The 55,787-nt window shown below is 72.6% G+C and carries 50 protein-coding genes and 2 pseudogenes (2 of these 52 only partly in view); 19 read left to right on the forward strand and 33 right to left on the reverse strand.

Going from position 1 to position 55,787, the window contains the following annotated elements; all coding sequences use genetic code 11:
- From ACZ4K2_RS18065 to ACZ4K2_RS18100, 8 genes are all read right to left on the reverse strand, one after another.
- A protein-coding gene (locus tag ACZ4K2_RS18065) for a SpoIIE family protein phosphatase (RefSeq protein ID WP_467473845.1) crosses the window boundary here: on the reverse strand, window positions 1-2,145 show its 5' portion. The gene continues 444 nt to the left of window position 1, outside the view; only the first 2,145 of its 2,589 coding nucleotides appear in the window; the start codon lies at window positions 2,143-2,145; the stop codon falls past the left edge of the window.
- Window positions 2,146-2,417: 272 nt separating this feature from the next.
- The gene (locus ACZ4K2_RS18070; protein WP_467473847.1) at window positions 2,418-2,816 is read right to left on the reverse strand and encodes an ATP-binding protein; all 399 of its coding nucleotides are present in this window, start codon (window positions 2,814-2,816) and stop codon (window positions 2,418-2,420) included.
- A gap of 198 nt (window positions 2,817-3,014) precedes the next feature.
- Entirely contained in the window at window positions 3,015-3,467 is a 453-nt protein-coding gene (locus ACZ4K2_RS18075) for a (deoxy)nucleoside triphosphate pyrophosphohydrolase (RefSeq protein ID WP_467473849.1), read from the reverse strand.
- 30 nt (window positions 3,468-3,497) lie between these two features.
- Window positions 3,498-3,689, reverse strand: coding sequence for an SPOR domain-containing protein (locus tag ACZ4K2_RS18080; RefSeq protein WP_467473851.1), 192 nt, complete (start codon window positions 3,687-3,689; stop codon window positions 3,498-3,500).
- A gap of 383 nt (window positions 3,690-4,072) precedes the next feature.
- Window positions 4,073-4,825, reverse strand: coding sequence for a GntR family transcriptional regulator (locus ACZ4K2_RS18085; protein ID WP_467473853.1), 753 nt, complete (start codon window positions 4,823-4,825; stop codon window positions 4,073-4,075).
- 163 nt (window positions 4,826-4,988) lie between these two features.
- Complete coding sequence (locus ACZ4K2_RS18090) at window positions 4,989-6,056, reverse strand: DUF4190 domain-containing protein (protein WP_467473855.1); 1,068 nt, start codon at window positions 6,054-6,056, stop codon at window positions 4,989-4,991.
- A gap of 420 nt (window positions 6,057-6,476) precedes the next feature.
- The gene (locus ACZ4K2_RS18095) at window positions 6,477-7,724 is read right to left on the reverse strand and encodes a hypothetical protein (protein ID WP_467473856.1); all 1,248 of its coding nucleotides are present in this window, start codon (window positions 7,722-7,724) and stop codon (window positions 6,477-6,479) included.
- Window positions 7,721-8,971, reverse strand: coding sequence for a HesA/MoeB/ThiF family protein (locus ACZ4K2_RS18100; protein WP_467473857.1), 1,251 nt, complete (start codon window positions 8,969-8,971; stop codon window positions 7,721-7,723). Before ACZ4K2_RS18100 ends, ACZ4K2_RS18095 begins: the two co-directional genes overlap by 4 nt.
- A 221-nt stretch (window positions 8,972-9,192) precedes the next feature.
- Between ACZ4K2_RS18100 and ACZ4K2_RS18105 the strand changes: the two genes are divergently transcribed.
- Window positions 9,193-10,503 (forward strand): M14 family zinc carboxypeptidase, encoded by a 1,311-nt coding sequence (locus ACZ4K2_RS18105; protein WP_467473859.1) that lies wholly within the window; start codon window positions 9,193-9,195, stop codon window positions 10,501-10,503.
- 130 nt (window positions 10,504-10,633) lie between these two features.
- Here the strand turns inward: ACZ4K2_RS18105 and ACZ4K2_RS18110 are convergent, their stop codons facing one another.
- From ACZ4K2_RS18110 to ychF, 3 genes and pseudogenes are all read right to left on the reverse strand, one after another.
- On the reverse strand, window positions 10,634-12,052 hold the full coding sequence (locus ACZ4K2_RS18110) for an ATP-binding protein (RefSeq protein ID WP_467473861.1): 1,419 nt from the start codon (window positions 12,050-12,052) through the stop codon (window positions 10,634-10,636).
- A gap of 180 nt (window positions 12,053-12,232) precedes the next feature.
- A pseudogene (locus ACZ4K2_RS18115) lies at window positions 12,233-12,349 on the reverse strand (type II toxin-antitoxin system prevent-host-death family antitoxin); the annotation flags it as partial.
- A gap of 182 nt (window positions 12,350-12,531) precedes the next feature.
- The gene (gene ychF / locus ACZ4K2_RS18120; RefSeq protein ID WP_467473862.1) at window positions 12,532-13,620 is read right to left on the reverse strand and encodes a redox-regulated ATPase YchF; all 1,089 of its coding nucleotides are present in this window, start codon (window positions 13,618-13,620) and stop codon (window positions 12,532-12,534) included.
- A gap of 448 nt (window positions 13,621-14,068) precedes the next feature.
- On the opposite strand from ychF, the gene ACZ4K2_RS18125 reads away from it, so the two are divergent.
- Window positions 14,069-14,395, forward strand: a complete 327-nt coding sequence (locus ACZ4K2_RS18125) for a DUF6542 domain-containing protein (RefSeq protein WP_467474062.1) — start codon at window positions 14,069-14,071, stop codon at window positions 14,393-14,395.
- A gap of 124 nt (window positions 14,396-14,519) precedes the next feature.
- Here the strand turns inward: ACZ4K2_RS18125 and ppgK are convergent, their stop codons facing one another.
- Together ppgK and ACZ4K2_RS18135 are read right to left on the reverse strand one after the other, a co-directional pair.
- Window positions 14,520-15,266, reverse strand: a complete 747-nt coding sequence (gene ppgK, locus ACZ4K2_RS18130) for a polyphosphate--glucose phosphotransferase (protein ID WP_467473864.1) — start codon at window positions 15,264-15,266, stop codon at window positions 14,520-14,522.
- 29 nt (window positions 15,267-15,295) lie between these two features.
- Entirely contained in the window at window positions 15,296-16,312 is a 1,017-nt protein-coding gene (locus tag ACZ4K2_RS18135; protein ID WP_467473865.1) for a 4-hydroxy-3-methylbut-2-enyl diphosphate reductase, read from the reverse strand.
- 330 nt (window positions 16,313-16,642) lie between these two features.
- Here ACZ4K2_RS18135 and ACZ4K2_RS18140 point away from each other — a divergent pair.
- From ACZ4K2_RS18140 to ACZ4K2_RS18155, 4 genes and pseudogenes are all read left to right on the forward strand, one after another.
- Window positions 16,643-17,232 (forward strand): annotated as a pseudogene (locus ACZ4K2_RS18140) (hypothetical protein); the annotation flags it as partial.
- Complete coding sequence (gene xseA, locus ACZ4K2_RS18145) at window positions 17,175-18,383, forward strand: exodeoxyribonuclease VII large subunit (RefSeq protein ID WP_467473867.1); 1,209 nt, start codon at window positions 17,175-17,177, stop codon at window positions 18,381-18,383. The pseudogene ACZ4K2_RS18140 and the gene xseA, both read left to right, overlap by 58 nt.
- Window positions 18,380-18,607, forward strand: coding sequence for an exodeoxyribonuclease VII small subunit (locus ACZ4K2_RS18150; protein WP_467473868.1), 228 nt, complete (start codon window positions 18,380-18,382; stop codon window positions 18,605-18,607). The genes xseA and ACZ4K2_RS18150 overlap by 4 nt, the downstream gene beginning before the upstream one ends.
- A 134-nt stretch (window positions 18,608-18,741) precedes the next feature.
- The gene (locus tag ACZ4K2_RS18155; RefSeq protein WP_467473870.1) at window positions 18,742-19,332 is read left to right on the forward strand and encodes a malonic semialdehyde reductase; all 591 of its coding nucleotides are present in this window, start codon (window positions 18,742-18,744) and stop codon (window positions 19,330-19,332) included.
- Between the two features lie 82 nt (window positions 19,333-19,414).
- On the opposite strand, the gene ACZ4K2_RS18160 is transcribed toward ACZ4K2_RS18155, so the two are convergent.
- Window positions 19,415-19,942: a DUF4245 domain-containing protein gene (locus ACZ4K2_RS18160; RefSeq protein ID WP_467473872.1), complete on the reverse strand. Its 528-nt coding sequence runs from the start codon at window positions 19,940-19,942 to the stop codon at window positions 19,415-19,417.
- A 128-nt stretch (window positions 19,943-20,070) separates the two neighbouring features.
- Between ACZ4K2_RS18160 and glpX the strand changes: the two genes are divergently transcribed.
- The gene (gene glpX / locus ACZ4K2_RS18165; RefSeq protein WP_467473874.1) at window positions 20,071-21,105 is read left to right on the forward strand and encodes a class II fructose-bisphosphatase; all 1,035 of its coding nucleotides are present in this window, start codon (window positions 20,071-20,073) and stop codon (window positions 21,103-21,105) included.
- A 110-nt stretch (window positions 21,106-21,215) separates the two neighbouring features.
- Here the strand turns inward: glpX and ACZ4K2_RS18170 are convergent, their stop codons facing one another.
- Complete coding sequence (locus ACZ4K2_RS18170; protein ID WP_467473876.1) at window positions 21,216-21,590, reverse strand: WhiB family transcriptional regulator; 375 nt, start codon at window positions 21,588-21,590, stop codon at window positions 21,216-21,218.
- A gap of 411 nt (window positions 21,591-22,001) precedes the next feature.
- Window positions 22,002-22,691, reverse strand: a complete 690-nt coding sequence (locus ACZ4K2_RS18175; protein WP_467473878.1) for a DUF1707 SHOCT-like domain-containing protein — start codon at window positions 22,689-22,691, stop codon at window positions 22,002-22,004.
- 145 nt (window positions 22,692-22,836) lie between these two features.
- Between ACZ4K2_RS18175 and ACZ4K2_RS18180 the strand changes: the two genes are divergently transcribed.
- Window positions 22,837-24,501 (forward strand): fumarate hydratase, encoded by a 1,665-nt coding sequence (locus ACZ4K2_RS18180; protein WP_467473880.1) that lies wholly within the window; start codon window positions 22,837-22,839, stop codon window positions 24,499-24,501.
- Between the two features lie 417 nt (window positions 24,502-24,918).
- Here ACZ4K2_RS18180 and ACZ4K2_RS18185 read toward each other — a convergent pair whose 3' ends face one another.
- Window positions 24,919-26,487, reverse strand: coding sequence for a recombinase family protein (locus tag ACZ4K2_RS18185; RefSeq protein ID WP_467473882.1), 1,569 nt, complete (start codon window positions 26,485-26,487; stop codon window positions 24,919-24,921).
- Window positions 26,488-26,803: 316 nt separating this feature from the next.
- On the opposite strand from ACZ4K2_RS18185, the gene ACZ4K2_RS18190 reads away from it, so the two are divergent.
- From ACZ4K2_RS18190 to ACZ4K2_RS18200, 3 genes are all read left to right on the forward strand, one after another.
- A complete protein-coding gene (locus ACZ4K2_RS18190; protein WP_467473884.1) occupies window positions 26,804-28,201 on the forward strand; it encodes a class II fumarate hydratase in 1,398 nt (465 codons plus the stop codon).
- 73 nt (window positions 28,202-28,274) lie between these two features.
- Entirely contained in the window at window positions 28,275-28,964 is a 690-nt protein-coding gene (gene fomD / locus ACZ4K2_RS18195; protein ID WP_467473885.1) for a cytidylyl-2-hydroxypropylphosphonate hydrolase, read from the forward strand.
- Between the two features lie 300 nt (window positions 28,965-29,264).
- Window positions 29,265-31,358 (forward strand): SpoIIE family protein phosphatase, encoded by a 2,094-nt coding sequence (locus ACZ4K2_RS18200; protein WP_467473887.1) that lies wholly within the window; start codon window positions 29,265-29,267, stop codon window positions 31,356-31,358.
- Window positions 31,359-31,424: 66 nt separating this feature from the next.
- Here the strand turns inward: ACZ4K2_RS18200 and ACZ4K2_RS18205 are convergent, their stop codons facing one another.
- A complete protein-coding gene (locus ACZ4K2_RS18205; protein ID WP_467473889.1) occupies window positions 31,425-33,800 on the reverse strand; it encodes a transglycosylase domain-containing protein in 2,376 nt (791 codons plus the stop codon).
- Window positions 33,801-34,014: 214 nt separating this feature from the next.
- Between ACZ4K2_RS18205 and ACZ4K2_RS18210 the strand changes: the two genes are divergently transcribed.
- The 5 genes from ACZ4K2_RS18210 to ACZ4K2_RS18230 all read left to right on the forward strand — a co-directional run bounded on the left by ACZ4K2_RS18210 (window position 34,015) and on the right by ACZ4K2_RS18230 (window position 38,909).
- Complete coding sequence (locus ACZ4K2_RS18210; protein ID WP_467473890.1) at window positions 34,015-34,965, forward strand: SPFH domain-containing protein; 951 nt, start codon at window positions 34,015-34,017, stop codon at window positions 34,963-34,965.
- Window positions 34,962-35,213 carry a type II toxin-antitoxin system antitoxin gene (locus ACZ4K2_RS18215; protein WP_467473892.1) on the forward strand — a complete coding sequence of 84 codons (252 nt, stop codon included), beginning with the start codon at window positions 34,962-34,964 and terminating at the stop codon, window positions 35,211-35,213. Before ACZ4K2_RS18210 ends, ACZ4K2_RS18215 begins: the two co-directional genes overlap by 4 nt.
- A 143-nt stretch (window positions 35,214-35,356) precedes the next feature.
- On the forward strand, window positions 35,357-35,881 hold the full coding sequence (locus ACZ4K2_RS18220) for a PadR family transcriptional regulator (RefSeq protein WP_467473893.1): 525 nt from the start codon (window positions 35,357-35,359) through the stop codon (window positions 35,879-35,881).
- Window positions 35,878-36,567: an ABC transporter ATP-binding protein gene (locus ACZ4K2_RS18225; RefSeq protein WP_467473895.1), complete on the forward strand. Its 690-nt coding sequence runs from the start codon at window positions 35,878-35,880 to the stop codon at window positions 36,565-36,567. The genes ACZ4K2_RS18220 and ACZ4K2_RS18225 overlap by 4 nt, the downstream gene beginning before the upstream one ends.
- Window positions 36,564-38,909, forward strand: a complete 2,346-nt coding sequence (locus ACZ4K2_RS18230; RefSeq protein ID WP_467473897.1) for an ABC transporter permease — start codon at window positions 36,564-36,566, stop codon at window positions 38,907-38,909. Before ACZ4K2_RS18225 ends, ACZ4K2_RS18230 begins: the two co-directional genes overlap by 4 nt.
- A gap of 591 nt (window positions 38,910-39,500) precedes the next feature.
- Here ACZ4K2_RS18230 and ACZ4K2_RS18235 read toward each other — a convergent pair.
- Window positions 39,501-40,454, reverse strand: coding sequence for a LysR substrate-binding domain-containing protein (locus tag ACZ4K2_RS18235; RefSeq protein WP_467473898.1), 954 nt, complete (start codon window positions 40,452-40,454; stop codon window positions 39,501-39,503).
- Between the two features lie 132 nt (window positions 40,455-40,586).
- Here ACZ4K2_RS18235 and ACZ4K2_RS18240 point away from each other — a divergent pair, with 132 nt between their 5' ends.
- Together ACZ4K2_RS18240 and ACZ4K2_RS18245 are read left to right on the forward strand one after the other, a co-directional pair.
- Window positions 40,587-41,141 carry a peroxiredoxin gene (locus ACZ4K2_RS18240; RefSeq protein WP_467473900.1) on the forward strand — a complete coding sequence of 185 codons (555 nt, stop codon included), beginning with the start codon at window positions 40,587-40,589 and terminating at the stop codon, window positions 41,139-41,141.
- Window positions 41,142-41,144: 3 nt separating this feature from the next.
- Window positions 41,145-41,678 (forward strand): alkyl hydroperoxide reductase, encoded by a 534-nt coding sequence (locus ACZ4K2_RS18245; RefSeq protein WP_467473901.1) that lies wholly within the window; start codon window positions 41,145-41,147, stop codon window positions 41,676-41,678.
- 24 nt (window positions 41,679-41,702) lie between these two features.
- Here the strand turns inward: ACZ4K2_RS18245 and ACZ4K2_RS18250 are convergent, their stop codons facing one another.
- The 5 genes from ACZ4K2_RS18250 to ACZ4K2_RS18270 form a co-directional block, all read right to left on the reverse strand.
- Window positions 41,703-43,121 (reverse strand): AI-2E family transporter, encoded by a 1,419-nt coding sequence (locus ACZ4K2_RS18250; protein WP_467473903.1) that lies wholly within the window; start codon window positions 43,119-43,121, stop codon window positions 41,703-41,705.
- A gap of 155 nt (window positions 43,122-43,276) precedes the next feature.
- Window positions 43,277-44,005 carry an aggregation-promoting factor C-terminal-like domain-containing protein gene (locus tag ACZ4K2_RS18255; protein WP_467473904.1) on the reverse strand — a complete coding sequence of 243 codons (729 nt, stop codon included), beginning with the start codon at window positions 44,003-44,005 and terminating at the stop codon, window positions 43,277-43,279.
- A gap of 435 nt (window positions 44,006-44,440) precedes the next feature.
- Window positions 44,441-45,766: a PhoH family protein gene (locus tag ACZ4K2_RS18260; protein ID WP_467473906.1), complete on the reverse strand. Its 1,326-nt coding sequence runs from the start codon at window positions 45,764-45,766 to the stop codon at window positions 44,441-44,443.
- A 347-nt stretch (window positions 45,767-46,113) separates the two neighbouring features.
- Complete coding sequence (locus ACZ4K2_RS18265; protein WP_467473907.1) at window positions 46,114-46,887, reverse strand: isoprenyl transferase; 774 nt, start codon at window positions 46,885-46,887, stop codon at window positions 46,114-46,116.
- A 782-nt stretch (window positions 46,888-47,669) separates the two neighbouring features.
- Window positions 47,670-48,458 carry a class I SAM-dependent methyltransferase gene (locus tag ACZ4K2_RS18270; RefSeq protein WP_467473909.1) on the reverse strand — a complete coding sequence of 263 codons (789 nt, stop codon included), beginning with the start codon at window positions 48,456-48,458 and terminating at the stop codon, window positions 47,670-47,672.
- 271 nt (window positions 48,459-48,729) lie between these two features.
- On the opposite strand from ACZ4K2_RS18270, the gene ACZ4K2_RS18275 reads away from it, so the two are divergent.
- Window positions 48,730-49,104, forward strand: a complete 375-nt coding sequence (locus tag ACZ4K2_RS18275) for a DUF192 domain-containing protein (RefSeq protein WP_467473911.1) — start codon at window positions 48,730-48,732, stop codon at window positions 49,102-49,104.
- A 4-nt stretch (window positions 49,105-49,108) separates the two neighbouring features.
- Here the strand turns inward: ACZ4K2_RS18275 and ACZ4K2_RS18280 are convergent, their stop codons facing one another.
- From ACZ4K2_RS18280 to ACZ4K2_RS18320, 9 genes are all read right to left on the reverse strand, one after another.
- On the reverse strand, window positions 49,109-49,720 hold the full coding sequence (locus ACZ4K2_RS18280) for an OmpA family protein (protein WP_467473912.1): 612 nt from the start codon (window positions 49,718-49,720) through the stop codon (window positions 49,109-49,111).
- 7 nt (window positions 49,721-49,727) lie between these two features.
- Complete coding sequence (locus ACZ4K2_RS18285) at window positions 49,728-50,309, reverse strand: hypothetical protein (RefSeq protein WP_467473913.1); 582 nt, start codon at window positions 50,307-50,309, stop codon at window positions 49,728-49,730.
- A 31-nt stretch (window positions 50,310-50,340) separates the two neighbouring features.
- On the reverse strand, window positions 50,341-50,931 hold the full coding sequence (locus ACZ4K2_RS18290; RefSeq protein WP_467473915.1) for a pilus assembly protein TadG-related protein: 591 nt from the start codon (window positions 50,929-50,931) through the stop codon (window positions 50,341-50,343).
- A gap of 50 nt (window positions 50,932-50,981) precedes the next feature.
- Complete coding sequence (locus ACZ4K2_RS18295; RefSeq protein ID WP_467473917.1) at window positions 50,982-51,179, reverse strand: Flp family type IVb pilin; 198 nt, start codon at window positions 51,177-51,179, stop codon at window positions 50,982-50,984.
- Window positions 51,180-51,292: 113 nt separating this feature from the next.
- Window positions 51,293-52,054 (reverse strand): response regulator, encoded by a 762-nt coding sequence (locus ACZ4K2_RS18300; RefSeq protein WP_467473919.1) that lies wholly within the window; start codon window positions 52,052-52,054, stop codon window positions 51,293-51,295.
- Between the two features lie 11 nt (window positions 52,055-52,065).
- Window positions 52,066-53,709 carry a sensor histidine kinase gene (locus ACZ4K2_RS18305; RefSeq protein WP_467474063.1) on the reverse strand — a complete coding sequence of 548 codons (1,644 nt, stop codon included), beginning with the start codon at window positions 53,707-53,709 and terminating at the stop codon, window positions 52,066-52,068.
- A 14-nt stretch (window positions 53,710-53,723) separates the two neighbouring features.
- Window positions 53,724-54,611 carry a DUF5936 domain-containing protein gene (locus ACZ4K2_RS18310; RefSeq protein WP_467473921.1) on the reverse strand — a complete coding sequence of 296 codons (888 nt, stop codon included), beginning with the start codon at window positions 54,609-54,611 and terminating at the stop codon, window positions 53,724-53,726.
- 13 nt (window positions 54,612-54,624) lie between these two features.
- Entirely contained in the window at window positions 54,625-55,569 is a 945-nt protein-coding gene (locus ACZ4K2_RS18315) for a type II secretion system F family protein (RefSeq protein ID WP_467473923.1), read from the reverse strand.
- 7 nt (window positions 55,570-55,576) lie between these two features.
- On the reverse strand, window positions 55,577-55,787 hold the 3' end of the coding sequence (locus ACZ4K2_RS18320; RefSeq protein ID WP_467473925.1) for a CpaF family protein. 1,127 nt of this gene lie beyond the right edge of the window; the window shows 211 of its 1,338 coding nt (coding positions 1,128-1,338); its start codon lies off the right edge, out of view — the gene reads right to left on this strand; the stop codon is at window positions 55,577-55,579.

Below are 55,787 nucleotides of genomic sequence, written 5' to 3' on the forward strand. Positions count from 1 at the left end.
CATCAGCAGGGCGATGTCGTCCTCGCCGTGGTGGGTGTCGAGGGTGTTGAGGACGTGGTCGCAGACGTCCTCCAGGGGGCGGGAGGGGTCCGTCAGCGCGCCCACGAACGCCTGGAGGCCCTCGTCCAGGGGATGGTCGCGGGACTCGACCAGGCCGTCCGTGTAGAGGGCGAGCAGCGCGCCCTCCGGGAGTTCGACCTCGACCTCCTCGAACGGCTCGCCGCCCACGCCGAGCGGCATGCCGGGCGGCACGTCGAGCATCAGCGCCGCCTCGCCGGGCTCGACCAGGACCGGCGGCAGGTGGCCGGCGTTGGCGAACGTACATCGCCTGGTGACGGAGTCGTACACGGCGTACACGCACGTCGCCAGGTACACCTCGGACAGGTCGGCGTCCCGGGGCTGCCGGGCGGTCCGGGTGGCCTGCTGGACGCCGCCCGGCGTGCCCAGTCCGCGCGCGATCTCGTCCAGCGCGGACAGCACCTCGGCCGGTTCGAGGTCGAGCAGCGCCAGGGTGCGCACGGCCGTGCGGAGTTCACCCATCGCGACCGCCGCGCGCAGGCCCCGGCCCATCACGTCCCCGACGACCAGCGCCGTGCGGTGGCCGGGGAGTTCGATGACGTCGAACCAGTCGCCGCCGACCTCCGTCGCCGCGTTGCCGGGCAGGTAGCGGCAGGCGATGTCCAGGCCGGACGCCTCCGGGTCGCCCGGCGGCAGCAGCGACCGCTGCAGCATCAGCGCCCGTTCGTGCTCCCTGCGGTACAGGCGCGCGTTGTCGATGCAGACGGCGGCGCGCGCGGCCAGTTCGACCGCGAGGTCCCGGTCCCGCTCGCCGAACGGCTCGCTGCCCTTCGTGCGGGCGAACTGCGCGAGCCCCACGACCGTGTCGTGGGCGACCATCGGCACGGCCAGCGTGGACTGCACGAGGCCGCCCTCCTCGGCGGGCACGTACCGCGGCCGGGCGGTGCGCAGGGCGTCCGCGCTCGGCGAGTTGAACGGGAAGTGGTGGACCGCGCCGACCTCGACGGGCCGTCCGGAGCCGCTGAAGGGGGCGCCGGAGACGGCGCTGGCGTAGGCGACCCGGCGCAGTTCGGCGCTGCCGTCGGCGAGGCCGGGCGGGGTCTCGTCGCCGGCCAGCAGCCCCTGGTAGAGGTCGACGGTGGCGAGGTCGCAGAAGCCGGGGACGACCACGTCGAGCAGTTCGCGGGCCGTGGTCTCCAGGTCGAGCGAGTTGCCTATGCGGGCGCCGGCCTCGTTGAGCAGCGCGAGGTTGCGGCGGGCCGCGGCCGCCTCGCGGGCGGCGGCCCGGCGGGAGGTGATGTCGGTGGCGAGCCAGGCGATGCCGATGGGCCGGCCGCCGTGGCTCTGCACGCGGTAGAGGTTGACGGACCAGTGCCGGCGCTCCTCGGAGCCCGGGACGAATCCGGTGACGTGCATGTCGGTGATGGGATTGCCGGTCTCCAGCACCCGGCGCAGCGTGGCCGAGACCCGTTCGGCCTCGCCCCGCGGCAGGTAGTCGTGGACCCCCCTGCCGCGGTGGTCGTCCGGGTGGCCGCCGAAAAGGGAGGCGAACCGCATGTTGGCCCGGCGGACCCGCAGGTCGGGGTCGATCAGCAGGAAGCCGAAGGGCGACTGGCCGAAAATGGCCTGCGAGGCGGCGAGGTCGGTCTCGATGCCGCGCAGCGTGCGGACGTCCACGACGACGCAGACGGCGGCCCGGTCCCCCTCCTCCGTGCGCGTCGGCATGACGTAGACCTCGGCGAGCCCCTCCTCGCCGCGCGCGCCGTCCGGCCGGTCCGGCATCCGGAACGGCACCACGCCGGTCCACTCGCGGCCGTCGAGGATCTCGGCCATCTTGCGCTGGCCGCGCTCGCGGTGGTCGGGATCGACGAAGGCGTCTATGGGGTCCGTGCCGACGGCGCGTTCGGCGGGGATGCCGAAGAGCTGCTCGGCGCGCAGGCTCCACTGGTCGACGAGCCCTCCGGGGCCGATGGAGAAGGAGGCGACCCGGATGTAGTCGTAGATGGAACCGGGCGGACTGCTCTGCCACATGGCGTCACCGGGCGCCGCGGCAGCCGCCGCGGTCCGACTCCTCGCGCCATCCGACGGGTCCTCGGACTCCGTGGCCTTCGCTGGTATCTCGCTCACGCGAACCGTCCCCTCCAGCTCACCGCGTCCGGCACCGGTCACCGGGGGCGGCTGCCCGCAGTATCCAGCACTACGGCGCCGCACAACACGGTGTTCACGATCACAGCTCGGTCCAGGTCCTTTTCCGAACCGGTCCGTGACAACACTTCCACTCTTCTAACCAGGGAACACACCACCGAACCACATACCGGCGGACCGCGTGCGCCCCCGGCGCGCGCGGTCGGCGGCCGACCGACGGCCGTACCCCCCGTGCCCCCGCGGATGTTCCACCCTCAGCCGGGAATCGCCAGCTCGAACCAGACGGTCTTGCCGCCCGCGCCGGGCCGGGTGCCCCAGCGGCGCGAGGAGCCGGCGACCAGCTGGAGACCGCGTCCGCTCTCGTCCTCGGGGCGGGCGACGCGTTCGCGCGGGGGGTCCGGGAGCGGGTCGGACACCTCCACCAGCAGCGTGTCGTCGCGCCCGGCGGGGCGGACCAGCCGCACGCCGATGGGTCCGGTGGCGTGCCGCAGCGAGTTGGTGACCAACTCACTGACCAGCAGCGCGGTCAGATCGGAGACGCTGTCCAGGTCCCAGCCGCGCAACTGGCCCCGGACCGCCGCGCGGGCGGCGCGCACGGCGTCCGGCTCCGCCGGAAACGTCCACTCGGCGCAGTCGCCATCGGTGTCGATCACGCCGATCACTTCCCGGGCCAGCGGAGCCTACCCATGTCCGGTTTTCATGGGGTTAATGGGCACATACCCGATATCCCGAGCGCAGTACCGCTTGAGAGGGCGCACTGTGGCACGAACGGCGTACGGCGTGTCCGCCGGGCCGGTGCGGGTTGCGGGAGGAGCGGGCCGACCGGGGCGGGGCCGCTGCTCCGCCCCGGGTCACCGGGTGGCGGCCCCGGCGTCCGGGCCGGGGCGGAACGCGGCCAGTCCCCCGACCCGGCGCACGGCCGGCACGTCCTGGTCCAGCCACGGCACGTCCCACAGTTCGGCCGGGGTCAGCCAGCGCAGGTCGTCGTGGTCCTGGAGGGGCCGGGGTCCGGGTGAGCCGGGGCGCAGCCGGGCGGTCCACACGTGCAGGACGTACGGCGCCCGCAGGGGCCACTCCCCCGGCACGCGTGCCACCGGTTCGGCGTCGACGCCCAGTTCCTCGCGCAGTTCGCGCGCCAGGGCGTCCTCCGGCAGCTCGCCGGCCTCGACCTTGCCGCCGGGCAGTTCCCAGCGTCCGGCCAGGTCGGCGGGTGCGCTGCGGCGCGCGGCGAGCAGCCGCCCGCCGTCGAACAGGGCGGCTCCCACCACCACGACCGGTTCCGCTCCAGGAGTCGTGCGTGTCATGGAGCGGAGCCTACGGGAGCCGCCGGCCGGTCAGTTCGGCGAGCCGTCCCCGATCTGGCCGATGCGCTCGACCCAGTAGAGCTGCTCCTGCCGCCGGTCGTCGAAGCTGTCGGCGACCTTCTGCGCCTCCGCACGGGTCGCGTACCGGCCGACGCGGTAGCGATTCCCGCTGTCGTCCTGACGTATCACGATCCAGGGCAGCGCGACCGTGCCCTCACTCATGGGTCCCACCGCCCGCGTTCCTTCCCGCACCGCTCCACCCGCTTCCCCCGGCTAAGGAAACCGCACTCCGCATATGCCCGAGCGTACGCCCAACCTTTACGCTGCGAATACGACTTTTCACAAAGAGGTACGCAACCAGCCAGAACGCCGGGGGCGCACGGGGCCGAACGCGCCGTCGGAAACCGTCCCGACCCGGCTCGGGGGCCTGCCGGGTCGGACCGGGGCCACCTGGGAGAACGGCCGGATCGGTGCGGCTCGCACGGGCTTCGGCGGCAGCCGCCGCACCGGGATCACCGCCCCCACGGCGCACGAGGGTGTGCGCTAGCTCACTCCGGGCCGCGCCCCGGGCGCCGTTGGACCCCCGCCCCGCCAGGCAGGGGCGCTCATCGCACGGGCAGGTGGTAGGCGACCCGGTAGCGGTCGGCCGGGATCACCACGTCGGCGGTCTCCACCGGCCGGCCGGAGGCGAAGTAGGTGCGCTGGACGACCAGCACCACGTGCCCGGGGACACCGCCGAGCAGGTGCAGCTCCTCGGCGAGGCCGGGGCGGGCGCCGACCTCCTCGGTGACGTTGTCCACGATGACGTCGATGGCCCGCATGCGCTCGACCACGCCCATCCCGCCGAGCGGGCCCTCCTCGGGCAGCATCACCGGGCTGCGGCCCGTGACGGCGAGGGGCTCCCAGGAGGTGGAGAGCATCATCGGCTCCCCGTTCTCCCGGAACAGGTACTTGGTGCGCATGACCCGGTCGCCCGTCTGGATCCCGAGCCGCTCGGCGATGGCCGCGCCGGCCCGGGCCTGCTCGCTGCTGGACTCCCAGGTGCCGCGCGCCGAGGCGTCGGACTGCTCCTGCCGGAAGGGGGTGGCGCCGCCGGCCGGGCGGTACCCGGAGCGGGACACGCGCCGCGGCACGGGCCGCTCGCGCACGTAGGTGCCCGAGCCGGAGCGGCCCTCGACCAGCCCCTCGGCCATCAGCACCTTGCGGGCCTCCAGGGCGACCGTGTCCGAGACGCCGTACTCCTCGCGGATGCGGGCCTGGGAAGGGAGCCGGGTGTGGGGCGGCAGTGAACCGTCGACGATCTTCTTGCGGAGATCACCCGCGACACGCAGGTACGCCGGCTGCTCACCGAATGTCACTGGCCGCTCCCATCAGGTTGTACAGACAGCAACAGCGTGGCAACCGTGGGTTCTGCCGTGCAAGCAGAGGCCAGAGAATCACTCGATGTGATGACACGCGGCGGGAGAGGGCTTCACGCAGGCGCTTTCCCTCCCGTATAGGGGTGCTCGCCGCGGGACCCGCTCACACCGGGCGGGAGGCGTCCGTGCCGCCGTCGGCCGGCGGGGTGGTCGCGAGCCCCAGGGACTTCCGGGCGGCGACCGCCCGTTGCGGGGCCAGCAGGCCGAGTCCGGTCTCGGAGCGCTCCTGGAAGGTGTCCGCGTCCCCCGCCCCGGCCGCCTCCGCCCACACCGCACGCGCCTCGTCCAGGTCGGCGGCCAGCGCGGCGACCGGCCGCCGCGCACCGGCCGGCCACGCGTGCGCGCGCAGCATCCGGGCCTGCTCGCCCAGCGCGGCCGACACCCGGCCCGCCCAGGCCCGGTGGCCCGGCAGTCCGCCCTCCGCCTCGTCCCCGTCGGGGCCGGCGTCCATGGCCGCGTTGAGCACGTGCGCGGCGTTCAGGTAGGCGAGCTGGTCGGCGTCCAGGACGGTCGCGTCGTTGCGCAGCGACCCGGTCAGCTCCGCGCCCTCCTCGGCGTTGCCGAACACGCAGGTGACCTCGCGGTCCCCCGCGACCCAGCTCCGCGTGCTCGGCGTCAGGTAGTACACGTCGACGTCCCGTGGGACCGCCCAGGCGTCCATCGCGTAGCCGTCCCGCAGGCGCCAGCAGCGCTCGCCCGCGGCGTCGGAGACCGCGGCGTCCCCCGGGTAGGCGCCGTCCGCCAGCCGGAAGGAGGCGAACACCTCCCCGTCGTGCGCGCCGGAGCAGGGCACCTCCGTGATGTCGTAGGTCTCGCCGACCAGCCCGCCGCCGGGCGCGTCGAAGCACTCGCCCCGGCCCGGCGGGCGGGACGCGCCGCCGTGCGCCCCCTCCTCGACGCCGTGCCACACCTGCGCGGCGCCGCCCGTCGCGAGCAGCAGCGCCCACAGCCCGAGCCCGATCCCGGACAGCACCGCACCGCCCACGGCCAGCCCCGTGCCGCGCTCGCCGCGCCGCCGGATCTGCCGCAGCCCGGCCAGCCCGAGCGCCAGTCCCACGCCCGGCAGGAAGCACAGCACGCCGAGCACCAGGGAGGCGATGGCGAGGCCGTTGACCGGCGCCGGCCGGTTGTGAGGGCTGTAGCCCTGCGTCCACGGCTGGTACGCCGACAACCCCGGTGCCCCGTGCGGCTGTTGGGCGTACGGCTGCGGCCCGTACGGTCCCGGCGGAGCCGGCCGGGGCGGCGGGTACGGCCCAGCGCTCTGGTGGGGGCCGGGAAGCGGGGGCGTGGACACCGGAACCGTGCTCCTGGATCGGGCGGCGGCAGCACAGGACCGGCGACCGGCCGGCGGCTGGACTGTCGTACGACTGGCCGCATCGTAAGCGGGACACACGCGGGGGCGGTACGCGGGTGGAGCGCGTGCCGGTGGCGCCGGCCCGGGAGGCGCGGACGGCGCCGGCCGGTACGCTCGCGCCGCGCACGGACCGGCGGCGGTCCACCCCTGGCCGGCCGCTGCGTCCCGACTCCCGGGCGGGGCAGCACCCCGCGCGGCCTTTCTTGGCCGCGGCGGTGAGCGGGTGTCCGGCTGGGCTCAGTCCGTCGCGGCGTGCCCGGCGCCGCGTCGGGCCGGGCGGCGGTTGCGCCACCGGGTGACCAGCCACGCGACGTTGACCCCGCCCAGGGTGACCAGCACCGCCGCCGCGTCGGCGTTGCCCGCGACGCCGTGCCCCGGTCCAAGGCCCCGCGCCGCGCGGACCAGCAGGGCGATGTCGGCGGGCAGGGTGACGGCGGCCAGGAACGCCAGGCAGACCGCCGTACCGGCCACGAGGACGACGCCGTAGAGGCGGACGGCCCGGCGCTCGTGAGGGGGCAGCCGGAGGCTCGGGTCACCGGCTCCGGCGGGGCGTCCCGGGCGAACCGCCCGCCGGAACACGTACCGGGCGTGAGCGAGACCGTCGCCGTACAGATCGCGGCAGCCGGTGAGGTCCTGGAGGACGAAGTACAGGTCCGTACGGGTGAACACCATGCACTGGAAGGGCAGCGGCATCAGGGCCAGCAGCAGGAGCGCGGCCAGGAACCGGTGGGCCGTCGTCCCGCTGTCCGTCAGGGCGAGCACCAGGACCAGGACCGACGCGACGGACAGGTTGAGGGCGATGCCGGCCAGGTAGGCCGTCAGCCGGTGGCGGCGGGGCGCCAGTTCGATACCGCTGATGTCGGTCTGCATGACGAGGAACTGCAGGCGGGTGCCCAGGCGCATCCGGCCCGGCACGCCCGCGGCCCGCGCGGTGACCAGGTGCGCCAGCTCGTGGGCCAGCAGCAGCGCCCAGCCGGCCGCCGCCCCGGTGAGCAGGACGACGCTGCCGTGCGGGCTCCACAGCAGGTCGCGGTAGCCGGGGACGAGGTCGGGGCGGTGGACCAGGACGGCGACGGCGGCCACCAACAGCGCCGTGACGAGCACGGGGAGCGCCGGGTGCAGCGCGAGGCGGGCGTGGCGGGGGCGCAGCCGGGGCAGTGACGGGGGCGGCGGTTCGGCGTCCGCGATCGGGCGGTCCCCGATCCGTGCCACGAACCCGAGGGCGGCCAGGTCCCGCACGAAGTCCGGGACGTCGAGTTCCTCGCCGGTCTCGTCGTGCAGCGTCCGCGCCGTACGGGCCACGCTCAGTCCGGCGCCGAGGAGTTCCAGGGCGCGTGCCCCGGCCGCGGGTACGGCGACGAAGGTGCGGGTGGCCATGCGGCCCACGATCCACTCGTCCCGGTCGCGCCGGAGCACCAGGTCGTGCAGGAGGACGCGGGCTCCCGGGTCGACGCGGGGGCGGTCCCCGGGCGCGGTGTCCGTCACGGGAGGCTCCCCGGTACCGGGCGCACCGCCGCTCCGGGTTCCGCGGCGGCCCCCGGCTCCGCCACCGGTCGCGGGCCCTGTGCCGCTCCCCGGTCCGCCGCCGGTCCCGTGCCGCAGGCGGGGCAGTCGGGGCGCCGGTCCGAGCGCTGCATGATCCCGTCGCCGGGCAGCATGAGGTTGAGGCCGAACCGGCAGCCGGGGTCGGTCCGCGGGATGCCGCAGAGCAGCATGAGGGCGGCGTGGGCCAGGAGGCTGCCGGACAGTCCGGCGGTCACGGCGTTGACCGGGTTCCACGGCATGCGGGGCGAGGCGGCCTCCTCGTCCTGGCCGGGCGCGAGCCGCAGGTCGCGGCGCTCGATCTCGGTGGCGCGCAGGCACTCCCAGCAGGCACCCCGGCCGGGTGCGAAGACCCCGACGCTCACCAGCGGGCCGCGGTAGCCGGCCTCCGCCCACGGCGTGCCGGCGGCCAGGCAGACCCGGTTGGCCCAGCGCCGGATGACGGCGGGCCGGTCGGCGGCCAGCAGCAGCGTGTCGTACCCCGGCCCGGTGCCGTCGGGGCCGGACGCGAGCAGGTCCGCGAGGTCGGCGGGCCCGCGGACCTCGCGGCGCTCACCGGTGACGGTCGTGTCCGAGTTCAGGGCGCGCAACGCCCGCAGCGCCGCGTCGATCTTGGGCGTGCCGAGGTCGTGCTCGCGGAAAAGGGTCTGCCGGTTGAGGTTGGACAGTTCGACGACGTCCGGTTCGACGCAGTGCAGTCGCCCCACCCCGGAGGCGACCAGGTCCCGTGCGGCGGCTCCGCCGGTGCCGCCCACCCCGACCAGCAGGACCCGGGCCCGGCGCAGCCGGAGCTGCGGTTCCCAGGCGCTCTCCCGCGGCCGCAGGTCCATCCAGCGCAGCAGGGTCATGCCCCTGCCGTACCGCTCGCGTTCACGCGCGGACAGCTCCGCCGGGGGCGCGGCGCCGGCGTCCTCCACGTAGCCGGCCGCGGTCAGGTCCGTCATGGCCTGCTCGACGTCCGGGGCCGGCAGGCCCAGTTCGGTGTGGCGCCGGGTCACCTCGGCGACGACGTCCGCGGGGCCGCGCGTGCCGTCCATCGCCTCGACCAGCGTCCACACCCAGCCGTCGGGGTCCGCGACCTCGGCCCCGATGCCGTGCACGACGCTCCCGATCCTGACGTGGCCGTCCACCGTGCGGTAGGCCCGGTGCTCCGGCTTGATCCGGGGCCGCCGCATCGCGTGCACCGTCATCTTCGCGCCAATCCCGTCAGCCCCAACTCCCCTACAGGAACACGGACATTGACAACACTGTCCCGGTGCGCCAAGCCTGGCAAGAGCACGTCGATTCACCGCACGACAGTCACCGTCGGAAGGACACGACATGCCGAACAAGATCGAGATCCGTCCGCTGGACAAGAAGGAGACCACCGGCGAGAGCGGTGGTAACGGCGGCGCCTGACCTGATCCGCACCATGGACCGCTACCCCACGGTCGCGGAGGTCACCGAGTCGGCGCGCGGGTTGGTCTCCCGGTTCCCCGGGGCCTGCCGGCTGCGCCGGATCGGTGCGTCCCGCGCCGGCCGGCCGATCCTCATGCTGTCCGTGGGACAGGGGCCGCACCACGTCCTCGCGGTGGCCCGGCCGCACCCCGACGAGCCGGTCGGGGGCGCGACCGCGCTCGCGCTGGCCGAGCGGGTGGCGCGCGGCGACGGGCGTTCCCCGGCGACCGACCCCGCCCTGGTCACCTGGGACCTCGTGCTGTGCCTCGACCCGGACGGGGCCGCGCTGAGCGAGGGCATCGAGCAGGCGACGGCCGACGCCGGCCACACCCTGGGGGACTACTTCCGGGCCGCCTACCGCCCGGTCGCGGCCGAGCAGCCGGAGTGGGCCCCGATCGTCGCGCGGCGGCTCCCGGAGAGCCGGGCCCTCTTCGACGTGATCGACGAGCTGCGGCCGGTGCTCCAGTGCTCCCTGCACAACGTCGAGGCGGGCGGTAGCTGGGTGCAGCTCACCCGCGCCCTGCCCGGACTCGCCCGGCCCTTCGAGGCGTCCGCCGACGAGCTGGGCATCCCGCTCCAGCACGGCACGTTCGACGCCCTGTACTGGGAGAACCCCAGCCCCGCGATCCACGTCCTGCCGCCGCCGGACAGCACCGCACGGCTGGCGGCCGGGTCCGAGAACATCGGTCTGTCCACGTGGTGCGCGCCCGCGCGGTACGGCGGTGTCACGGCGATCGTCGAGGTGCCCATGTGGGCGACCGACCTGGCCGACGACCCGGCACCGCACCCGGCGGCCGCCGCCGCGCTGCGCGGCCTGGCTGCTCTGGTGCGCGACGGCGGACGGCAGGTGACCGCCGTTCTGGAGCAGGCACGCGGCTTCCTGCCCCCGGCCGCGGAGGAACCGCGCAGACGCGTGCTGGAGTGGATGGCCGACGGCCTCTACGACCTGGTCGCCGAGTCCTGGGAACCGCTCGCCCGGCAGGCGGCGGACGCCGAGGGCACCGACGGTTCGCACCGGCTGACGAGGGCCCAGGTCTGCGCCCTGGACGTGGTGGCACGCCGGCAGCCGCTCCGCGCGGCGGGCCTGCTCCTGCGGCTGCTGGAGTCGGCGGACGACGCGGCCGCCCCCGGGCTGGCCCGCGAACTGGAGGGCCGCTTCACCGGGTGGTGCGAGGACTTCGAGGAGGCACTGCGCCTGCGCCGGGTGCCCGTGCACGACCAGGTCACCCACCAGGCACGCACGGCGGTGGCCGCGGCGGAGTGCGCACTGGAGGAGCTGCGCTGACGGAACCGGGGCCGCTCGCTTCCGGCATCCGCCGCCGCGGGGCGATGCCGGCGGACACCCGGGCCGGAAAGAGGCCGGCCCCGCTCTGGTCCTGCCGTCCGTCAAGGCTCTGACCTGGAGCCATCGAAGGTCACAGCGGCCAGGCGGTCAGCAGTTCCCCGGGGCCGTAGGCGGCATCGAGACCCTGGCAGCCGACATCACTGCGCGAGACCGCCACGAGGGGAACGGGTTCGTCGGTGAGGGCGGCGCGGTGGCGGTGGAGGGCCGCGAGGTCGTGCCGGTCGAAGGGTGCCTGCTCCAGCCACTTGATCGAGCCGACGAAGAACAGCTCCTTGGCGACGGGGGCACGGTCCGCCCCGACAATGTCGATCTCGACGTCGTTGGTGCGGGTCCAGTAGCCGCCCACCGCGGGGGCCGCGGGCAGCCGGTCGTCGGGCAGTATCCGTGCCAGGGCCTCACGGACGAGGGGCTCGACAGCCCGACCACGCCAGCTGGTCCAGTTCTCCCGGATGCGCGCCAGTGTCAGATCGCCCCTCCCTCGCTCGATCTCCTCCATAGACGGACCGAGCAGGTGCAGCCAGAACCGCAGGTAGGGATCTGCCACCCGGTAGCGGCGATCCTTCGACGGACGTGGCGACACGGGTAGCTCGGCCGCCACGACCCGCTTGTTCGTGAGCAGCTCCAGCGCTCGCTGCAGCGGCGTCGCCCCGATTCCGCCGGCCGCGCGGGCGATGTTGGTGAAGGTCCGTTCGCCGCTGCCGATGGCCGCCAGCACCGTACGTGCCTGAGCCTGCGGGGGAAACTCGGCGGCCAGCGAGCGTTCGGCCGACACCAGCAGGGCCGAGACCGGGTCGTTCAGTGCCTCGCCGAGGAAGTCCCACAGCCCCGCACCCCGCGGCCATTCCGCGCAGATCAGCGGCAGCCCGCCGGTGACCAGCGCGGCATCGAAGGCCTCCGCCGGTTCCAGCCCGAGCATCCGCCCCACCTCGGCGGGGTTCAGCGGCCCGAGCACCATCTCCCGGCCGCGCTGGTGGAAGGGACGCCCGTAACTGTTCAGAGCCTCCATCATCGACAGATCGGAACCGATGAGGACCAGCAGCACCGGCTTGGTTTCCAGCACCCGGTCCCAGGCCCGTTGCAGCATCCCCTCGAAGGCGCCATCCGCATCCATCAGGTACGGCACCTCGTCGATCACCAGCACGCTCGTCCGGTCGACGGGCAGCGCCGCGGCCAGCACGTCGAACGCGGCATCCCAGCTCTCCGGCCGCGCGGCGGCCACCAGCCGCGCCAGCGGCAGCGTCGACGTCTGGGCGTCCCGGGCCAGCCGCGTCAGATCATCCCCGAGGGACGCACCGGTCGCCGCGTAGAACAGGAAAGGCGCTCCGGATCGTTCCGCGAACCGTTCGACCAGCCGCGACTTGCCCACCCGGCGCCGCCCGCGCAACATCACACACCGACCGGGCCGCTCCCCGCCGACCCCTGTCGCCACCTTCCGCAGCTCTCGCTCCAACGTCGCCAGCTCCTGCCGCCGGCCCACGAAGTCCACCATGCCCACCCACCTCCACTCCGAATACTAACATCGACGTTAGCAACATTAACGTTAGTGCGGTATGCGTGATGGTTTGTCACTCAAAGTCACCGGCACGATCCCGTCACGGAAGAACGCAAAGGACCCGACTTCGAAGAGTCGGGCCCGGTCCGGTGCGCGTTCCCGGCCGGTCACCGGCGGTTAATAGCGTTCCGACACGTTGGCGTGGGCCAAGGCGTTCTCGTACGCCTTGAGCAGCCGACGGGCGTTCGCGGGAGAGCGCAGCAGGTACGAGCCCTCGCGTAGCACCGCGTAGTCCGAGTGGTACCGAATGGCGTCCCACTCACCACCGTCCGCGACGGATCCGTCCGGATGACGGACCATCAGGGGGCCCGGCACCGTCCCAGCACGGCGAACGGCAAGGGGCCGGCCCCCCGAAGGGCCGACCCCGTATGACCCGCATGATGCCAGGCCGCCGAACGTGCTGTTGTTTCACCCGCTCAGACGTTGAACCGGAACTCCACCACGTCGCCGTCCTGCATGACGTAGTCCTTGCCCTCCATGCGGGCCTTGCCCTTGGCGCGGGCCTCGGTGACCGAGCCGGTCTCGACCAGGTCGTCGAAGGAGATGACCTCGGCCTTGATGAAGCCCTTCTGGAAGTCGGTGTGGATGACACCGGCCGCCTCGGGGGCCGTCGCGCCCTTCTTGATGGTCCAGGCGCGGGACTCCTTGGGGCCGGCCGTCAGGTAGGTCTGGAGGCCGAGCGTGTTGAAGCCGACGCGGGCCAGCGTGGCGAGGCCGGGCTCGTCCTGGCCGACGGACTGCAGCAGCTCCAGCGCCTCGTCCTCGTCGAGCTCGGCGAGGTCCGCCTCCAGCTTGGCGTTGAGGAAGATCGCCTCGGCCGGGGCGACCAGGGCGCGCTGCTCGTTCTTGAACTCCTCGTCGACCAGTTCGTCCTCGTCCACGTTGAAGACGTAGAGGAAGGGCTTCGTGGTCAGCAGGTGCAGGTCGTGCAGCAGCTCGTTGCGCTCGGTGCCCTGGACGATCCCGTGCGCGAAGAGCGTGTCGCCCTTCTCCAGGATCTCCTTGGCCTCCTCGACGGCCTTGACCTTGGGGGCGACGTCCTTCTTGATCCGCGACTCCTTCTGGAGCCGGGGCAGGACCTTCTCGATGGTCTGGAGGTCGGCGAGGATCAGCTCGGTGTTGATCGTCTCGATGTCGTCCTTCGGCGAGACCTTGCCGTCGACGTGCACGACGTTCTCGTCCTTGAAGGCGCGGATGACCTGGCAGATCGCGTCGGACTCACGGATGTTCGCGAGGAACTTGTTGCCCAGGCCCTCGCCCTCGGAGGCGCCGCGCACGATGCCGGCGATGTCGACGAAGTCGACCGTGGCCGGAAGGATGCGCTCCGACTTGAAGATCGAGGCCAGCTTGGCGAGGCGGCCGTCGGGCACGCCGACCACGCCGACGTTCGGCTCGATCGTGGCGAACGGGTAGTTGGCCGCCAGCACGTCGTTCTTGGTCAGGGCGTTGAACAGGGTCGACTTGCCGACATTGGGCAGGCCGACGATTCCGATCGTGAGCGACACGTTGCGACTTCCCGTAGTGAGTGGGCCAGGGGCTGCCAGGGGCCAGAGACCGACACTGGCCGATCCACCAGTCTACGGCGTCCCGCGCACCCGCCTCACGAGAGCGCCGGCCGCCCGGCCAAGCTCGGCCCCTCGGCGTGTCTGAGGGCTGATTCGGCACATAAACAGACCTAGGTTGGTCCCTGTGGAGCAACACGGAAGGCGATCCCCGAAGGACGGAACGCGACGCGGCCCCTCGCCGCGGAGCGTCCCGTCACCGCAGGCGCGCCGCCGCACCGGCGCCGGACGCGGGCCGGGCGGCGGGCGCGGACCCGCGCCGGCCGGCCGTGCCCCGCGGCAGCCGGGAGCCGCGCGCGAGCCGCGGGAGGCGGCTGCCGGGCCGGGGGTCCGGCAGCTGCCGAACCCCCGGCTGACCGGGCTCGGCAGCGGGCTGTTCTGCGTCGCGGTGATGTTCGTGCTCGGCTGCCTGGACCAGCTGCTGTTCGGGGCGTCCCTGCCGGTGTACGGCGTGCTGTTCGTGCCGGTGTGCGTGCTGACCGCGGTATGGGTGCGCGGCGGGGACGTGCTGTCCGCGCCGGTGGCCCTGCCGATAGCGTTCGCCGTGGGACTGCTGCCGGTCGTCGAGAGCGGCGCGGGGGTGCTCGGCCGGGTGATGGGCCTGGTCACCGGGCTCGCCACACAGGCCGGGTGGCTGTACGGGGGGACGCTCGCCGCCGGGGTGATCGTGCTCGTCCGCCGGGTGGCGTGGGTACGGGCCCACCGGCGGCCCGGCTGAGCACGGCCTGGCCGGGGCCCGCGCACACCGGCCCCGGGACCCCATGCGCACCGGCGCCGAAGCACACCGGCACGGAAACGCACGCGAGCCCGGTCCGGACGAGAACCCGGACCGGGCGAAACAGTTAAGCGTGCTGCGCCGCCCTCATCGCCGCGCCGACGATGCCCGCGTCGTTCTGGAGCTGCGCGGGGACGATCTCGGCCCTGATGCCGTCGATGAGGTGCAGGAACTTCGCCGACTTGCGGCTGACCCCGCCGCCGACGATGAACAGCTCCGGCGAGAACAGCATCTCCACGTGGGCCAGGTAGCGCTGGACGCGGCCTGCCCAGCGCTCCCAGCTCAGGTCGTGGTCCTCCTTGGCCTTGCTGGAGGCGCGCTTCTCGGCTTCGTGGCCGTTCAGTTCCAGGTGGCCCAGCTCGGTGTTCGGGACCAGGGTGCCGTCCACGAAGACGGCGCTGCCGATGCCCGTGCCGAAGGTGAGCAGGACGACCGTGCCCCTGCGGCCCCGCCCGGCGCCGAACTCCATCTCGGCGACGCCCGCCGCGTCCGCGTCGTTGACCACGGTCACCGGCAGGCCGCCGAGCCGGTCGCCGAACAACGCGCGCGCGTCGGTGTCGATCCAGCTGCGGTCCACGTTCGCGGCCGTGCGGACCGTGGCGCCGCCGGTGACCACTCCGGGGAAGGTCAGGCCGACCGGCCCGGTCCAGCCGAAGTGGTCCACGACCTCTCTGACCCCGTCGGCGACGCCGTCGGGCGTCGCCGGGTGCGGGGTGAGCACCTTGCAGCGCTCCTGGGCCAGCTCGCCCCGGTCGAGATCCACAGGGGCGCCCTTGATCCCGGATCCGCCGATGTCCACACCGAAGATCTGCATGGCTCCACGTTACGACGGGCCACGAACGGTCACGCCCCGGAGGTACCGCTTCCGCCGCGCTGGGCCACCAGGGCCGCCGCCTCGTCGCGCAGGTCGCGGCGCAGTTCCTTGGGCAGCGAGAAGATAATGGACTCCTCGGCCGCCCGCACCAGCTCCACGTCGCCGTAGCCGCGCGCGGCGAGCCACTCCAGGACCTGCTCGACGAGCACCTCGGGCACGGAGGCGCCGGAGGTGAGGCCGACGGTCGTCACGCCCTCCAGCCAGCTCTCGTCGATCTCGTCGGCGAAGTCCACGAGGTGGGCGTCGCGCGCGCCGGCCAGCTTGGCGACCTCGACCAGCCGCTTGGAGTTGGAGGAGTTGCGCGAGCCGACGACGATGACCAGCTCGGCCTCGGCGCCCATCTGCTTCACGGCGAGCTGGCGGTTCTGCGTGGCGTAGCAGATGTCGTCGCTGGGCGGGGAGACGAGACCGGGGAACTTCGTCTTCAGGGCGTCGACGGTCTCCATGGTCTCGTCGACGGAGAGGGTGGTCTGCGACAGCCAGACGACCTTCGACGGGTCGCGGACCTCGACCTTCTCCACGTCCGCGGGGCCGTCGACCAGCTGGATGTGGTCCGGGGCCTCGCCGGAGGTGCCGATGACCTCCTCGTGGCCCTCGTGGCCGATCAGGAGGATGTCGTAGTCCTCGCCCGCGTACCGGACGGCTTCCTTGTGGACCTTGGTGACCAGGGGGCAGGTGGCGTCGATGGTGGCGAGCCGGCCCTGCCGGGCCTCTTCGTGCACCGTGGGGGCGACGCCGTGCGCCGAGAACATGACGATGTTGCCGGGCGGCACCTCCTCCGTGCGCTCGACGAAGATCGCGCCCTTCTTCTCCAGGGTCTGCACGACGTACTTGTTGTGGACGATCTCGTGCCGGACGTAGATCGGGGCCCCGTACTGCTCCAGGGCTTTCTCGACGGCGATCACGGCGCGGTCCACACCGGCGCAGTAGCCCCGGGGGGCGGCGAGCAGGACACGGCGGCCAGACGAAGCGGTCATGCGTCCCATCGTAAGGCCGCGTTCGGCGGCGGATCGTACGGCCGCGTCCGGCGGCGGAGCGATCGCGCGCCCCGGTCCGGCGGGGACGACCGGGCGCGTGTCCGGCACCGGGACGGCGGCCCGCGGGCCCTGCGCGGGCCACGGCCCGCGGCGCGGATCCTGGCCTGCGGGACCTCGTCGTGCACGGGCCGCTGTTGATCGCGCAGGCGGTGCCGGTCGGGGTGTTCGGCACGCCGGACGCCGGGTCGTGCGCGGTGGTGGCGGCGGCCATGGCGTGCACCGCGTTCGGCTATGGGCGGGCGGTGCGGGTCGTGCCGCGGGCGGGGGCGGAATCGGCCTCCCGGACGGCAGGGCACGGCCTTCTACGACGCGGTGGACACGGCGTCGGCCGCCGGCTGCACGACCTGGTGGGCGCGAGCAAGGCAGCAGTCGGAGCGGCGTCCGCGGCCGGGCGGCCGCTGTTCGCGCCGGGCCGGGGACGGCGGCTGACCCGGGTCCTGGCGCGGACGGACGCGGGCGTGCCGCGGGTCGCGCCGCCGTGCGCGGCCGTCGTCACGTCGGCCGCCGCGGGCCGGGCGGCTCGCCGGGACGACGGCCCGGACCGGCTGGTACGGATGGCCGGCATCGGTGCGCTGTCGGCGTTCACGCCGCTGCGCGCGAGCGTGGTGGGCTGCTTCGTGGTGCGGCGGGGGACGGGGCCGGTGAGCCGGTGGCGGCACGCGCTGGTGCCGGCGGCCGGGGCGGCGATCACCGTGTCCGTCGTCGCGGCCGCCGCGGCACCGGCACGGGTGGTGGGGGCGGTGCGGCTGCCGGCGGGGGTGAGGGGAGCGGGCTCGGCCGGTCTGTCGGTCCGGGCCGTTAGGCTCGCCGCATGGCTGTCAACACGTCCCCGGAGTCTCCCCTGCCCGTGGGTGAGGTGTCACGGCTGATCGGGGGCTGGATCGACCGGCTCGGCGCGGTGTGGGTCGAGGGGCAGATCACCCAGCTCTCGCGCCGCCCCGGCGCGGGCGTCGTGTTCCTCACCCTGCGCGATCCGTCGCACGACGTCTCCGTCAGCGTGACCTGCTACCGCCAGGTGTTCGACGCCGTCGCGGACGTCGTCGGCGAGGGCGCCCGGGTCGTCGTGCTGGCGAAGCCCGAGTGGTACGCGCCGCGCGGCCAGCTCTCCCTGCGCGCCGCCGAGATACGGCCCGTCGGGGTCGGCGAGCTGCTGGCCCGGCTGGAGCAGCTGAAGAAGTCGCTGGCGGCCGAGGGCCTGTTCGCGCCGGAGCGCAAGAAGCCGCTGCCGTTCCTGCCGCAGCTCATCGGGCTGGTGTGCGGGCGGGCCTCGGCGGCGGAGCGGGACGTGCTGGAGAACGCCCGGCACCGCTGGCCCGCCGTCCGCTTCGAGGTGCGCAACGTGCCGGTGCAGGGCGTGCACGCCGTGCCGCAGGTCGTGCAGGCCGTCAAGGAGCTGGACGCCGTCGACGAGGTGGACGTGATCATCGTGGCGCGCGGCGGCGGCAGCGTGGAGGACCTGCTCCCCTTCTCCGACGAGCAGCTCGTGCGGGCGGTGGCCGGGTGCCGTACGCCGGTGGTGTCCGCGATCGGGCACGAGCCGGACAATCCGCTGCTGGACCACGTCGCCGACCTGCGCGCCTCCACGCCGACGGACGCGGCGAAGAAGGTCGTGCCCGACGTCGGCGAGGAGCTGGAGCGGGTGCGGATGCTGCGGGACCGGGCGCGGCGCTGCGCGGCCGCGTTCGTGGAGCGGGAGGAGCGCGGGCTGGCGCACGCGCTGGCGCGGCCGTCGATGGAGGATCCGCACCGGATGCTCGACGAGCGCGCCGATCACGTGGCGCTGCTGCTCGACCGCGGCAGGCGGACCCTGGGGCACCTGCTGGACCGGGCGGACTCGGAGCTGACGCACACGCACGCGCGTGTGGTGGCCCTGTCCCCGGCGGCGACGCTTCGGCGCGGTTACGCGGTGCTGCAACGGGCGGACGGGCACGTGGTGCGCGATCCGGCCGAGGTGACGGCGGGCGAGGCGCTGCGGGCCCGTGTCGCCGACGGTGATTTCACAGTGAAGGTGGGCGAATGACGAGCAAGGTGGACGAGACGCTCTCGTACGAGCAGGCGCGGGACGAGCTGATCGAGGTCGTACGGCGGCTGGAGGCGGGCGGGACGACGCTGGAGGAGTCCCTGGCGCTGTGGGAGCGCGGTGAGGAGCTGGCCAAGGTGTGCCGGCGCTGGCTGGAGGGGGCCCGGGCCCGGCTGGACGCGGCGCTGGCCGAGGACGACGGGGCCGGGGAGGACGGCGGGTGACCGGGCCGGGGGCTGTGAAGCGGATCACCGCACCCCGGTATTAGTTGAAGCTTAAACCGAAAGTGGCGTAGGGTCGGTGCCGTCAGCCGGTCCGGCATCCCGTCGGGCCTGACGCGCACCCTAGGAAGTCACGCATGTCTCTCGTTCTTGACCCCGCCGCCCAGGACCTGCTGTTCCGCGAGGCCCGTACCGCGAACACCTTCACCGACGAGCCGGTGACCGAGGAGCAGGTGCAGGCGATCTACGACCTGGTCAAGTACGGCCCCACCGCCTTCAACCAGAGCCCGCTGCGCATCACCCTGGTCCGCTCCCCCGAGGCCCGCGAGCGCCTGGTCGAGCTCATGGCCGAGGGCAACCGGGCCAAGACGGCCGCCGCCCCGCTGGTCGCGATCCTCTCCGCGGACAACGAGTTCCACGAGGAGCTGCCGGCCCTGTTCCCGCACTTCCCGCAGGCCAAGGACGTGTTCTTCAGCCAGCGCACGGACCGTGAGGGTGCCGCCCTGCTGAACGCCGCCCTCCAGGCCGCGTACTTCATCGTCGGCGTCCGCGCCGCCGGTCTCGCCGCCGGCCCGATGACCGGTCTGGACTTCGAGGGCGTCCGCAAGGAGTTCCTGGACGACGACCACACCCCGATGATGGTCGTCAACATCGGCCGCCCGGGCCCGGACGCCTGGTTCCCGCGCTCGCCGCGCCTGTCCTACGAGGACGTCGTCAAGACCGTCTGACGCACGCGAGCGGCCCACGCGGCCCACGCGACGAAAAGGCCCCCGGCAGCGCCGGGGGCCTTTCGCGTGCGTGCCGCGCTGCTCAGCCCGTCTTCAGCGCCGCCGCCATCGTCCGCAGCTCCGCGAAGGAGCCCGTGCCGGCCACCACCGTGGTGGAGCCGGGGGTGTCCTGGAGGACGAGGGCGTCGTACCGGCCGCCGGTGTAGCGGGTCCAGGTGCGGCCGTCGATCTCCTCGGTCCGCCGCGTCGCCGACGCGCCCTGGCTGGCCTGGCCGATGAAGTCGGAGGGCTTCTCCCGGGACTGCTCGACCTGCACGTACTGGCCGTCCGGCGTCTGGAAGCCGAGGTGCCAGCGGTCGGAGTTCTGGCCCTGGTAGCGCACGGAGGTCGCCTTCCAGGCGCTCGGCAGGCCCTCGGGGGCGGCCACCGGGTAGCTCGCCGCCCGGCGGGCCGTGAGCAGCTCGACCCGGTAGTCCACCCGCTTGAGATCGGGCGCGTGGTCGTCGCGCGGGATGCTGAGGAAGTAGACGACCGCCGCCGCGATGCCGATCAGGGCCAGGGAGAGGATCATGTCCCGGGCCGTCTTCTGCTTGCCTTTCGAACCTGCCACGCCCTCTATCGTCGCAGGTGTCCCGAGCGCTCATCCGTGGGGGCCCCTGCTCATTTTGTCTGCTCAACGATAGAGTCGGAGACCAAGACCCTCATCCGGCCGTCGTCGTATCAGAAAGGTGCGCTCCGATGACCGAACACCATCACCTGCCGTCCGAGCTCGATGTTCCCTCCGAGGCTCCCGACCGCAACCTCGCCCTGGAACTGGTCCGGGTGACCGAAGCCGCGGCGATGGCCGCGGGCCGCTGGGTGGGGCGCGGTGACAAGAACGGCGCCGACGGCGCCGCCGTGCGCGCCATGCGCACCCTCGTCTCCACCGTGTCGATGAACGGCGTGGTCGTCATCGGCGAGGGCGAGAAGGACGAGGCCCCGATGCTCTTCAACGGGGAGAACGTCGGTGACGGCACCGGCCCCGAGGTCGACATCGCCGTCGACCCGATCGACGGCACCACGCTGACGGCGAAGGGCATGCCGAACGCGATCGCCGTCCTGGCCGCCGCCGAGCGCGGCGCCATGTTCGACCCGTCCGCCGTGTTCTACATGGACAAGCTGGTCACCGGCCCCGAGGCGGCGGACTTCGTCGACATCGACGCGCCCGTGGCCGTGAACATCAAGCGGATCGCCAAGGCGAAGAAGGCCACGCCCGAGGACGTCACCGTCGTCATCCTGGACCGGCCGCGGCACGCGGGGCTGATCCGGGAGGTCCGGGAGGCCGGCGCCCGCATCAAGCTGATCTCCGACGGCGACGTCGCCGGTTCGGTGTACGCGCTGCGCGAGGGCACCGGCGTCGACCTGCTGCTCGGTATCGGCGGCACCCCCGAGGGCATCATCTCCGCCTGCGCCGTGAAGTGCCTGGGCGGAACCATCCAGGGCAAGCTGTGGCCCAAGGACGACGAGGAGCGCGCGCGGGCGCTGGACGCCGGGCACGACCTGGACCGGGTGCTCACGACGGACGACCTGGTGGCCGGGGAGAACGTGTTCTTCGTCGCGACCGGGATCACCGACGGCGAGCTGCTGCGGGGCGTGCAGTACCGGTCGGAGACCGCGCTGACCGAGTCGATCGTGATGCGGTCGAAGTCGGGGACGGTGCGCAGGATCTACTCCGAGCACCGGCTGAGGAAGCTGCGGGCCTACAGCGCGGTCGACTTCGACCGGGCCAGGTAGCGCCCACGGGGACGGGCCCCGCGCGCCCGGCGGGTCCCACCGCCGGCCGCGGGCCCCGTCCCCGGGGTCCGGCGGGCGCCCCCGGTGCGGAGGGGGCGCCCGCCGGCGGATCAGCCCGCTATGCGGTTCGCCGTCGCCCTGGCGGTCTTCTTCAGCTCCATCTCGCGGCGCCGGCGGCGGGCCAGCACCACCCTGCGCTCGGCCGCCGTGAGGCCGCCCCAGACGCCGTAGGGCTCGGGCTGGAGGAGGGCGTGCTCGCGGCACTCGACCATGACCGGGCAGCGGGCACAGACCCGCTTGGCCGCCTCCTCGCGCGACAGCCGGGCGGCGGTCGGCTCCTTCGACGGGGCGAAGAACAGGCCCGCCTCGTCACGGCGGCACACGGCCTCCGTGTGCCAGGGTGCGTCCTGGTCACGGTCTCGCGCTGGCTCCCGCTGGGCCGGAACGACGGCGACCTGCAGGGACGAATGCGGCGGTTGCGGCACGGTCTACTCCTGACGACGGCTTCGCGAGCGAGAGACGATGCAGCAAGCCCTACCCGCTGTGCGCGCGCCTATGCACAGAGTCCCCACCGGCAGGCGTGCGGCGTCCTGTTCACGCCCCCGCGCCGCAGGCATCGGAGCGGCCGGCCCGTCCCGGCCCCGGCGCACGCGCGGCGATCGGGACCGGCCCAGGGGTGGACGACGGCCTCGGACGTCCATAACACCCCAGCCACCGAAAGGACTTGGCCACCGCCGACGACCCGGCCGCCGGCCCGACGTCAACCACCACCGACGCCCCGGCCACCGACACGACGTCAGCCACCGGCACAACTTCGGCCACCGGCGACACTCCGGCCACCGGCACGGCTTCGGCCGCCGCCCACCACCCGGCGGCCGGCGCCGCTTCCGCCGCCGTCAGTGGCCCAGGTGCTTGCGCAGCTTGCGGTCGACCCTGTCGTGGACCCGCTCCAGGATGTCCGCCACCAGCTTGCCCCGCCGGGGCCGCGCCTCGACGTTGCCGAGGACGGCCCAGCCGTCGACGTAGACGACCGGCGCGTCGGAGTCCACCGAGTCCAGCGGGCTGACCTCGAAGTTGCCGAGCACACCGCCCCCGGTGCCGCGCAGCGAGATGTTCTCCGGGACGCGGATCTGGACGTCGCCGAAGACGGCCACCGCCTTGATCACCACCTGCTGGTACTCGAAGATCGCCTCGCTGAGGTCGATCTCGACGCTGCCGAAGACGGCGTACGCGTGCAGCCGGCGGCCGGCGCGCCAGCGGCCCCGGCGCATCGCGCTGCTGAACACCGCGACCACGTTGGCGTCGGCCTCCGCCGGGATCGCGCCCGGCTCGGGGCGCGGCGGTACGGGCGCGTAGGCGGGGGCGGCCGGGCGGCGGTGGGCCGCGGGCAGGTCCCGGACGAAGACCTCCAGCTCCCCCACCGTCTTGGCGTGCAGCACGCCTTCCACGCGCTCGGCGTGCTCGTCGGCGGTCAGCCGGCCCTCGGCGAGCGCCTCGCGGAGGATGTCGGCGACCCGGTCGCGGTCGGCGTCCGAGGCGCGCATCTCGCCCGGCGGTGTGGGTGCGGTCTGCTTCTGAAGGTCCACGGCAGCAGCCTACCGAAACACGATAGATCGCGACACCCCCGACTGAGCCTTACCTCACAGGCCCGCCGCGGACGGCAGGTCCTAGGCTGGGGAGGCCCGCCGGCGTCGGCGGGCCGCCGTCCGTCAGAGTGAGGAATGGGCTGAGATGCCTGAGTTCGCGTACACCGATCTGCTCCCCCAGGGAGAGGACACCACCCCCTATCGACTGGTGACGTCCGAGGGCGTCTCCACCGTCGAGGGCCCGGACGGGCGGACGTTCCTCAAGGTGGAGCCGGAGGCGCTGCGCAAGCTGGCCGCGGAGGCCGTCCACGACATCCAGCACTACCTGCGCCCGGCCCACCTCGCCCAGCTCCGCCGGATCATCGACGACCCCGAGGCGTCCGGCAACGACAAGTTCGTCGCGCTGGACCTGCTGAAGAACGCGAACATCGCGGCGGCCGGCGTGCTGCCCATGTGCCAGGACACCGGCACGGCGATCGTCATGGGCAAGCGCGGGCAGAACGTCCTCACCGCGGGCGAGGACGAGCGGCACCTCTCGCACGGCATCCACGACGCCTACACCAAGCTCAACCTGCGCTACTCGCAGATGGCTCCGCTCACCATGTGGGAGGAGAAGAACACCGGCTCCAACCTGCCGGCCCAGATCGAGCTGTACGCCACCGACGGCGGCGCCTACAAGTTCCTCTTCATGGCCAAGGGCGGCGGCTCGGCCAACAAGTCCTTCCTGTACCAGGAGACGAAGGCCGTCCTGAACGAGTCCTCCATGATGAAGTTCCTGGAGGAGAAGATCCGTTCGCTCGGCACGGCCGCCTGCCCGCCGTACCACCTGGCGATCGTCGTCGGCGGCACCTCCGCCGAGTACGCGCTGAAGACCGCGAAGTACGCCTCCGCGCACTACCTGGACAACGCGCCCACCGAGGGCTCCCCGCTCGGCCACGGCTTCCGGGACGAGGAGCTGGAGCAGAAGGTCTTCGAGCTGACCCAGCGGATCGGCATCGGCGCGCAGTTCGGCGGCAAGTACTTCTGCCACGACGTCCGCGTGATCCGGCTGCCGCGGCACGGCGCGTCCTGCCCGGTCGCCATCGCCGTCTCCTGCTCCGCCGACCGGCAGGCCGTCGCGAAGATCACCGCCGAGGGCGTCTTCCTGGAGCAGCTGGAGACGGACCCGGCGCGCTTCCTGCCGGAGACCACCGAGGAGCACCTCGACGAGGCCGGCGACGTCGTGCGGATCGACCTCAACCAGCCGATGGACACGATCCTCGCCGAGCTGACCAAGTACCCGGTCAAGACCCGGCTGTCGCTGACCGGCCCGCTGGTCGTGGCCCGCGACATCGCGCACGCCAAGATCAAGGAGCGGCTGGACGCGGGCGAGGAGATGCCGCAGTACCTGAAGGACCACCCGGTGTACTACGCCGGCCCGGCGAAGACCCCCGAGGGCTACGCGTCCGGCTCCTTCGGCCCGACGACGGCCGGCCGCATGGACTCCTACGTGGAGCAGTTCCAGGCCGCGGGCGGCTCCCGGGTCATGCTCGCCAAGGGCAATCGCAGCCGGCAGGTCACCGACGCGTGCGCCGCGCACGGCGGCTTCTACCTCGGCTCCATCGGCGGTCCCGCCGCCCGCCTCGCCCAGGACTGCATCAAGAAGGTCGAGGTCCTGGAGTACGAGGAGCTGGGCATGGAGGCGGTCTGGAGGATCGAGGTCGAGGACTTCCCGGCGTTCGTCGTGGTGGACGACAAGGGCAACGACTTCTTCAGCCCGCAGGAACTCTCCAAGCCGACGTTCACAAGCATTCCGGTGCGTCAGGTGTGACCTGAGCCTATGGGCGCTTCTCACGCCCCCGCCGGTCAGGCGGGGGCGTTGTCATGCTGTCACTCGGCAACGGCCCGTCCTGGCCGCCAAACACATCGGCCAGAATCCCGAGATGGTTGATGTGCGTAAGCAGTACGGCCATGAAGCACCGCTCGTCGCTCACCTCGGCCCTGGCGTACAGGATCCCCGTCTGGGCCGTCCTGGGGTCGAAAGAGGCAAGTTCCTCGGCCTCGGCCTGACTCATCTTGTCGACGTCCGACCCTCTCCTCTGCTCTCGGGTGCTCAGCCAGGTCTACAGCCGAATTCCTGGCGGAAGGCCGAACGCTGCCCGCACAAGCGTTTGAACGGGCCGAGACCAAGGCATGAGAACGGCGCCCAAAGCGTTTACCCGCAACGCGAGCCCTTCTCTGCTCGCCGCTATTTCCGCTCGTAAGGCATTCGGCGGGGAAGGATGTATTCCGCCTTCGGCTCCACCCGCAGGTAACCCTCGGGGACGTGCAGGCCGACCTCTTCGGCGATCTCGGCCAGTTCCGGCATCTTCACGACCGCCCGACGGTTGCCGTCCTGCGTGGGGCCGACATGAACGGTGATCCCGTGACGCTGCAGGAACACCCGTTTCTGTTCGTCGTCCTTCGCGGCCCACTCCTCGGCGTAGGTGTGTCCCGTGGCGATCCATGTGGGGGCGCCCTCGGCGGCTTTGATCTCTGCCCGCAGCCTCTCGACCTTCGCGGACTGGAACCCGTGCTGCCCCCAGTACCGTTCAACCTGAACATCGGTCTTGAAGCGGCCGGCGAGGTAGTCGGCTTCCAGACGATCGAGGGCCGCTTCGGCGTCAGTGAGTTCTACCTTCGTCTGAGAGATCGCGTTCCCCGCACGCTCCATGACGGGCAACGGGCCGAGCACGGTGTTCACGAAGACGCCCACTGCTTGGTCAAGGTCACCCCTGCGGATGCGCCCGGGGTTCGGGCAGGTGCCCGTGTTGACTGCATTGCACCCGTAGTAGTGATGCACTCGGCCGCTCGGCTTCGTCTTCTTGTTGGACGACATCCGAGAGCCGCACTCCAGGCATACGGCAACGCCCCCAAGCATCGAGCGCGAAGGTGTGGCCCGCCGAACAGGCCGGTCACTCTTGAGCGACGCGACCAACTCCGCCCACTCGGCGTACTCCATGAGCGGCCGGTCCGTGATGCGGAGGTGCTCGCCGTTCTCGTCGACGACGTTCTCGCCCTTGTACGTATAGATGCCGGCCACCGTGGGGTTCATGACGACGACCCGCACGGCGTTGCTCGTCCAGTCGACACCCCGCGGCTCTTCACCCTTCACGATGCGCAGGTGATCCCTCCAAGTGGGTACGCCCCGCTTGTTCAGATCCACCGCGATCTTGTAGCTCGACCAATCGCCCTTCAGACGCTCGACGATCTCTTGAAACAGAGCCGCGTAGGTGGGGTCTTGAGCGAGCTTCTTCCCGCCGCCCTCCTGCCGCTCGAAGTGATACCCGAACGGCTCCACTCCCCCGATCCACACTCCCTTTGCCTTGCGGGCCTGAGAGCCCGAGAGCGCACGCGCTCGGATGGTGTCCAACTCTCCCTCGGCGAAGGCCGCGATGATCTGCGCGAACATCTTCCCCATGGGGGTGCTCATGTCGATGCCCTCGGTCACGGACACGATGGTCTTCCCGTGCCCCTGGCACCACTCGAAGACCTCGGCGAAGTGACCGGCTTTGCGGCTCAGCCGGTCGAGCTTCCATACGGCCAGCACATCCCAGTCGTCCGCCCGCTCCGAGAACCACGGTCCGAGACCGGGCCGCTTGAACGGGTGCATGGCGCCGGACACGTCCAGGTCTTCAGCGAAGCCGACCATGCGGCCGTCCACAGTCGGCCCCGAGGCCCAATGCTCGACCGCGTGCTTCTGCTTCTCGGGACTGGTGGTGTCGTCCTTGAGGACGGAGAGACGGACAGTTCCCAGAACCCTCGGGTGCTTGACCATGCCATCATGCTAGGGCCAGTTCGCGTGAGCTGAATAAATAAACGACTTCTTCCAGGACCCGGCCCCGCAGCCGACGTTCACCTCGATCCCGGTGCGGGGACCCGGCCTGGCCTGACCCGCCGCATCCGGAACACCGAGGCCCCCGGCACCCGCCGGGGGCCTCTCCGCACCCCCGGCCCCGCACCCTCGGTCCGCACCCCGGCACGCCGCCCCGGCACGCCGCGCCGCGCTCGGCACGCGCGCGGTGTGTACTGGCCGGGGCGGGAAGGGGAATACGGGCGCCGCGACACGTGCTCACGATTTCGGAGGTACGACGATGACGACCGAAGAGCCGCAGTACCGGGTCGAGCACGACTCGATGGGCGAGGTCCGGGTTCCGGCCGACGCCAAGTGGCGGGCGCAGACACAGCGAGCCGTCGAGAACTTCCCGGTCTCCGGGCAGCGGATCGAACGGGCCCACATCGAGGCACTCGCCCGCATCAAGGCGGCGGCGGCCAAGGTGAACGCCGAGCTGGGCGTGCTCGACGGGGACGTGGCGGAAGCGATCCGGGAGGCGGCCGGCGAGGTCGCCGCGGGGAAGTGGGACGAGCACTTCCCGGTGGACGTCTTCCAGACCGGTTCCGGGACGTCCTCCAACATGAACGCCAACGAGGTCATCGCGACCCTGGCCACCGAGCGGCTCGGCCGGGACGTGCACCCCAACGACCACGTGAACGCCTCCCAGTCGTCCAACGACGTCTTCCCGTCCTCCCTGCACATCGCCGCCACCGCGGCCGTCACCCACGACCTGGTCCCGGCCCTGGAGCACCTGGCCGCGTCCCTGGAGCGCAAGTCCGCCGAGTTCGCCGACGTGGTGAAGTCCGGGCGCACGCACCTGATGGACGCCACACCGGTGACGCTCGGTCAGGAGTTCGGCGGGTACGCGGCCCAGGTGCGGTACGGCGTCGAGCGGCTGCGCGCCTCCCTGCCCCGGCTGGCCGAGCTGCCGCTGGGCGGCACCGCGGTCGGCACCGGCATCAACACCCCGCGCGGGTTCTCCGCCGCCGTCATCGAGGAGGTCGCCCGGACCACCGGGCTGCCGCTCACCGAGGCCCGCGACCACTTCGAGGCGCAGGGCGCCCGGGACGGCGTCGTGGAGACCAGCGGCCAGCTCAGGACCATCGCGGTCGGCCTGACGAAGATCGCGAACGATCTGCGCTGGATGTCCTCCGGGCCGCGCACCGGCCTCGCCGAGATCCGGCTGCCCGACCTCCAGCCCGGCTCCTCGATCATGCCCGGCAAGGTGAACCCGGTCGTCCCCGAGGCCGTACTGATGGTCGCGGCCCAGGTCATCGGCAACGACGCCACCATCACCACCGCCGGCGCCGCCGGCAACTTCGAGCTGAACGTGATGCTGCCGGTCATCGCCAAGAACGTGCTCGAATCGGTCCGGCTGCTCGCCAACGTCTCCCGGCTGCTGGCCGACCGGACCGTCGACGGCATCACCGCCGACCGCGAACGCGCCCGCGAGTACGCCGAGTCGTCCCCGTCCGTGGTGACCCCGCTGAACAAGTACATCGGCTACGAGGAGGCCGCGAAGGTCGCCAAGAAGTCCCTCGCGGAGCGGAGGACGATCCGCGAGGTCGTCCTGGAGGGCGGCTACGTGGAGCGCGGCGACCTGACGCGGGAGCAGCTCGACGAGGCGCTGGACGTCCTGCGGATGACCCGCCCGTAGCCGGGCGCGGGTCCCGCCGGGCGCCGTGACGCGCACCGCAGCGACGCTTGTCCGTGGCACCTAATATCTGTGCATGACGGACGACGGAGCGATGACACGAGTGGCAGCGGGTCCCACGGCGCACTGGAGTCCCGGGACGCACGTCCTGTGGCGCTACCGGGAGAACGGGGGCGAGCACTTCCACATCGCCCGGCCCGTCACCGTCGTCCGCGACGACGCCGAACTGCTGGCGGTGTGGCTGGCCCCCGGCACCGAGTGCACCAGGCCGGTCCTGGCCGACGGCACGCCGGTGCACCAGGAACCGCTGGAGTCCCGCTACACCAAGCCGCGCACGGTCCAGCGGGACCGCTGGTTCGGCACGGGCGTGCTGAAGCTGGCCCAGCCCGGCCGGCCCTGGTCGGTGTGGCTGTTCTGGGATCCGGGCTGGCTGTTCAAGAACTGGTACGTCAACCTGGAGCGGCCGCTGTCCCGTTGGGCGGGCGGAGTGGACTCCGAGGACCACTTCCTGGACATCTCCGTGCACCCGGACCGCAGCTGGCACTGGCGGGACGAGGACGAGTTCGCGCAGGCCCAGCGGGACGGGCTGATGGACGCGGCGACCGCCGGGCGGGTGCGGGAGGCGGGCCGGGAGGCGGTGGAGGTGATCCGCGCGTGGGGCCCGCCGTTCTCGGACGGCTGGCAGCACTGGCGCCCGGACCCGTCCTGGGCGGTACCTTCTCTCCCCGAGGACTGGGACCGCACGCCCGCGCACATGTCCTCATGAGACCCTTGATGCGCCCCAGGGCAAGAACCGTAGGATCGTCCTCCGCAAGGGGCGCCAGTACAACTCCCGGCTCGGCCGCCGGGCTTGACCGATCGTCACCGAGGGGCGGCAGGACGTGAGCGAGGGGTACGAGGGCACCACCGCGGAGTGCGGCGGACGCGCGAACGGCGGGCGAACAACCCCCGCCCCCGCGCGGATTCCGTTCACCGGGCACGTATTGCGGGTATCGGGACTTCGGCGGGACCAACTGCGCGCCCGGCGCGAGCGGCGCACAGCCCCGGACGGATGGATGCGACACGCGTGACGGAGCAGCCCACCTCCTTCGAGCGCCCCCAGCCGGGCGCCGACCCCGCGCAGGCGCGCGGGGCACTCCTACGCGCCTCCCAGCAGCCCGGCGGCCCGGCCTTACCGCCACAGGCCCGGGCCGACACGACGCCCTCGGCCCCGGACACGGCCACGACCCGTGGCGAGGGAGAGGACGGCATGGGGAAGGAGCCCCCGGTCAACGGACCCGAGCACTCCCAGCCCGCCTCCGCCGAACCCGGCGCCCACCGGCCGCGCCCCGCGCCGGAGGCCATCCCGGCCCAGCCCGGTGCCGAGCAGGACCGCGCACCGGGCGCTGCGGAGCGCCGTACCGGGCGCGGGCTGCCGCCGGGGCGGCCGATGCCGATGCGGCGGGACGGGGACCGGCTCCGGTTCGTGGGCGCGGCCACCCGGCGGATCGCCCGCGGCATCGACCTGGACGAGATCGTGATGGGGCTGTGCCGGGCGACCGTGCCGACCTTCTCGGACGCGATCCTGGTCTACCTGCGCGACCCGCTGCCGGTCGGTGACGAACGGCCCACCGGGCCGGTGGTGCTGCGGCTGCGCCGCACCGACCGGATACCGCAGGAGCGGGACACCGACGGGGTGCTGCTGCCGTCGGCGTTCGAGCCGGAGCCGGAGCCGTCCGCCCTGGCGGACCTGTCGGCGCTCACCACCGAGCTGTGCGAGGTGCGGCCGGGCGGCGCGCTGAACGAGGTGCTGCGCGGGGTGCGGCCGGTGTTCGCCGACGCGCCCGCCGCCCGGGCCGCGCTGCCCGAGCTGCTCGGCGAGGGCGGGGAGGCGATCGTGCCGGGCGAACGGCACGCGATCCTCGCGCCGCTGCGCGGCCGGCGCCGGGTGATCGGCGCGGCCCTGTTCCTGCGCCGCCCGGAGCGGTTCGCGTTCGAGGCGGACGACCTGCTGGTGGCCGCCCAGCTGGCCACGCACAGCGCGCTCGGCATCGACAAGGCGGTGCTGTACGGCCGGGAGGCGTACATCGCCGACGAGCTCCAGCGCACCATGCTGCCCGAGACCCTGCCCCGTCCGACCGGCGTCCGGCTCGCCTCCCGGTACCTGCCTGCGGCGGAGACCGCGCGGGTCGGCGGCGACTGGTACGACGCGATCCCGCTGCCGGGCAGCCGGGTCGCGCTGGTGGTCGGCGACGTGATGGGCCACTCGATGACGTCTGCGGCGATCATGGGCCAGTTGCGCACCACCGCGCAGACCCTGGCCGGGCTCGATCTGCCGCCGCAGGAGGTGCTGCACCACCTGGACGAGCAGGCGCAGCGGCTGGGCACCGACCGCATGGCGACCTGCCTGTACGCGGTCTACGACCCGGTCACGCACCGCATCACGATCGCCAACGCCGGGCATCCGCCGCCCGTGCTGCTGCACCTGGGCGGCCGGGCCGAGGTGCTGCGGGTGCCGTCGGGCGCGCCGATCGGGGTCGGCGGCGTCGACTTCGAGGCGGTGGAGCTGGACGCGCCCGCCGGTGCGACCCTGCTGCTCTACACCGACGGGCTGGTGGAGTCCCGGCTGCGGGACGTGTGGACGGGCATAGAGCAGTTGCGGGAGAAGCTCGCCGCGACCGCGCAGCTGACCGGTCCCGACCATCCGCCGCCGCTGGAAGCGCTGTGCGACGAGGTGCTGGACATGCTCGGCCCGGGCGACCGGGACGACGACATCGCGCTGCTCGCGGCCCGGTTCGACGGGATCGCGCCCAGCGATGTCGCGTACTGGACGCTGGCGCCGCAGGAGACGGCTCCCGGCCAGGCCCGCCGGCTGGCCCGGCGGGCGCTCGCCCGCTGGGACCTGGAGGACCTGACGGACTCGGTGGAGCTGCTGGTCAGCGAGGTCGTGACGAACGCCGTGCGGTACGCGTCGCGGCCGGTGACGCTGCGGCTGCTGCGGACGGACGTGCTGCGCTGCGAGGTCGGCGACGACGTGCCGCAGTTGCCCCGGCTGCGGCAGGCGCGGGCCACCGACGAGGGCGGGCGCGGCCTGTACCTGGTGAACCGGCTGGCGCGGCGCTGGGGGGCGACCCGGCTGAGCACCGGCAAAGTGGTCTGGTTCGAGCTGCACCGGGGCTGAGCCCGGCGCGGGACGACGCCGAAGGGGGCGTCCGGATCTCTCCGGGCGCCCCCTTCGGGTGTGTGCCTACTGCTGCTCCTGCTGACCGAGGCCGCCGCTGGGGTCGAGCGGGTCCTCGGGGGTGCTCGGGGAGGTCGGCGGCTCGCTGGTCGGCGTCTCGGACGGCGTCTGCGAGGGGGTCTGCGACGGCGTCCGGGACGGCGGGGTCTGGGAGGGCGTCCGGGAGGTCGACGGCGTCTCGGACGGGGTCTGCGACGGCGTCTGCGAGGGGGTCTGCGACGGCGTCCGGGACGGCGGGGGCTGGGTGTAGGTCGGCGTCTCGGTCGGCGCGACGGCCGCGCCCTGCGTGGTGTCCAGGTCGAACCCGGCGCCGTCGGTCACGCCGAAGGTGTAGGCGGCCCAGATCTTCGCGGGCGGTCCGCCGCCGTCGACGCGGCCGCCGCCCATGGCGCCCCGCAGCGAGACGTGGGCGCCCTTCTTGATCGGCTCGCCCTCGCAGCCGGTGCCGCCGGACTTGTCCGCCTCGCCGAACAGGCCGACGGAGGTCACCAGGTCGGGGGTGTAGCCGGTGAACCAGGCGGAGCGGTTGCAGTCGGACGTACCCGTCTTGCCCGCCACCTGCTGGCCGTCGCGCAGCGGGTTGCCCGCCACCGATGTCTGGGCGGTGCCGTCGTCGACCACGCCGGTGAGCACGGAGGTCACGGTGTCGGCCGCCGTGCGGCTGAGGACCGGGCCGCCGACCGCGTCCGGGATGTGGACCGAGCGGCTCTTGCTCTCGGCCGACTTCACGATCGACGGGGTCACCTTGTGGCCGTGGTTGTCGAAGGTGGCGTAGATCCCGGCCATCTCCAGCGGGCTGGCGCCCATGGAGCCCAGCGTCTGGGCGGGTACGGCCTGCATGCCCTTGGTGTCCATGCCGAGCCGGCTCGCGGTGCCCATGACCTTGTCCATGCCCACGTCCACGCCCATCTGCGCGAAGACGGAGTTGACGGACGCGTTCATGGCCTGCTGGACGGTGATCTCGCCGTAGTCCCGGTCGTCCTCGTTCGGCGGCGCGAACCCGGCCTTGGCGCCGTGGTCCAGGACCGGGCGGCGGCTGGTGCCGTCGTAGACCGTGTCGGCGGTGATCGGCCGGCCGTCCTGGGTGGTGGCGCCCTCGTCCAGTCCGGCGGCGAGGATGATCGGCTTGAACGTCGAGGCGGGCTGGTAGTCCTTGCGGGTGGCGTTGCTGTAGTAGTGCTTGTAGTAGTCCTCGCCGCCGTAGAGCGCGACGATCCTGCCGTTTTTGGGGTCGACGGAGACGGCGCCGGCCTGGACGTCGTTGTCGACCCTGCGTACCTTCTTGTCGAGCCTGGCGGTCAGTTCGGTCTTGACCGCCTGCTCCAGCGCGGCCTGCTTCTTGCGGTCGACGTTGAGGGTGATGGTCCAGCCGTTCTCGACGACCGCGCTCTCGGCCTGCGAGGGGGTCAGGCCCTGCTCGGTCATGAGCTGCTGTTCCAGCTGGTGGTTGGCGAGCTCGACCAGGTAGCCCTTCTGCCCGTCGAGACCCGGGGCGCCCTTGGGTTCCTTGATCTTCGGGAAGTGCACGGCCGTGCGTTCGGCCTTGGGCAGCCAGCCCTCCTCGACCATGTTGTCCAGGACGTAGTTCCAGCGCTCCGTCACCAGCTTCTTGCCGGTGGGGCTGGCGACCGCCCAGTCGTACTGGCTCGGTGCCTGGAGGAGGGAGGCGAGGTAGGCGCCCTGCTCGACGGTGAGGTCCTGGGCGTCGACGCGGAAGTAGGCCTGGGCGGCGGCCTGGATGCCGTAGGCGTTGCGGCCGTAGTAGCTGGTGTTGATGTAGCCGGCGAGGATGTCGTCCTTGGACTTCTCGCGGTCCACCTTCAGCGAGATCACCAGTTCCTTCAGCTTGCGCGTGACGGTCTGGTCCTGGTTGAGGTAGAAGTTCTTCACGTACTGCTGGGTGATCGTCGAACCGCCCTGCTTGCCCTTGCCGGACAGCGTGTTGAGCAGGCCGCGGGCGGTGCCCCGGAAGTCGACGCCGGCGTCGTGGTAGAAGCTCTTGTTCTCGGCGGCGACGAAGGTCAGCTGGACCTTGCGGGGCACCCTGGACAGGTCGACGATCTCGCGGTTGACCTCGCCGTCGCGGGCCAGGATCGTGCCGTCGCTGAACTTGTAGATGTTGCTCTGCCGCTGGGCGGCGGCGTTGCCCTCGGGGATGTCCACGTACAGGTACAGGCCGATGAAGGCCAGGACGGCCAGCAGGCAGACCCCGAGGAAGGTGCCGAGGATCTTCTTCCAGCCGAACATCCGGCGCAGGAGGCTCTTGGCGGGCTTGCCGGCGGCCGCGGACTCGCCGCCCGCCTCGGGGGTGGAGCGGCGGCGCTTGGGCGCCGCGCGGCGGCCACCGCGCCGGTGCGCTCGTCTCTCTTCCGCTCGTCCCATGCGTCCCTACGCTCGCTTCCGTGTCGGGGTCAGCTCCGAAAGCTAACACCCGCCTATATGACAAAGGGCGTGCGATCCACCCTTTTAGGGACGTGAGAATCAGCACCCGCCTCACCGGAACCGACGGCCGGCACTGGCGCAGGGTTGCCTTACCGCTTAAAGTGATATCACTTAGCTAGAACCGAGCTAGGCACGAGAACACGGGGGGTCCCCTATGTCCACCGCAGAACCGGCCACCACCGAGCCGGCCGCCACCGCCGACGTCCCCGAGATGCCCGCCCCGGGGGTCCGGGAGTTCACCGCGCACAGCATCGGCGGCGGGCTCGCCCTGCTGCTCGGCCTGATCGGCCTGGGCGCCGCGGCCGCCCTGTTCGCCGCCGCCTCGGCCGTCTCCGGCACCGGCGCCCGGGCCGGCCTCGTCACCGCCGGCATCGCCGTCTTCCTCGCCGCGGTGATCGCGATGCGCGGCTTGAACACGGTCGCGCCGGGCGAGGCGCGGGTCGTCCAGCTCTTCGGGCGCTACCGGGGCACGATCCGCCAGGACGGCCTGCGCTGGGTGAACCCCTTCACCTCCCGCACCCGCATCTCCACCCGGGTGCGCAACCACGAGACCGCCGTGCTGAAGGTCAACGACGCCTACGGCAACCCGATCGAGCTGGCCTCGGTCGTGGTGTGGAAGGTGCGGGACACCGCGCAGGCCACCTTCGAGGTCGACGACTACGCCGAGTTCGTCGCCACGCAGACCGAGACGGCCGTGCGGCACATCGCCATCGAGTACCCCTACGACGCCCACGACGAGGACGGCCTGTCGCTGCGCGGGAACGCCGAGGAGATCACCGAGAAGCTGGCCGTCGAACTGCAGGCGCGGGTGGAGGCGGCCGGTGTGCAGGTCGTCGAGTCGCGCTTCACCCACCTCGCGTACGCTCCCGAGATCGCCTCGGCGATGCTCCAGCGGCAGCAGGCCGGCGCGGTCGTCGCCGCCCGGCGCCAGATCGTCGACGGCGCCGTGGGCATGGTCGAGGCGGCCCTGGCCCGGATCTCGGAGGCGGACATCGTGGAGCTGGACGCCGAGCGGAAGGCGGCGATGGTGTCGAACCTGATGGTGGTCCTGTGCGGCGACCGGGCCCCGCAGCCGGTCCTGAACACCGGGACCCTCTACCAGTGACGGACTCCCCCGAGGCCCCGAAGCGCCGGCCCCAGCAGCGCAAGCAGGTGCTGCTGAGGCTGGACCCTTCGGTGTACGAGGCACTGGCCCGGTGGGCCGGGGACGAACTGCGGTCGGCCAACGCGCAGATCGAGTTCCTGCTGCGCAAGGCGCTGGCGGAGGCGGGGCGGCTGCCGCGGGAGACGGGCCCGCTGCCGCGCCGGGGACGGCCGCCGGGCGGCTCCCCCGCCGGACCCCCGTCGGCCTGAGGCCCCGCCCCACACCCGGGACGGGGCCTCGGGCCGTTACCGAACCAGGACAATCGCTCCCCACCTGCACCGGCGCACCCCGGGCCGCACGCTGCGCGCTCCGGGTATACATAGTGCGTATACACGGTGTGTAGAGTGGGCGCATGTCCATCGGTCACACCCTCCTAGGGCTCCTGGAGTCCGGCCCGCGCCACGGTTACGACCTCAAGCGGGCCTTCGACGAGAAGTTCGGTCACGACCGGCCGCTGCACTACGGCCAGGTCTACTCCACGATGTCCCGGCTGCTGAAGCACGGGTTCGTGGAAGTCGACGGGATCGAGGCGGGCGGCGGCCCCGAGCGCAAGCGGTACGCCATCACCGAAGCCGGCGTCACCGACGTCGAGCGCTGGCTCGCCACCCCGGAGAAGCCGGAGGAGTACCTCCAGTCGACCCTGTACACCAAGGTCGTCCTCGCGCTCCTCACCCACCGCGACGCGGCCGACATCCTCGACACCCAGCGCGCCGAACACCTGCGGAGCATGCGGATCCTGACCGACCGCAAGCGCAGGGGCGACCTCGCCGACCAGCTGATCTGCGACCACGCCCTGTTCCACCTGGAGGCGGACCTGCGCTGGCTGGAGCTGACCGCGGCGCGCCTCGACAAGCTCCGCGAGGCGGTGGCCCGATGACCCCTCCCCCCGGCTCCCTGCTCTCGGCCGACGCCCTGCGCAAGTCGTACGGCCCCACGGTCGCCCTCGACGGCGCCGAGTTCTCCATCCACGCCGGCGAGGTCGTCGCCGTGATGGGCCCCTCCGGCTCCGGCAAGTCGACGCTGCTGCACTGCCTCGCCGGCATCGTGCCCCCCGACTCCGGGTCCATCCGCTACGACGGCCGCGAGCTGGCCGGCATGAGCGACGCCCACCGCAGCGCCCTGCGCCGCAGCGAGTTCGGGTTCGTGTTCCAGTTCGGCCAGCTCGTCCCCGAGCTGACCTGCGTGGAGAACGTGGCCCTGCCGCTGCGCCTCAACGGCACCTCCCGCAAGGAGGCCGAGCGGACCGCGCTCACCTGGATGGCGCGCCTGGAGGTGGACGACCTCATGGGGAAGCGGCCCGGCGAGGTCTCCGGCGGCCAGGGGCAGCGCGTCGCGGTGGCGCGGGCCCTGGTCACCGGGCCCCGGGTGGTGTTCGCCGACGAACCGACCGGCGCGCTGGACTCCCTGAACGGCGAGCGCGTGATGGAGCTGCTCACCGACGCGGCCCGCTCCACCAACGCCGCCGTCGTCCTGGTCACGCACGAGGCCCGGGTGGCCGCCTACTCCGACCGCGAGATCATCGTGCGCGACGGCAGGTCCCGGGACATGGAGCGGGTCGTATGAGCGTGCGCCAGTGGTACCGGGACCTGGCCCTGGGGGCCCGGTTCGCCTTCACCGGCGGGCGCGAGGGCTGGACCCGGATGCTGCTGACGGCGGTCGGCGTCGGCCTGGGCGTGGCGCTGCTGCTGCTGACGACCGCGGTCCCGAACGTGATGTCCGTGCGGCACGAACGCGAGAAGGCCCGCCTGGACTACACCTACGGCCCCAGCCGTCCCAAGGCCGCCGACACCCTGGTCATCTCCGACATCGACTCGGAGTTCCGCGGCAGCGACGTCCGCGGCCGGCTGGTGGAGCCGGAGGGGCCGCGGGCACCGCTCGCACCGGGTCTGGAGAAGTATCCGGCGCCGGGCGAGATGGTCGTCTCCCCCGCGCTGAAGGAGCTGCTCGGCTCCCCGGACGGCAGGCTGCTGCGCGAGCGGCTGCCGTACCGGATCACCGGCACGATCGGCGAGAGCGGACTCGTCGGACCGCGCGAACTCGCCTACTACGCGGGAGCGGAGGACCTGGCCTCGCGGATCAACGGCTGGCAGACGGCCCGGATCACCGAGTTCGGCCCGACGCAGCCCCGGCCGGAGAGCCGGCTGGACCCCGTCCTGGTGCTGCTGGTGCTGGTCGTCTTCGTGGTGCTGCTGATGCCGGTCGCCGTGTTCATCGCCGCCGCCGTGCGGTTCGGCGGCGAGCGGCGCGACCGCAGGCTGGCCGCGCTGCGGCTGGTGGGCGCCGACAGCCGGTCGACCCGGCGGATCGCGGCGGGCGAGGCGCTCGCCGGCGCGCTGGTCGGGCTGGTCTTCGGCACCGTCTTCTTCCTGTTCGGCCGTCAGCTCGCGGGCTCGGTCCAGGTCATGGACATCAGCGTCTTCCCCAGCTCGCTGAACCCCACGCCGGCGCTGGCCGCCCTCGTCGCGGTGACCGTCCCCGCGGCGGCGGTGCTGGTCACCCTGTTCGCGCTGCGCGGCGTGGTCATCGAGCCGCTGGGCGTGGTCCGCACGGCCAAGCCCCGGCGGCGTCGGCTGTGGTGGCGGATGCTGCTGCCGCTGGGCGGCCTCGCGATGCTCACCCCGATGATCGGGCAGGGCCGCACCGACTACTTCAACCAGTACCTGGTGGTCGGCGGTGTCCTGCTGCTGCTCGTCGGCGTGACGGCGCTGCTGCCGTGGATCGTCGAGGTGGTGGTGGGCCGGCTGGGCCGGGGCGGAGTGGCCTGGCAACTGGCCGTACGACGGCTCCAGCTCAGCAGCGGGTCGGCGGCCCGCATGGTGAACGGCATCGCGGTCGCGGTGGCCGGGGCCATCGCCATGCAGATGCTGTTCGCGGGCATCGAGGGCAACTACACCAAGGACACCGGCCAGGACACCACCCGGGCCCAGGTCCAGGTCAACCTGCCCCGCGGGGTTCCCTTCGGCCCGGCCGGCGCGGAGTTCTCCGCCACCCGGGGCGTGCGCAAGGCCGTCGCCCTGGGCTCGTCCGACGTGGGCGACCGGAGCTGGGGCGGCGAGGGCCCCACCGTCTCCACCGGCGTCACGGTCGGCGACTGCGCCGCCCTGCGCGAGGTGGCGCGGCTGCCCCGCTGCCACGACGGGGACGTCTTCGTGACCGGCGGGTCCGACCGCACCTCGAACGCCGATCTGGCGAAGCTGGCCAAGCCGGGCCGCAGGCTCTGGCTCGACATGAACTTCGGCATGGAGAAGCATCCGGAGATCACCTGGACCGTCCCCGCCGGTCTGAAGCGGGCCCGGGCGATCGCCTCCCCGCTCGGGGGCGACATCGCCGGCTTCCTGCTGACCCCGGGCGCCGCGCCCGGCCGCGACGGGGCGAAGGGGTTCAACTCGTCGGTGTACGTGACGATCGACGAGTCGGTGCCGGACGTGCAGGAGTACGTCCGCAACACGGCGGCCCGGATCGACGCGCAGGCGGAGGTCGTGCTGTGGTCGGCCACCGAGCAGTCGCACAAGTTCACCTCGATCCGCACCGGCACGTTCATCGGCGCCTTCTGCGTGCTCGCGCTGATCGGCGTCAGCCTGCTGGTGTCGCAACTGGAGCAGTTGCGCGAGCGCAGGAAGCTGCTGTCCTCGCTGGTCGCCTTCGGCACCCGGCGGCGCACCCTGAGCATGTCGGTGCTGTGGCAGACGACGGTCCCGATCGCCCTGGGGCTGCTGCTCGCCTCGGTCGTCGGGCTGACGCTCGGCACGGTCCTGCTGACGATGGTGGGCGCGACGATCTCCGTGGACTGGCCGGGCGTACTGTCCCTGACCGGCGCCGGCGCGGCGGTGGTCCTCGCGGTCACGCTGCTCAGCCTCCCCCCACTGATCCGCCTGATGCGCCCGGAGGGCCTGCGAACGGAGTAGACCCACGACCCGCAGGCCGGCCCGGCACCCCTGGGCCGGCCTGCCCCGGCCGGTCCGGCGCGGCACGGTCGGAGCCGCACCCCCGGAGGCGGCAAGGACCGGCGCCGCCGACGCGGTGCGGAACAGCCGGCCCGGCCAGACGCGGCCGGGCCGGCGCGCTACGGCCGACGCGGCCCAGCCGACGCGGCCCAGCCGACGCGGCCCAGCCGACGCGGCCCAGCCGACGCGGCCCAGCCGACGCGGCCCAGCCGGCGCGCACGACCGGCCCGGCACGCACCGGCCAGGCACGCATCGGCCAGGCGCGGTGCGACCGGTGCCGTACGGCCGGCCCGGCACGCCACGGCCGGCCCGGCACCGCCGCGCGGCCCAACACCACCGCACAGTACAGCCGGTGTGCACGGCGTCCGGAGTGGGCGATGGTCCGGGGGATCCGGCGCGGGCGACCGCCTCCCCGGCGCAGCCGTCCCGCTTCGCACCGCTCACATCATGCGCACCGGGCCCCCCGGGTGCCGTCCGGCATGCGGGGGGCCCGGTGGTGTGCGTGCGCCCGGAGTCGCCCGGCCGTCCGTGTCCTACGTCGGGGCGGGCCGGTCAGCGGGCCTCGGTCAGTACCCGGACCGGCAGGGCGCCCAGCATTTCGCGCAGGGCCGCGGCCAGTTCGGCGTACTCCGCGGCCCGGGCCGCGCCGGCGCGCATGGCGAAGGCGACCCGGCGGCTCGGCGCGGGGTCGGCGAAGTAGCCGGTCAGCAACTGGGTGCTGCGGGTCGTCTCCAGCTTCAGGGCGGTGCGCGGGAGCAGGGTGCAGCCGAGGCCGCCCGCGACGAGCTGCACCAGCGTCGACAGGCCGGCCGCCGTGGTGGTGACCGGCGCGTCCTCCCGGCCGGCCTCGCGGCAGATGTCGAGGGCCTGGTCGCGCAGGCAGTGCCCCTCGTCCAGGAGCAGCAGGTTCAGCTCCTTCAGCGCCTCGCGCGGGATGCCCTCCCGGCCGCCGAGCCGGTGGTCGAGCGGGGTGACGAGCACGAAGTCCTCGTCGAATAGGGGGAGTTCGGTCACTCCGGGCACGCCGAGCGGCACGGCCAGCAGCAGCAGGTCGAGGCGGCCGGAAGTCAGGCCGTCGATCAGGCTGGCGGTCTGCTCCTCGTGGACCTGGAGGTCGAGGTGCGGATAGCGGTCGTGCACGAGCCGCAGCACGGCCGGCAGCAGGTACGGCGCGACCGTGGGGATCACCCCCAGGCGCAGCGCGCCCGTGAAGGGCGCCCGGACCGCCTCGGCCTCCTCCAGCAGCGCGCCGACCTCGTCGAGCACCGCCTTGGTCCGCACCGCCAGCCGCTCCCCCGCCGGTGAGAGCAGCACCTTGCGCGTCGTACGCTCGAGGAGGGTCACGCCCAGGGTCTCCTCCAGTGCCGAGACCGCGCCGGACAGGGCGGGCTGGCTCATCCCGATGGACGCCGCCGCGTCCCGGAAGTGCAGGTGCTCGGCCACCGCGGCGAACGCCCTGAGCTGGGACAGGCTCGGCTGCCTGCGCTTGCTGTTACCCACCGACACTGATAGCTCCCTCCGATCAACACGACCGAGTGTAGCTATTTCCGTAATCAATGCACCCTGTGCCAACATCAACACAGTCCAACCCATGGGAAACGCCCCAAAAGGGAAGTTTCTTCGCTGCAAGGAGAGCCTGTGCTCACTGTCGGTGACAAGTTCCCCGAGTTCGAACTGACCGCCTGCGTCTCGATGGAGAAGGGCAAGGAGTTCGAGCAGATCCACCACAAGTCCTACGAGGGCAAGTGGCTGGTGGTGTTCGCCTGGCCCAAGGACTTCACGTTCGTGTGCCCGACCGAGATCGCCGCGTTCGGGAAGCTGAACGACGAGTTCGCCGACCGCGACGCGCAGATCCTCGGCTTCTCCGGTGACTCCGAGTTCGTCCACCACGCCTGGCGCAAGGACCACCCGGACCTGACCGACCTGCCGTTCCCGATGATGGCCGACTCCAAGCACGAGCTGATGCGCGAGCTCGGCATCGAGGGCGAGGACGGCTTCGCGCAGCGCGCCGTCTTCGTCGTGGACCCGAACCGCGAGATCCAGTTCACGATGGTCACCGCCGGTTCCGTGGGCCGCAACCCCAAGGAGGTCCTGCGGGTCCTGGACGCCCTCCAGACCGACGAGCTGTGCCCGTGCAACTGGAGCAAGGGCGACGAGACCCTGGACCCGGTCGCGCTGCTGGCTGGTGAGTGACCCATGTCGCTCGACTCGCTGAAGTCCCGCGTCCCGGACTACGCCAAGGACCTGAAGCTCAACCTGGGCTCGGTCATCGGCAACTCGGACCTGCCCGCCCAGCAGCTGTGGGGCACGGTGCTGGCGACCGCCATCGCCTCCCGCTCCCCGATCGTGCTGCGTGAGCTGGAGCCGGAGGCGAAGGCGAACCTGTCGCCGGAGGCGTACCAGGCCGCCAAGGCCGCCGCCGCCGTCATGGCGATGAACAACGTCTTCTACCGCACGCGCCACCTGCTGTCGGACCACGAGTACGGCACCCTGCGCGCGGGCCTGCGGATGAACGTCATCGGCAACCCGGGCGTGGAGAAGGTCGACTTCGAACTGTGGTCGTTCGCGGTCTCCGCGATCAACGGCTGCGGCATGTGCCTGGACTCGCACGAGCAGGTGCTGCGCAAGGCCGGTGTGGAGCGCGAGACCGTGCAGGAGGCGTTCAAGATCGCCTCCGTCGTGCAGGCCGTCGGCGTCACGCTGGAGGCCGAGGCCGTGCTGGCCGAATAGGCCCGTCGCGCCACGGGGCCCCGCTCACTCCTGGTGGGCGGGGCCTTCGCCGTTCTCCGGCGCGCTCCCGGCGCCCCCGCCGGTCCGGGCCGGCTCCGCCGCGGGCGCGGTCTCCCCGTCGGCGGCCGGCGACCGCTCGCCGTCGGCCGACGGCTGCCCGGCACCGGCCGGCGCGTGCCCGGCGTCGCCCGCCGTCCGCTGGTCGTGCGCGTACTGCCGCAGATAGCCCACCACCGTGTTCGTGACCGCCACCAGCGGTACGGCCACCACCGCGCCGCCGATGCCGGCCACCATGCCGCCGGCGGCCACGGTCAGCACGACCGCCAGCGGGTGCACCCGGACCGCCCGGCCGAGGATGAACGGCTGGAGGACGTGCCCCTCGATCTGCTGGACCGCGAGGACCACCACCAGGGTCATGACGGCCGCGAACACACCCTGGGTCACCAGCGCCACGATCACCGCGAGCGCCCCGGAGGCGACCGCGCCGACCAGCGGGATGAACGAGAACAGGAAGATGAACACGGCCAGCGGCACGGCCATCGGCACGTTCAGGAAGTAGATGCCGATACCGATGAAGACGGCGTCGATGAGGGCGACCAGGACCGTGCCGCGGACGTAGGCGGTCAGGGTGCGCCAGGCGCGCGGGCCGGCACCGGCCACGCCCGGTCGGGCCGCGGCGGGCACCAGCTTGAGGAACCACTCCCAGATCCGCTTGCCGTCGTAGAGCAGGAACAGCGTCGAGAAGAACACCAGCAGGATGCCGGTGAGGGCTTCGACTATGACCTGGACGCCCTCCAGGCCGGCGGAGGTGATCTGGTCGGCGTTGGCGCCGATCGCCTCGCGGAGGTTCTTGGCGATCTGGTTGATCTGCTTGTCGGTGACGTGGAACGGGCTCTTCAGCAGCCAGTTGCGCAGGTCGTCGATGCCGCTCTGTATCTGGGTGGAGAGCGTGTCGATGTTCTCCATGACCTGCCAGGTCACGAACCAGCCCATGAGACCGATCACCACGAAGCCGCTGATGGCGGTGAGCGCGGTGGCCAGACCGCGCGGCACGCCGCGGCGGGTCAGGCGGGCGACCGTCGGCTGGAGCAGCGCGGTGACCAGCAGGGCGATGACGAAGGTGAACACCACGAGCTGGACGGCGCTGATGATCCGCATCAGCACCCAGACGGTGCCGGCCAGCACCAGCAGCCGCCAGCCCGCCTCGGCGGCGACCCGCACCCCCCAGGGCACGGCCTGGGCCGGGTCGGGACGCGGGCCGGGCGGGGGCCCGGACCGGCGCACCGGCGGGGCCTTGTCGGAAGGCGTGTCGGCCGGTTCGCGCCGGGGCCGGCCGATGGTCCCGGTGTCCTGCTCGACCTCGGCGCGGCGCTCGTCGAGGCGCTCGCCCATCTCGCTGAGGCCGGCTCCCAGCCGGCCGAGCCACCCTGGCACTCGCGACATCATCCGTCCTCTTCCCCGCGTTCCCGGGCGCTCGTCGCCACTCCCCCCTGGAGCCGTTCCCCCTGGAGCCGTTCGCATACGACCGTACAGTGCGAAAGCCCCTCACCCGGGGACGGGGAGGGGCTGCGCGATGTCGGGTGTGGTGGCCGGCCGGTCTAGTACCAGTGGTTGGCCTGCCAGAACGACCAGGCCTGGCAGGGGCTGCCGTACCGCTCGTTCATGTAGCCGAGACCCCACTTGATCTGGGTCGCCGGGTTGGTCTGCCAGTCGGCGCCGGCCGAGGCGTACTTGCCGGCGGGCAGGGCCTGGAAGAGACCGTAGGCACCGGAGGAGGCGTTGACCGCCTGGTAGTTCCAGCTGGACTCGTGGTCCACGATGTTGCTGAAGCACTGGAACTGGTCGCCGGCCACCATCTGGCGCGCCATGGACTGGATCTGGCCCACGGAGTAGCTGGACTGGGTCGGGAAGCTGGAGGAGTCCCGGACGTCGCTGCGGCTGGTGGCCTCCGCCGCCTTCGCCTCGGCGCGCTCCTTGGCTTCCTTCTCGGCCTTCTCCGCCTTCTCGGCCTCGGCCTTCTGCGCCTCGGCCTTCTTGGCGATCGCGGTGTCGGCGGCGGCCCTGCGGGCCGCTTCCTCGGCGTCCTTCTTGGCGCTCGCGTCCGCGGCGATGGCCTGCGCGTCGGCCTGCTGCGTCAGAGACGCCGTCTGCACCTGCGCCTGCGAACCCGCGGGGATGTCCGCGAGGAGCGTGGTGTCGGCTGCCGTCGCCTCGGCGTCGTTGTTGTTCTGCGCCACGCTGCCCGAGGCAACGCCCACGACGCTTCCGACGGCGGTGACCGCGGTGGCCGAAGCCACTGCGAGTCCCCGGACCGAAATCCGGCTCACACGGTTTCCTTCCAGCACCGCCCGCTTCGGTGACCCTGGCGGACGCAATCGTGCCCCTGACACTGGCCTCCCAACTGCGGGTCACGGAGGCGCGGGCCCGGTGGGCAACTCCCCCGAGGGGAGCGCCGCGTGGTGCGCGGGCGGCATACGACGACGCTATGGAGTTGAAGGCGTGCTTCGGTGGTGCCGTACCTCCCCCACGCTTAACGTGTGGGGGCACCCCTAGGGGTACAGGTGTGTCGTATGCGGGGCCTGACAGGACTGAGACTTTGCCGTAACCGGATACCGGGTGGCAATTCTGTGTTGCGTGTGAAAGCTCACATCCCGTTTGGCCCAGGGGGTTTCAGAAATCTCCCACGCAGCGCGGCGCCGCCCGGCTAGGCTCGTGGCCTTTGCCGGGCGGCGCTCACGGTCGTCGCGCCGGGGCCGGAGGGGTCAGATGTGGCCGTCCTCCAGCATCTCGGTGACGAGCGCCGCGATCTGGGACCGCTCGGACCGGGTCAGCGTGACGTGAGCGAAGAGCGGGTGCCCCTTCAGCTTCTCCACGACGGCCACGACACCGTCGTAGCGGCCCACCCGCAGGTTGTCCCGCTGCGCCACGTCGTGGGTGAGGACGACCCGGGAGTTGGCGCCGATCCGGGACAGGACCGTCAGCAGGACGTTCCGTTCCAGTGACTGCGCCTCGTCGACGATCACGAACGCGTCGTGCAGGGACCGCCCGCGGATGTGGGTGAGCGGGAGCACCTCCAGCATCCCGCGCGCGGTGACCTCCTCGATGACCTCGCGGCTGGTGACCGCCGAGAGGGTGTCGAAGACGGCCTGCGCCCACGGGCTCATCTTCTCCGCCTCGGAGCCCGGCAGATAGCCCAGTTCCTGCCCGCCGACCGCGTACAGCGGGCGGAAGACCATCACCTTCCGGTGCTGGCGGCGCTCCAGGACCGCCTCCAGGCCCGCGCACAGCGCCAGCGCCGACTTGCCCGTGCCGGCCCGGCCGCCCATCGAGACGATGCCGACGTCCGGGTCGAGGAGCAGGTCGAGCGCGATCCGCTGCTCGGCGCTGCGGCCCTTGATGCCGAACGCCTCCCGGTCACCGCGCACCACGCGGACGTTGCCCTCGGCGGTGATCCGGCCGAGCGCCTTGCCGCGCTCGGACTGGATGGTCAGGCCGGTGTGCACGGGCAGGCCGGACGCCTCGGGCACGTAGACGTGCCCCTCCTCGAACAAAATGTCCACCTGTTCACCCGAGAGGGTGAGTTCGGACATCCCGGTCCACCCGGAGTTCTCCGTGATGGCGAGTTCGGCCCGGTACTCCTCGGCCAGGAGACCGACCGAGGACGCCTTGATCCGGAGCGGCAGGTCCTTCGACACGACGGTGACGTCGAACCCCTCGGCCTGGAGATTGCGGGCCACCGCGAGGATGCGGGAGTCGTTGTCCCCCAGGCGGTAGCCGGTGGGCAGCACGCTGGGGTCCGAGTGGTTGAGCTCGACCCGGACCGTCCCGCCGAGGTCCCCGATCGGGATGGGGGCGTCGAGGCGGCCGTTCTTCACCCGGTAGTCGTCCAGCAGCCGCAGGGCCTGGCGGGCGAAGTAGCCGAGCTCGGGATGGTGCCGCTTGGCCTCCAGCTCCGTGACCACGACGATGGGGAGCACGACCTCGTGCTCGTCGAATCGGGTCAGGGCGTTCGGATCGGCCAGCAGGACGCTGGTGTCGAGAACATACGTGCGCCGGTCGGGCTTGTAGCGCTTTGTGCTGGTCACCACGGAAGGACGTACCCCCTCGGATGAGGTCGGGGAGCGACGAAGTGAGGCTGGACCGGTATCTGGCCCCCGCGCACGGCGGGCCGTGAACCGGCCCTCCGCGGCTGCTTCCGTGCCGAGACCGCACGGTCGGGCTGGTGCAAAGGGCCTCCCGGGCGGACGGCCCCGTGCCGCCCGCTGAGATCCGACGCCCGTGGTTCGGGTGTCGACCTGTCTGGTCTATGCCCTCGAACACCCGCGGCCATGCGAATGCTGCCAACAGCGCGTCGGTGAACTCCTTGTTACGCCTTCCAGAATCGGGGCAGAAGCAATGCCCTGCCACCCGGGGGCGCCGGACGGGGCCGGCCGGCTCAGCCGCCGTAGCGGCGGTGACGTGCGGCGTAGTCACGCAGGGCGCGCAGGAAGTCCACCTTGCGGAAGGCGGGCCAGAAGACCTCGCAGAAGTAGTACTCGGAGTGGGCGGTCTGCCAGAGCATGAATCCGGACAGCCGCTGCTCACCGCTGGTGCGGATCACGAGGTCCGGGTCGGGCTGGGCGCCGGTGTAGAGGTGACGGCCGATCATCTCGACGTCGACGGAATCGGCGAGGTCCTCCATCGACACGCCCCTGTCCTGCGCGTCGTGCAGCATGGAGCGGACGGCGTCGGCGATCTCCTGCCGGCCGCCGTAGCCGATGGCGACGTTCACGAGTATGCCGTCGATGTGGGAGGTGGCCTCCTCGGCCTCCTTCAGCGCCGTCTGCATCTGCGAGGGCAGCAGGTCCGGCGTGCCGACGTGGTGCACGCGCCAGCGGCCGTCGGTGGCGAGGGTGCGGACGACGTCCTCGATGATGCCGAGCAGCGGGACGAGCTCGTCCTGCGGGCGGTCGAAGTTGTCGGTGGACAGCAGCCACAGGGTGACAACCTCGACGTCGGTCTCGCTGCACCAGCCGAGGAACTCCTCGATCTTCTCGGCACCGGCCCGGTGACCGTGGACGGTGGTGGAGCCGGAGGCCTTCGCCCAGCGGCGGTTGCCGTCCATGATGACGCCGATGTGCTTGGGCACCTGAGCGTGGTCCAGGTGGCCTTCCACCCGGCGCGCGTAGAGCCTGACGAGCAGGCCGCGCAGCTTGTCGCGCAGGTTCACGTGACCCTCCGGGGGTTTGGCGAGGGGTTTGGGTGCCGGAGCCGTTGAGCCTACCGCTGCCGGAGGCCTGGTTCCGGCCCGGGGTTTGGGGTCGGGGGGCGTGCGGCCCGCCGCCGGGACCGGGGTTCCGGAGGCCGCTCCCGCCCGGGCGGCACGGCCGCAATCCCACACGGCACGCGCCCAGGAAAGGGACGCGACCCCCGCCCCGGCGGTTCCGGGCCGGGGCAAGAAAAACGGGCCGGTCCGTGGGGGGGAGACGGACCGGCCCGAGGGGGGGTTTCCACCATAACCCTTCGTAAGTGATGGTGGGTGCATCGGCGTGCCGCAACTACTCTCCGAAATCACCCGGCAACGCCCCGCCGCTCGCGGAATACGGCGTTCGGATGCCCCCGGCGGCCCATTCACAGCGGATTCCCAGGGAAATCCGGCCGGACGCTCGGGGATTCCCAAGGATTACGCCGTCCCGGGGCACTTCGGCGCGCCGGACCGGGGTCCCCCCGACGGGCTACCCGACCGGCGACCGGCGGCTTGACCTGTCCGCTCCGGTCGCGGGCCGCCGCCGACCGGCCCCACGGCACGGCGCGCCCCGCCTCCGCCGGATGCCGGCCGCGCGGCTTTGCCGACGGGAATCACTTTGGTCTGAACCAATGAGGCGGATGAGGCCCCTGGGACCCGAGTGGATAACAATGTGGAAACCCCGGGAGAACCCCTGGGGAAATCCCGCGATATCCGCGAGGAGGCGGGGAAACGCACCGCTATCCCCCGGTCCGCCGGTTTTCCGGTCAGTGGCGGACGGGCTTCCGCACGTCGAAGAGATGCCGGGCGCTGTGCGCGACGAACGGGCCCTCTTCCACGATCCGTTCGTGGAGTTCCCGGAGCCGGGACCCGTACGCCTCGACCGTGAAACCCGGCACCATCCAGACGACCTTGCGCAGGAAGTGGACCACGGCGGCGATGTCGTGGAACTCCATCCGCAGCCGCTCCGCCCGCAGCCCGGCGACCTCCAGCCCCGCCGCCTCGGCGTCGGCCCGCTCCCGCTCGGGGTCACGGGCGCGGCGCACCTCCTCCGGCTGCGGCCCGAGGAAGTACTCCACCAGCTCGAAGACGCTGCCCGGCCCCACGTGCTGGGCGAAGTAGGTGCCGCCCGGCCGCAGCACCCGGGCGATCTCGCCCCAGTGCGGGCGCACCGGGTGCCGGCTGAGCACCAGGTCGAACGCCTCGTCCGCGAAGGGCAGCGGCGCGTCGTCCGGGGCGGCGACCACGACGACCCCGCGCGGCCGGAGCAGCGCGGTGGCCTTCGCGACGTTCGGCGGCCAGCCCTCGGTCGCCGCGACGAGCAGCGGCCGGGCCGGCTCGGCCCGGCCCAGCGCGAAGTCCAGCACCTCCCCGCCCCCGGTCTGGATGTCGAGCGCGGCCCCGGCCCGGGCCAGCCGCTCCCCCGCCGACCGGGCGTACCCCCACGACGGCCGCTCCTCGGTGGCCCGCCCCTCGAACCACGAGAAGTCCCACCCCTCGGTGGGCACGGCGACCCCCTCGGCCACGAGCTCCTCGAAGGTGCGGTGCGCAGTCATCCCCCCATGATCGCAGGGCCGCCGGGACCGCGTCTTGACGGGCGCCGGGTGGAGGCCGGGGGCGCCCGGTACCCCCCGGCCGGTTCGCGTGAGCGCGGTGGTGGCCGTGCCGCAGGGAACCCGTGGGCGCAACACCACACGGCGCCGGGTCCCGTCATGACACGCTTCCTGGTGCCAGGGGCAGGAGGCGGGACGGGCCGGCGCGGGCGCGGGCGCGCCGTGGCCTGGCCGGACGGCGGTGCGCGGTGCGTGTGCGCGGGGAGGACGGGACATGGGGCGCTGGCGGGACGGGCGGGGACGGCTGATCGTACGGGCGGACGACGGAGAGCCGCCCGCTCAAGCCGTCCCCCTGGAGATCGCGGCCTCCTACCGGGCGCGGACGAAGGGGCTCCTGGGCCGGGACGCGGTGGCCGGGGCGCTCCTGCTGTCACCGGCGAGCGGGGTGCACACGATCGGGATGCGCGTTCCGATCGACGTGGCCTACCTGGACCGGCGGCTCACCGTCGTCGCCGTCCGCACGATGCGCCCGGGCCGCCTGGGCCTGCCCCGCCCGCGGGCCCGGCACGTGCTGGAGTCGGCGGCCGGGGCGATGGCGGGGTGGGGGATCCGGCCGGGAATACGGGTGGAGGTGGAGACGGCCCCCTGAGGCCTCACCGCTGGGTGCGGGGGAAGGACACCTCGACGCGCCGGTTCTTGCGCCGGCCCTCCTCCGTGGAGTTGTCGGCGATCGGGTACTGCTCGCCGTAGCCGCGGACGTCGAAGACGACGGCCGGGGAGTTCAGGTCCTGGTCGAGGACGGCCTGTACGGCGTTGGCGCGCTGCCGGGAGAGGACGTCGCCGTGGGCGGAGGTGCCGAGGTCGTCGGTGAACCCGAAGACGCGGACCCGGGACGCGTTCTGCTTCCTGATCTCCTCGGCGATGACGGTGATGCGGGCCCTCGCCTCCTCACCGAGCCGGGCGCTGTCCTTGCCGAACAGCACCTCGGCCTGGAGGGCGAAGGTCACGTCGGCGTTGGTGTCCTCACGCCGCTCGTCCCCGCTCTGGTCCTCGACGACGGACTTGATGTCCAGCACCTTGGCCCCGGCGAGCGTGGCCCCTTCGGGAAGCTTGAGGTCGGGGTCGGTGGGGTCGACCTCGACGGGGGCGGTGGCGGTGGGTTCGGTGCCGGGGGGACGGCTGGGGGCGGTGTCGTCGGCGTGCGCCGGGGTGGCGGCGAGCAGGAACGTGACGGCCAGCGCCACGGCGAGTCGGGAGGTGGTCACTTCGGCCTCACCCGGAGATCTTGACGGTGGCGCTGGAGAGGGTGGGCAGTTGGAGAGTCACCTCGGTGACGTCGGTCGGCGGAGCGGGAAACTGCATGAAGACCGGCAGCGTCTGCCCGCCCTTGAGCATGTTCAGCCCGGTCGTGGTGAGCGGGCGGCCCTCCGTGTCGCGCAGCACGTAGTAGCGCTTCTTGCCCTGCGAGTCGACGAGGGTGGCCCCACCGAGCGACGGGCCGTTCTTGGTGATCTCGGTTTCGTTGCCGCTGAGCGCGGCCGGAATGAGCAGATCCTTGGCCCCGTCGTTCTTCAACGTGCCGTTCACGGTGATGAAGCCACCGGAATCCCGCTGCGCGGAGGTGATCTGGAGCAGCAGTCCGTCCGACCCCTTCAGCTCGGCCAGCGGCTCGCCCGACTGCCCTTCCTGGGCGCTCGGGTCGGAGCCGTTCGAACCGGGGGCGGACGCGGAACGCTCCGGCTTCTTGTCGTCGCCGCCACTGCCGCCACAACCGGCCGCACCGGCGGCCAGACCAGCCACAACGGTCAATGCGACCATCCCCCTACGGGCTTTCGCAGTGAACCGAATGCTCATCGCTCCGCTTCCTTCGTCGTCGATCGTTCGCTCATGAGTCGGCCAGGTGGACGTCGAAGAGGTCCTCGGGCTTCGGCAGTCCCGTCGAGTCGTCCGGGTCCAGATTCCAGACCTTGTCGTCATCGCAGGTGAGTGGGGGCAACGCGTCGTCCCCGGCGTTCTTGTCCTCGTCGGCGTTCTCGGCGTCGTCGGCGTCGTCGGCGTTCTCGGCGTCGTCGGCGGGCGGCGGGAACGTGCAGAGCGGCTCGATCACGGCGATCGCGCGCGCCCGGGAGTGCCTGCTCTCCGTACCGGGCACGATGGAGTCGCCGACGGGCTTGATCGTCTTGGCGTCGACCGCGTAACTGAGCGGCGGTTCGAAGACACATTCCACCGTCGCATCGTTCTGGGCGGCGAGCTGGTCGGCGCGCCAGCACGAGTCGTCGGCGCCCTCCCCGTGGAAGATGGCCCACCACTTGGAGGGATCGTCCAGGTCGGCCGCCCACATGCCCGCGAGTTGGTCACGCGTCTTCTGGGCCGCCGCCAGCGCAGCGGCGTCCGCCGCCGTCTGCGCGCTGCTCCGGTTCACCGCCGCCTGGCCCACCGCCAGATAGACCAACGCGAGAAAGAGCAGGCCCGCCACCACCGTGAGGTAGATGGGGAAGGCCTGCCCTGAGTCCCGAAGTCGGCGGTTCAGCCGCCGGTGACCTCGCTGATCTTGTTCCTGATCGCGTCGAAGATGGTCTGCCCGATGCTCGTACCCGTGATCGCCAGCACGATCGCCACGACCACCGCGATGATGCCGAGGTACTCCACCGCGGTCTGCCCCTTGTCGCCGCGCGCGACGCGGGCCTGAAGGTACGCAACGGTGGTGTTGAACCAGTTGCTCATGGTGGTCCCCTCCGGGTTCGCCTCCGACCTGGGCAACGTATGCGGGGGCGCGGCGCCCGAGGGAGGGTCCCAGGGCCCAATCGCGGGCCCATTGGATCCGTCGGGTCGTCATCTCACGCCACCCCCAGCCACTTCGCCGTCGCCTGGGACCTCGTCGTGGTGTCGAGTTTGGCGAAGATGCGGTTGATGTGGTTCTTGACGGTCTTCTCGCTGATGAAGCAGGCGGCGGCGATCTGCTGGTTGGTCATGCCGGACGCGATGAGGTCCATGATCTCCGCCTCCCTCGTACTCAGCCGGTACCGCGAGCGGAACGACTGTCCCACAGAAGGTTGCAGTTGCGAAAGAGTATGAGGATATGAATCCGAGGCGGATTCCGGGGAGTTGACGCCGATGTGTGCAGGTGCATCGCCCCGCAGGGATGTCAGTAACGCCCTCGTCGCGCCGGGGGTGACATGCGGCCGTCCCTCCCCCACGTCCCGCACCGCCCGCACGAGCTGCTCCGTCGTGAACTCGCCGTGCACCAGATATCCCCCCGCCCCCAGTCGCAGCGCCTCACGAACGGTCTCCGCCTCATGGCTGTAGGTGAGCATCATGACGGGGGCCAGCCGCACCAGGTGGGGCAACGCCGTGATTCCGTCGACCCCGGGCATGCGGACGTCGAGGAGGATGACGTCCGGCCGGTGCCGGAGCGCCGCCTCGTACGCCTCGCGGCCGTCCGCCGCCTCCGCCACCACCGTGGTCTCCGGACGGTCCGTCAGCAGAGCCGTCAGACCGGCGCGGACGACCGGATTGTCGTCCGCGACCAGCAGCCGCAACGGCGGGGGCGCCGCCGCCGGGGGGAAGTCCGGCCGGGGGACGCTGTGCGATGGCCGCACGGTGCCTCCTCTCAGGCTGTCGGGAACCCGAAGTCGGGATCGGAGTCGGGATCGGAGTCGGGATCGCAGTCGGGGCCGGGCGGTGGGAGGGGGATGTCCAGGCGTACCTCCGTGCCCCGTTCGTGGGCGCCCCTGCCCACCCGGATGCGGGCGCCCGCCTGGGCGGCCCGTTCGACCATGCCGAGCAGGCCGAAGTGGCCGGACGCGCGGAGCCCTTCCAGGGTCGTGCCCGCCGGCAGCCCGGTGCCGTCGTCGTGGACCATGAGGCCGAGCAGCCGGCCGTCGACCACCGCCCGTACGTCCACCCGGGTCGCGGACGCGTGGCGGTGGGCGTTCTCCAGTGCCTCCGCCACGACGGACAGCACGTGCCGCGCCACGCGGGACGGGAGGGGCGGGAGCGGGTCCGCGTCCTTCCAGTGGCAGACGACCGGGAGGCCCGTGCGGCCGGTGAACGCCTGCGCCTGAGCGGCCAGTCGCGGCCACAGCGGGGTGTTCTCCGGCCGGTCCTGCCGCAGGTCCGTCAGCAGTTCCCGGGACTCCGCCGCGGCCCTGCGCGCCGAGCGGGACACCAGTTCCGCCTGCTGTCTGATCCGGCCGGGATCCGGGACGCCGGCCGAGGCGGTGGCCGCCAGTCCGTCCGCCGCCAGGGCGACGCCGTACAGGGTCTTCGCCAGGGAGTCGTGCATCTCGCGGGCCAGCCGGGCGCGTTCCGCGCTCACCGCCTCCGCCGCCGCGAGCCGTGCCCGCGTCGCCGTCAGGGCCTGGGTCGCGGCGCCGAAGCGGAGCATCAGGTTGCGCAGGGTGGAGCCCATGGCACCGGCGATGACGCACAGCCCGGGCAGCAGCAGGGCCTCGGCGACGGTCGCCTGCCGGTCCGCCTTCAGGGTGGCGTGGACCAGCAGCAGCACCAGCGCCTGGACGGAGGCGAAGCAGGCCGCGCCGCGCCAGCTGTAGAGCAGACCGGCCAGCAGCGGGGTGCAGACGCCGACGTAGGCGAGCGTGGTGTCCGGGCCCGCCGAGACCAGCAGGAAGGAGCCGAAGAGGGTGTCGGCGGCCAGCAGTGCGGGGTGGCGCAGCAGGAGGGGGCCGAAGCGCTCCCAGTCCCGGAAGAGGACGTAGGACACCATGAAGGTGACGACCACGGCCGCGCCGACGAGGCGGACGCCCAGGCCGGGGGCCGCGCCCAGCAGCGCGGCGGGGGCCGACACGACGATCATCGCCAGCCGGAAGCCGAAGACCTGGCGGCACATCGCCTGCAGGGCCCGGACCTGGAGCTTCTCCGAGGGTCCGGCCGGGGACGCCGGCTGACGCGCGGACCGGCCGCCCGCCCGCCGCAGCCAGGAACCGAGCCGCGCTCCCCCCGCCGTCTCCCCCGCCCGCCGCAGCCAGGAACCGGGCCGCGTTGCCCCCCTCGCCTCCCGCACCCGCCGCAGCCGGCCGAGGAGCCGCGCTCGCCCCGTCCCCTCGTCCTTCCCCGCCCCCGTCCGCCGCGGCCGGCCGCCGGGACGTGTGCCGCCGAGGCGCCCCGCCCGCGTTCCGGTGCGGGCCGCCGCCTCCGCCGCCGGCCTGGCCCGGTCCCGCGGCCGGCCGCCGGGACGCGCGGCCGGCGCCCGCCGCCCGTACCCGGTGCCCGTCAGTTCCGCCGGTCCCGTCATCGTCACGCCGGTCCTCACTCCCCCGTGAGGGTGCCGAAGTCCACCCCGGAGCCCAGCAGCAGGCCCGCGCCCAGCAGGAGCATCGTCGCCGGGACCATGAAGGTGGTGATCATCAGCGTGGCCTTGGGCACCGCGCGCGCGGCCTTGCGGCGGGCGTTCTGCGCGTCGGTGCGGCGCATGTCCTTGGCCAGGGAGACCAGGGTGTCCACGATCGGGGCTCCCAGCTCCTCGCCCTGCTGCAGCGCCGTCACGAACATCGCCACCTGCTCCGATTCGTTGCGCCGCCGCAACTCCGCGAAGGCCTGGCGGCGGCTCATGCCGAGGTCCATCTGGCGCAGGGTGATGCGCAGTTCGTCGGCCCACGGGCCCTCGTAGTGGGAGGCGACCCGGTCCAGGGCCTGGCGGAAGCCGAGCCCCGCGCCGACCACGACGGCCAGCACGTCCAGGAAGTCCGGCAGCGTGCGCTCGATGACGTCCTTGCGGACCCGGATCGCCGACCAGATGCCGACCTCCGTCCAGAACGCGCCGAAGGCGAGCAGGAGCAGGGCCACGAACCACTGCCCGCGGAGCAGGAAGACCAGGAAGCCGACGCCGCCGAGGGCACCGTAGACCGCGCGGCGGGCGGCGTAGCGGTCGATGGTCAGGCCGCCCGGGTTGCCCGCGAGGTCGATCTTCCTGCGGTACCTGGCCACCAGGCGCGGCCCCATCAGGCGCAGCACGGCCGGGGCGTAGCGCATGCCCAGGCGGTCGACGACCGAGCCGACCGCGCCGGTGCGGGTGGCGCCGACCTCCAGGGCGACCGCGAGGTCGGCGGGGAGCTTGGCGTCCGCGCGGTACATGCGGACGCCGGCGAAGACGCCCCACACTCCGAGGCCCGTCAGCAGGGCGAGCAGGTATGCCATCGGGGCACCTCCCTCACACGTCGATCCGGCTCATGCGGCGGATGAGGACGAAGCCGACGGCGTACAGGGCGAACGCGATGATCACGCTCGCCTGGCCGAACGGCGAGCCGGTCATGCGGTCCAGTGCGCCGTCCTTGACCCCGTTCATCAGGAACAGCGCGCCGATGCCGAGGACGGGGACGGCGTACGACGTCATGGTGACCTGGGAGAGCTGGGTGCGGATCTCGCGCCGGGTCTCCTTGCGCTCCTCCAGGGTCTCGGTCAGGTTGCGCAGCGCCGAGACGACTTGGCCGCCCGCGCGGTTGGACAGCACCAGGGTGGTGACGAGGACGACCAGTTCGCGGGAGGGCAGGCGGTGGGCCAGCTCGCCGAGCGCGTCCTCCAGGGAGTGGCCGACGGCGAGCTGGTCGGCCACCTTGCCCAGTTCCTGCCCGGCCGGGGCCTCCAGTTCCTCCGCCGCCATGCCGATCGCGGTGCGCAGGGCGAGGCCGGCCTGGGTGGCGTTGGCCAGAATGCGGGCCAGTTCGGGGAGCTGGTTGATGAAGCGTTCGATGCGTTTCTGCCGCTGCCAGGCGAGGAACTGCAGGGCCGCCCAGACGCCGAGGAGCCCGGCGAGCGGGCCGAAGAAGGGGGCCAGCGTGGCCTGGCCGATCAGCCAGAGCGCGGCCACCGTGCCGAGCATGTACGTGAAGAACTCGCCCGGGGTCAGGTCCAGGCCGGTGGCGGCGAGGCGCTGCTCCAGCCGGCGGCCGAGGCGGGTGCGGCGCAGCCGCCGGTCCACGGCCTGGAAGCGGCGCCGGCGGCCGGCCGGCGGCGGGGCCCCGGTGTGGGCCAGGCGGTCCACGAGGGCGGCGCGCCGGGCCCGGCCGGCGGCGTAGGCGTGCACGCCGGCCACCGCCAGGACGCAGGCCAGCAGTGCCACGCCGAGGGTGAGCTGGACGAGGGTGTGACGTTCCATGGTCGGTCTACCTGGCTTCCCGGGTGGCGAGCTGGTCGGCGGTGCGGGCGACACCGAAGGCCTGCGGGAGGGGCTGGCCCGCCATGTGGAGGCGGTCGGCGGTACGGCGGGGCAGCGGGAAGTACCCGAAGGCGCCGTGGACGCGGCCGTCCGGGGTCATGGGCCGGGCCTCGAACCGGGCGGCGGTGGCCAGCCGGTACGGCTCCCCGCCGTGGCTG

The organism is Streptomyces sp. NPDC025833, from assembly GCF_055558055.1.

What these genes read in the sequence shown, in the direction of transcription:
- ACZ4K2_RS18270 (WP_467473909.1), bottom strand. Translation starts at nt 48,458, where the DNA reads ATGACTGCGCACCGCACCTTCGAGGAGCTCGTGGCCGAGGGGGTCGCC.
- ppgK (WP_467473864.1), bottom strand. Translation starts at nt 15,266, where the DNA reads ATGCAGATCTTCGGTGTGGACATCGGCGGATCCGGGATCAAGGGCGCC.
- ACZ4K2_RS18230 (WP_467473897.1), top strand. Translation starts at nt 36,564, where the DNA reads ATGAGCGTGCGCCAGTGGTACCGGGACCTGGCCCTGGGGGCCCGGTTC.
- ACZ4K2_RS18245 (WP_467473901.1), top strand. Translation starts at nt 41,145, where the DNA reads ATGTCGCTCGACTCGCTGAAGTCCCGCGTCCCGGACTACGCCAAGGAC.
- ACZ4K2_RS18210 (WP_467473890.1), top strand. Translation starts at nt 34,015, where the DNA reads ATGTCCACCGCAGAACCGGCCACCACCGAGCCGGCCGCCACCGCCGAC.
- ACZ4K2_RS18135 (WP_467473865.1), bottom strand. Translation starts at nt 16,312, where the DNA reads ATGGGACGCATGACCGCTTCGTCTGGCCGCCGTGTCCTGCTCGCCGCC.
- ACZ4K2_RS18080 (WP_467473851.1), bottom strand. Translation starts at nt 3,689, where the DNA reads ATGAGTGAGGGCACGGTCGCGCTGCCCTGGATCGTGATACGTCAGGAC.
- ACZ4K2_RS18100 (WP_467473857.1), bottom strand. Translation starts at nt 8,971, where the DNA reads ATGACGGTGCACGCGATGCGGCGGCCCCGGATCAAGCCGGAGCACCGG.
- ACZ4K2_RS18190 (WP_467473884.1), top strand. Translation starts at nt 26,804, where the DNA reads ATGACGACCGAAGAGCCGCAGTACCGGGTCGAGCACGACTCGATGGGC.
- ACZ4K2_RS18225 (WP_467473895.1), top strand. Translation starts at nt 35,878, where the DNA reads ATGACCCCTCCCCCCGGCTCCCTGCTCTCGGCCGACGCCCTGCGCAAG.
- ACZ4K2_RS18305 (WP_467474063.1), bottom strand. Translation starts at nt 53,709, where the DNA reads ATGACGGGACCGGCGGAACTGACGGGCACCGGGTACGGGCGGCGGGCG.
- ACZ4K2_RS18295 (WP_467473917.1), bottom strand. Translation starts at nt 51,179, where the DNA reads ATGAGCAACTGGTTCAACACCACCGTTGCGTACCTTCAGGCCCGCGTC.
- ACZ4K2_RS18185 (WP_467473882.1), bottom strand. Translation starts at nt 26,487, where the DNA reads ATGGTCAAGCACCCGAGGGTTCTGGGAACTGTCCGTCTCTCCGTCCTC.
- ACZ4K2_RS18310 (WP_467473921.1), bottom strand. Translation starts at nt 54,611, where the DNA reads ATGGCATACCTGCTCGCCCTGCTGACGGGCCTCGGAGTGTGGGGCGTC.
- glpX (WP_467473874.1), top strand. Translation starts at nt 20,071, where the DNA reads ATGACCGAACACCATCACCTGCCGTCCGAGCTCGATGTTCCCTCCGAG.
- ACZ4K2_RS18275 (WP_467473911.1), top strand. Translation starts at nt 48,730, where the DNA reads ATGGGGCGCTGGCGGGACGGGCGGGGACGGCTGATCGTACGGGCGGAC.
- ACZ4K2_RS18315 (WP_467473923.1), bottom strand. Translation starts at nt 55,569, where the DNA reads ATGGAACGTCACACCCTCGTCCAGCTCACCCTCGGCGTGGCACTGCTG.
- ACZ4K2_RS18180 (WP_467473880.1), top strand. Translation starts at nt 22,837, where the DNA reads ATGCCTGAGTTCGCGTACACCGATCTGCTCCCCCAGGGAGAGGACACC.
- fomD (WP_467473885.1), top strand. Translation starts at nt 28,275, where the DNA reads ATGACGGACGACGGAGCGATGACACGAGTGGCAGCGGGTCCCACGGCG.
- ACZ4K2_RS18075 (WP_467473849.1), bottom strand. Translation starts at nt 3,467, where the DNA reads ATGACACGCACGACTCCTGGAGCGGAACCGGTCGTGGTGGTGGGAGCC.
- ACZ4K2_RS18125 (WP_467474062.1), top strand. Translation starts at nt 14,069, where the DNA reads ATGTTCGTGCTCGGCTGCCTGGACCAGCTGCTGTTCGGGGCGTCCCTG.
- ACZ4K2_RS18105 (WP_467473859.1), top strand. Translation starts at nt 9,193, where the DNA reads ATGGACCGCTACCCCACGGTCGCGGAGGTCACCGAGTCGGCGCGCGGG.
- xseA (WP_467473867.1), top strand. Translation starts at nt 17,175, where the DNA reads ATGGCTGTCAACACGTCCCCGGAGTCTCCCCTGCCCGTGGGTGAGGTG.
- ACZ4K2_RS18250 (WP_467473903.1), bottom strand. Translation starts at nt 43,121, where the DNA reads ATGTCGCGAGTGCCAGGGTGGCTCGGCCGGCTGGGAGCCGGCCTCAGC.
- ACZ4K2_RS18150 (WP_467473868.1), top strand. Translation starts at nt 18,380, where the DNA reads ATGACGAGCAAGGTGGACGAGACGCTCTCGTACGAGCAGGCGCGGGAC.
- ACZ4K2_RS18110 (WP_467473861.1), bottom strand. Translation starts at nt 12,052, where the DNA reads ATGGTGGACTTCGTGGGCCGGCGGCAGGAGCTGGCGACGTTGGAGCGA.
- ACZ4K2_RS18220 (WP_467473893.1), top strand. Translation starts at nt 35,357, where the DNA reads ATGTCCATCGGTCACACCCTCCTAGGGCTCCTGGAGTCCGGCCCGCGC.
- ACZ4K2_RS18285 (WP_467473913.1), bottom strand. Translation starts at nt 50,309, where the DNA reads ATGAGCATTCGGTTCACTGCGAAAGCCCGTAGGGGGATGGTCGCATTG.
- ACZ4K2_RS18155 (WP_467473870.1), top strand. Translation starts at nt 18,742, where the DNA reads ATGTCTCTCGTTCTTGACCCCGCCGCCCAGGACCTGCTGTTCCGCGAG.
- ACZ4K2_RS18205 (WP_467473889.1), bottom strand. Translation starts at nt 33,800, where the DNA reads ATGGGACGAGCGGAAGAGAGACGAGCGCACCGGCGCGGTGGCCGCCGC.